Raw genomic sequence first — 57,198 nt, 5'->3', positions numbered from 1 at the left:
AAGGGCTGCGGCAGCGACCCTGCGTTGCTGGCGAAGATCGCCTCGCTCCAGACCGATCTTGGCGCCCTGTTGTCGGCCCAGCCCAATGAGCGGATCGTCTATCATTGCCAGAAGGGACGGCTCGCCCCGGCCGACACCCGGCAATAGCCGATTCGCCACTCATAAAAACTCAGGCAAATCGCAATGCTGTCATCCTGACGGCGGAATCGCGTTCCATGGCTTGCATAGTCATAATCCCGCTGCTAACCGGCCCCCCAACAGGGGACCGGGGCAATTACTGCTCCCCTCTTTTTGCATGACCGGCAAATGAAGTGCCAGTGAACGAATGGAGGACGGTAAGCGCGTGGAGACGACCGGCGGTATTCAGGCCAGCCTCAGCGGCCGCTATGCGGTGGCGCTGTTCGATCTGGCCCGCGACGGCAAGACGCTCGACACCGTCGCAGCGAGCCTGGCGGCGCTCAAGACGGCAATTGCCGAATCGGCTGATTTCAAGGGGCTGATCAACAGCCCCGTGCTCAGCCGCGACGCAGCGGGTAAGACGATCGCAGCGGTCGCATCCGCCATGAGAATCGACGCGCTGACGACGAATTTCCTGGGCGTGCTCGCCCAGAATCGCCGCCTCTCTCAATTGCCCGCGGTGATCCGCGCCTATGAGACGCTGCTGTCGAATCACAAGGGCGAGGCCCGCGCCGAAGTGACGAGCGCTCACCCGCTCGACGCCGATCAGGTCGCCGCCCTGCAAAAGAGCCTCAAGGCCCGCGTCGGCCGCGAAGTCGCAGTCGATGCCAAGGTCGATCCCGCGATCCTGGGCGGGCTGGTCGTCAAGATCGGCAGCCAGATGATCGATTCCTCCATCCGCACCCGTTTGAATAGTCTCGCCCAGGCGATGAAAGGCTGAACATGGATATCAACGCCGCAGAAATTTCGAAGGTCATCAAGGACCAGATCGCCAATTTCGGCACCGAAGCGCAGGTGAGCGAAGTCGGTTCCGTGCTGACCGTGGGTGACGGCATTGCCCGCGTCCATGGCCTCGACAACGTCCAGGCGGGCGAAATGGTCGAGTTCGCCAATGGCGTGCAGGGCATGGCGCTGAACCTCGAAGCCGACAATGTCGGCGTCGTGATCTTCGGCTCGGACGCCGAGATCAAGGAAGGCGACACCGTCAAGCGCACCGGCACCATCGTCGACGTTCCCGTCGGCAAGGGCCTGCTCGGCCGCGTGGTCGACGGCCTCGGCAACCCGATCGACGGCAAGGGCCCGATCCAGTACACCGAGCGCAAGCGCGTGGAAGTCAAGGCGCCGGGCATCATCCCCCGCAAGTCGGTGCACGAGCCCGTGCAGACCGGTCTCAAGGCGATCGACGCCCTCGTCCCCGTCGGCCGCGGTCAGCGCGAACTGATCATCGGCGACCGCCAGACCGGCAAGACCGCCGTCGCGATCGACACCTTCATCAACCAGAAGACCGCGAACGCCGGTGATGATGAGAGCAAGAAGCTCTATTGCATCTACGTCGCCGTCGGCCAGAAGCGCTCGACCGTCGCGCAGATCGTCAAGCAGCTCGAAGAAAACGGCGCTATGGAATATTCCATCGTCGTCGCCGCGACCGCTTCGGAACCCGCTCCGCTCCAGTATCTGGCGCCCTACACCGGCGTCACCATGGGCGAATTTTTCCGCGACAACGGCATGCACGCCGTGATCGTCTATGACGACCTTTCCAAGCAGGCCGTCGCCTATCGTCAGATGTCGCTGCTGCTGCGTCGTCCTCCGGGCCGCGAAGCCTATCCGGGCGACGTTTTCTATCTCCACAGCCGCCTGCTGGAGCGCGCTGCGAAGATGAACGACGCCAACGGCAATGGCTCGCTGACCGCGCTGCCGATCATCGAGACGCAGGCGGGCGACGTGTCGGCCTACATCCCGACCAACGTGATCTCGATCACCGACGGCCAGATCTTCCTCGAAACCAACCTCTTCTACCAGGGCATCCGTCCGGCCATTAACGTCGGCCTGTCGGTGTCGCGCGTCGGCTCCGCCGCGCAGACCAAGGCGATGAAGAAGGTGTCCGGCTCGATCAAGCTGGAGCTGGCCCAGTATCGCGAAATGGCGGCCTTCGCCCAGTTCGGTTCGGACCTCGACGCGTCGACCCAGAAGCTGCTGAACCGTGGCGCGCGCCTGACCGAGCTGCTGAAGCAGGGCCAGTTCTCGCCGCTGCCGTTCGAAGAGCAGACCGCGTCGATCTTCGCCGGCACCAACGGCTATCTCGATAGCGTCGCCGTCAAGGACGTGACCCGTTACGAAGAGCTGATGCTCGCCTATCTGCGTCACGATTACCCCGAAGTGCTGGCCGCGATCCGCGACAGCAAGGATCTGGGCGACGATGCCAAGGGCAAGCTGAAGGCTGCGCTGGACAGCTTCGGCAAGACCTTTGCGTAAGACGGGCGCTTAACGAAGTGCTGACCGCTCATTCCCTCCTGGCCTGGACCGTCATGGCGATCGGTCTGGTGCTGCTGCCGGGACCGGACACCATGCTGGTGGCCGGTCACTCGGCACGGCTTGGGCTGAAGGCGGGAATGGCGGCGATCGGCGGCATCCTGATCGGCGGGCTGTTCTACATGGCGTTGTGCGGCTTCGGCTTCCTCAGCGTGCTGAACGCGGTGCCGGGGTTGTTCGTGGCGGTGAAGATTGCAGGGGCCATCTACCTCGCCTGGCTGGGTCTTTCGATGCTGCGGGGCGCGATCAAGCCCTCGCCCGCTTCGGAAGCGCCCAAGCTGCGGATCGGTGGATCGCCCTTCACCCAGGGGTTCATCAGCACTGTGCTGAACCCGAAGGTCGCGATCTTCTTCCTCGCCGCGCTGCCGCAATTCGTCGGCACCGGCCCGGACGCCCCGTGGCAGGGCATGATGCTGATCGCAATCGTCTATGTGCTGGGCTTCTTCTGGTGCGCCCTGCTGGCCGTGCTTGCCACCAAGGCAGGCCGCAAAGTGGGTCAGAGCAGCGCGATGCGCTGGTTCGAAGGCGCCATGGGCGTCGGTTTCTTTGGTCTCGCGGGCCGTCTGGCCCTTGCTCGGAATGTTTGAACTATGGCTAGCCTCAAGGAACTGAAGCTGCGCATCGGGTCGGTCAAGTCGACCCAGAAGATCACCAAGGCGAAGCAGATGGTCGCCGCGGCCAAGCTGCGCAAGGCGCAGGCCGCTGCCGAAGCTGCCCGCCCCTATTCCAGCCGCCTGGAAGCGGTCGTGGCCTCGCTGGCTTCGAAGATCGCGGGCGGTTCGGGCGAAGGCGCTTCCCCGCTGCTCGCCGGCACCGGCAAGGATGAGGTGCATCTGCTGGTCGTCGCCAACTCGGACCGTGGCCTCGCCGGTGCGTTCAACGCGAACATCGTCAAGGCCGCCCGCGCCAAGGCGGATGAGCTGATCCAGCAGGGCAAGACCGTCCGGTTCTACCTGATCGGCCGCAAGGGCCGCCCGGTCATCAACCGGACCTTCCCCGGCATGATCGTCGCCCAGTTCGACACCACCGCCGCCAAGGAGCCGGGTTACGCCCAGGCCGAAGAAATCGCGCATGAGCTGACGCAGATGTATCTGAACGGCAAGTTCGACGTCGCGCATCTTTTCTTCTCGCGCTTCAAGTCGGCTCTCGCCCAGATTCCGACCGAGCAGCAGATCATCCCGGTCAAGATCCCCGCCGACGCCGACCGCAACGCCATCGGCGCGACGGTGGAATATGAACCGAGCGAGGAAGCGATCCTCGACGATCTGCTGCCGCGCAATGTGACGGTGCAGATCTTCAAGGCGCTGCTGGAAAACAATGCGTCCGAACAGGGCGCGTCGATGACCGCCATGGACAATGCGACCCGCAATGCCGGCGACCTCATCAACAAGCTGACCATTCAGTATAACCGCAGCCGTCAGGCCGCGATCACCACCGAACTCGTCGAAATCATCTCGGGCGCCGAAGCCCTTTAAGTGCAGGCAAGGACAGAAGTCATGGCAACCACCAACAATGTAGGCCGCATTTCGCAGGTCATCGGCGCTGTCGTCGACGTGACCTTCCCCGATGCGCTGCCGTCGATTCTCTCGGCGCTGGAAACCAGCAACAACGGCCAGCGCCTGGTGCTGGAAGTCGCCCAGCATCTGGGTGAGAACACCGTCCGCACCATCGCGATGGACTCGACCGACGGCCTGACCCGCGGTCAGGAAGTCACCGACACCGGCGCGCAGATCAGCGTTCCCGTCGGCCCGGCCACGCTCGGCCGCATCCTGAACGTCGTCGGTGAGCCGATCGACGAGCGCGGCCCGGTCGGCACCACCCTCTCCGCCCCGATCCACGCCAAGGCGCCTGAGTTTGTCGACCAGTCGACCGACGCGTCGATCCTCGTCACCGGCATCAAGGTCATCGACCTTCTCGCTCCCTACGCAAAGGGCGGCAAGATCGGCCTGTTCGGCGGCGCGGGCGTCGGCAAGACCGTGCTCATTCAGGAACTGATCAACAACATCGCGAAGGGCCATGGCGGCACCTCCGTGTTCGCGGGCGTCGGTGAGCGTACCCGCGAGGGCAACGACCTGTATCACGAATTCCTCGACGCCGGCGTTATCGCCAAGGACGCCGACGGCAATGCGATCAGCGAAGGTTCGAAGGTGGCGCTGGTTTACGGCCAGATGAACGAACCGCCGGGCGCCCGCGCGCGCGTCGCCCTGTCGGGCCTGACCATCGCGGAATATTTCCGCGACCAGGAAGGCCAGGACGTGCTGTTCTTCGTCGACAACATCTTCCGCTTCACCCAGGCGGGCGCGGAAGTGTCGGCTCTGCTCGGCCGTATTCCTTCGGCCGTGGGCTATCAGCCGACCCTCGCCACCGACATGGGCGCCCTTCAGGAACGCATCACCTCGACCAACAAGGGTTCGATCACCTCGGTTCAGGCCGTCTACGTCCCTGCGGACGACTTGACCGACCCGGCGCCGGCGACCTCGTTCGCGCACTTGGACGCCACCACCGTTCTCAACCGCGCCATTTCGGAACTGGGCATTTATCCGGCGGTCGACCCGCTGGACTCGACCAGCCGCGTTCTGGAGCCCCGCGTCGTCGGTCAGGAGCATTATGAAACCGCCCGCGCGGTTCAGGCGATCCTGCAGAAGTACAAGTCGCTTCAGGACATCATCGCGATCCTGGGCATGGACGAGCTGTCGGAAGAGGACAAGCTGACCGTCGCCCGCGCCCGCAAGATCCAGAAGTTCCTGTCGCAGCCCTTCCACGTCGCGGAAGTCTTCACCGGCATCTCGGGCAAGTTCGTCCAGATCGAGGACACTGTGAAGTCGTTCAAGGCCGTGGTCGAAGGCGAATATGACCATCTGCCCGAAAACGCTTTCTACATGGTCGGCGGCATCGACGAAGCCATCGAAAAGGCGAAGAAGCTGGCTGCCGAAGCGGCGTAAAGCAGAACTCACCCCTCCTCCACGCGGGGAGGGGGCATAGGACATAAAGAATGGCACTGCATTTCGAACTCGTGACCCCGGAAAAGCTCGTCCGCTCGGAAGAGGTCTATCAGGTGGTCGTCCCCGGCACCGATGGCGACTTCGGCGTGCTGGAAGGCCACGCCCCCTTCATGTCGACGGTCCGCGACGGCGCGATCCAGATCTTCGCCACCGCCGGCAGCGCGCCGGAAGTCATTCCGGTTCGCGGAGGCTTTGCCGAAGTGAATGAAAAGGGCCTGACCGTCCTTGCCGAGCATGCCGGCTGACCGGCCACACCGTCATACCGCCATTGCAAAAAGGCCGCGCTCCACATCGGAACGCGGCCTTTTTGTTGAGCTCCTGTTTGGGCTGTTCCCGCTCATCGGATGCCGAACCCGTCCGCCACTGGGGCTGCGTCACGGCGCCGCCGACGCCGCGCCATTAGCCATTTATCAAAGTTTCCATCCTATTCACCTTGTGAGTCACAGCTGATCCAGATCATTTCGGCGGAGAATCATGAGCGCGTTTGGACGGAAAAACGGACCTGCCGGCATCAAGCCAGCCTTTGGCATAGCCCGGCCGATGCAGGGCGGCGCGCCGCGCGAAGAGGTCAAGGGCGGTGAGCAATTCCCGCCGCTGGATATGACGGCCCTGCCCGCCGAAACGCCAGTCGACCCCCTGTCCGCACCCACCGGCCAGATGCAGCGCAATGCCGACGCGATGCAGCGCCTGTCGGAACGCGCCAATGCCGAACATGCGACCGATACCGGGCCGCAGGGCTTTGAAGCGTCGGTCCACACGATCAAGGAACAGGTCCTCCCCCGCCTGCTGGAGCGGGTCGATCCCGAAGCCGCCGCGACGCTGACCAAGGATGAACTGGCCGAGGAATTCCGGCCGATCATCATGGAAGTGCTGGCGGAACTGAAGCTCACCCTCAACCGCCGCGAGCAGTTCGCGCTGGAAAAGGTGCTGGTCGATGAGCTTCTTGGCCTGGGACCGCTGGAGGAATTGCTGTCCGACCCGGATGTCAGCGACATCATGGTCAACGGCCCGGACCAGACCTATATCGAAAAGAAGGGCAAGCTCCAGATCGCGCCGATCAAGTTCCGCGATGAGGAGCATCTGTTCCAGATCGCCCAGCGCATCGTGAACAAGGTCGGCCGCCGCGTCGACCAGACCACGCCGCTGGCCGACGCCCGCCTGCCCGACGGTTCCCGCGTGAACGTGATCGTGCCGCCGCTTTCCCTGCGTGGCACGGCCATCTCGATCCGTAAATTTTCCGCCAAGCCGATCACGCTGGACATGCTTGCCCAATGGGGCGCGATGAGCCAGAAGATGTGCACCGCGCTCAAGATCGCGGGCGCCTGCCGCTTCAATATCGTGATCTCGGGCGGCACGGGTTCGGGCAAGACGACCATGCTCAACGCCCTGTCGAAGATGATTGACCCGGGCGAACGCGTGCTGACCATCGAGGACGCCGCGGAACTCCGGTTGCAGCAACCGCACTGGCTGCCGCTGGAAACCCGCCCGCCGAACCTGGAGGGCCAGGGCGCGATCACCATCGGCGACCTTGTCAAGAACGCCCTGCGTATGCGCCCGGACCGCATCATCCTGGGCGAAATTCGTGGCGCGGAGTGTTTCGACCTTCTTGCAGCGATGAACACCGGCCATGACGGCTCCATGTGTACCCTTCACTCCAACAGCCCGCGCGAGTGCCTCGGCCGTATGGAGAATATGATCCTGATGGGCGACATCAAGATCCCCAAGGAAGCCATTTCCAAGCAGATCGCCGACTCGGTCGATCTGATCGTGCAGGTGAAGCGCCTGCGCGACGGTTCGCGCCGCGTCACCAACGTGACCGAGGTGATCGGCATGGAAGGCGACGTCATCGTCACCCAGGAACTGTTCAAGTTCGAATATCATGACGAGGATGACAGCGGGAGGATCATCGGCGAATATCGCTCCATGGGCCTGCGTCCCTACACGCTGGACAAGGCGCGGCAGTTCGGCTTCGATCAGCCCTTCCTGGAAGCCTGCTTGTAAGGGTTGCGTGATCCCGCAAGCCGGTTAAGGCGGGCGCGTGTCGCCCGTCCCTCCCTACAGCCGCCCACATCGTCCCCTTTACGCCATCGTCCTGCGGTTGATCGCGGTGATCTGCCTGTCGGTCATGTTCGTGACGGTCCGGCTGGCCGATGCGCGCGGCGTGCATGTAATCGAATCGCTGTTCTACCGGCAGGCGCTGGCGCTGCCGGTGGTGTTCGCGTGGATCGCCTCAACGACAGGCATCGGCTTGATCCGCACCCGGCGGATCGGCGTCCACGCGACCCGCATGGCCATCGGCCTGACCGGCATGGCGCTCAATTTCCTGTCCTATATCCTGCTGCCCCCCGCCGAAGCCGCGACCATCGGCTTCACCATGCCGATCTTCGGCACCATATTGTCCGCGCTGATCCTGCGCGAGGCGACGGGGGTTCACCGCTGGGGCGCGGTGCTGATCGGCTTCCTTGGTGTGTTGGTGATGGTGCGCCCGGATGCGGGGCATTTCCCCGCTATCGGCGTCGCGGTCGCGATTGCCGCCGCCTTCGTCACCGCCAGCGTCAGTCTGGTCCTGCGCGAACTGGGCCGTACGGAAAATGCCGGGGTGATCGTGTTCTGGTTCACCCTGCTCTCGCTCCCGCCGCTGGCTGTCGGGATGCTGTTCCATGGCCAGTCTCACGATCCGGTCACCTGGGGACTGCTGCTGCTGATCGGCGTGGTCGGCGGCATCGCGCAAATCTGCCTCACCGCCGCGCTGCGTTGGGCGCCGGTGTCGGTGGTGCTGCCTATGGACTACAGCACCATCATCTGGACCACGCTGCTGGGCTGGGCGATCTGGGGCGACTGGCCGATGAGCACGACCTGGATCGGCGCCGCGCTCATCGTCGCCAGCGGTCTTTATATCGCCTGGCGCGAGCATGTCCGCGCCCGGCGGCCCGCCTCAGCTCAATAATTCGGCATCCAGGCTGATCTCGGCATTCAGCAGCTTGGATACCGGGCAATTTTCCTTCGCCTTGGCGGCAAGCTCTTGAAACTGCGCATCGTCGGCGCCGGGAACGGTCGCCTTCAGGCTGAGCTTGCTCGCGGTGATGGCAAAGCCATTATCCTTCTGTTCCAGCGTCACGACGGCGTTGGTTTCCATCTTCTCCGCCGTCAGCCCCGCCTCGCCCAGAATGAGCGACAGCGCCATGGTGAAGCAGGAGGCGTGGGCCGCCGCGATCAGTTCTTCCGGATTGCTGCCCGGCACCCCTTCGAAGCGCATCGCAAAACCATAAGGATGCGCGTCCAGAGCGCCGCTCTGGGTCGAGATCGCACCCTTGCCGTCCTTCAGGCCGCCGCTCCATACGGCTGAACCGCTGCGATTGATCTTCATGTCCATCCTCCTGTTTCCAGGGGGAAACACTTCGCTCCCCCTTGGTTGCACCAGCATGAGGCGAAATTCGCCGGACGATGATAGTCTACCGTCACGAAACAAGCGCGGCGACCGAGGAAATTCGGGATAAAGAACCTCCATGCCATCTCGCGCTCAACAGGCCCGCGCGCGCCAATAAACATTGGCTTTCAATGACTTGTCTTTGGAGCCGCAGATGGCTTGCCGAGTGCCTCCCGAACATGAACGCCAGATGAATCGGATTGCCGAGATTTCGACACATTTTGTCGCTTGCCCATTGTCTACTTAATAAATAGAATTATCTCTGTCCTTCGAACAGGACGAGGATGAGACCATGGAGCGATTCGGACATTCAGGGGACGCGCGCCAGCCGGTCGTGCTGACCATTCCGGGCCTCAACAACAGCGGTCCGGGCCATTGGCAGACCCTTTGGGAAGATAAGCGCGGCGATTGCGAACGCGTCGATCTGGGCAGCTGGGCCAGCCCCAGCCGCAACAGTTGGGTCACCCGGTTGGACGCCGCGATCCGACAGGTCGATGGCCCGATCATTCTGGCTGCGCACAGCCTGGGTTGCTTGGCGGTCGCCTGGTGGGGCGCCTTGCAGAGTCAGGCCTATGGCTGGCCCGTGACGGGCGCGCTGCTGGTCGCGCCGCCCGACTGCGACCGGATGGAAACGCCCGAGACGATCGGCGGCTTTGGCCCCACGCCACGCGCGCACCTGCCCTTCCCGTCGATCGTCGTGGCGAGCCGCAACGATCCCTATATCTTTTTCGAACGGGCCCATAGCATCGGCAAGAATTGGGGCAGCAGCTTCGTCGACGCCGGTTTCTGCGGCCATATCAATGCGGACTCGGGCTTGGGCGAATGGCGCTTTGGGCAGGCGCTGCTCGAAAAGCTGATCGACAATGCCCATGAGCAGGCATCCGCGATGCGCCAGTTGCGGCCGGCCATTCCGCTGACCCATCAGGACCGACGATTGGCCGCGCTGCGGGCCCATGGCTGAACTTTCATCAAGGGCGCGGCAAGAGAAACTTGAGCGCCCCTTATATTTGCTTTTTTGTCTATCAATATAGTTGAGATAAAGAGCGGCGAAGAGGTATTTATGAGTGAAAACCGTTCGATAGAATTTGCCCGCGACGGCCGCGGCGATGGGCAGCGCCATGACATTGCGCTCAGCATCGACAAGGTGCGCAGCGTGCTCGAAGCGCTTCGTTTCGGGTCCGTCACACTAACCGTGCATGACGCCCGCGTGGTCCAGATCGACGTCACCGAAAAAACGCGTCTGATCGCTTGAACGTTGGCCGCCTGAACGCGGTCGCGAAGACATAAAGACAGGGTTGCTGAACAAGGTCCGCGAAAAGGCGGGCCGATAAAGTGGCAAGGGGTGGGCCACATCTACCATTCCCAGACCTACGGCTTTGACCGGACCGCCGGAAATGCCGCGATCAATTCACCGGACATCCGGAAGGGGAATTACCATGATTGCGCGTTTCCTGTTGCTCGCCGGCGTGGCGGGCGCATCCATCATCATGTCCAGCGCGCAGGCGCAGGACGCCTCTCCGTCCGCTCCTCAATCGGCGGCGGACAATGCCGAACAGGCCAGCCCTCGGGGCGATGTGATCATCGTCACCGCCCGCCGCCGCGCGGAAACCGCGCAGGAAGTGCCGCTGGCAATTTCCGTGGTCAGGGGCGACAGCATCGAGGCCACGGGCAATTTCAACGTCGTGAAGCTCCAGCAACTGGCGCCGACATTGCAGGTCTACACCACCAACCCGCGCAACACCTCGGTCAATATCCGTGGCCTGGGCGTGCCGTTCGGCCTGACCAGCGACGGGTTCGAACAGGGTGTCGGCATCTATGTCGACGATGTCTATAACTCCCGCGTCGCCGCCGCGACTTTCGACTTCCTCGATGTCGCGCAGGTCGAAGTGCTGCGCGGCCCACAGGGCACGCTTTATGGCAAGAACACCACGGCGGGCGCGATCAACATCACGACCAACCAGCCGACCTTCGATTATGAGGCCCGCGCCGAACTGACCGTGGGCAATCTCAACTACAAGCAGGCGAAGGCCGCCATATCCGGTCCGCTGTCCGACACCATCGCCGCCCGCATCGCGGTCGCCACGACCAGCCGCCGGGGCACGATCTACAATGTGACGACAGGCCGCTGGATCAACGAACAGGACAATCTGGGCCTGCGCGGCCAGTTGCTGTTCAAGCCCAATGAGGATTTCAGCCTCACCCTGTCGGGCGATTATAGCCGGCAGGACCCCGAATGCTGCGGCACCGTCTTCGTTCGCGTCGGCAAGACCCAGCGCGTGATCACCCGCCAATATGATGCGCTCGCCGCCGCGCAGAATTATGTCGTCCCCAGCCGCAATCCCTATGACCGGCTGACTGATCTCGACAGCGAACTCAATGCCGGCAACAAGATTGGCGGCGTGTCGGCCAAGGCGGTCTGGAACGTCGGCCCCGGCACCCTGACCTCCGTCACCGCCTGGCGCTTCTGGGACTGGAAGCCGGCCAATGACCGCGACTTCACCGGCCTGCCGATCGTCTCCAAATCGCAAAACCCCTCGCAGCAGGACCAGTATAGCCAGGAATTTCGCTATAATTACGAAAGCCGGAAGATCGACTTCGTGATCGGCCTGTTCGGCTTCAAGCAGCGGATCGACACTCAGGGCACCGAACAGCAGGGCAGCGCCGCAAGCCAGTGGAGCCTGACCGGCGCGCTGGCGAACGATCCGAGCGTCCTCAACGGCCTGACCGCCACCAACACGCAATGGCTCAAGAGCAAAAGCGCGGCGCTGTTCGGCCAGCTCAGCTGGAAAGTGACGGGCGCCCTCACCATCCAGCCCGGCGCGCGCCTCAACTATGACAAGAAATCGGGCTTCTACCAGCGCGTCGTGACCAACGGCCAGGGTCAGGCGATCAGTTGCACGCCCACCCCCAGTGCCGCCACCCAGCCGGTGCTGGCGGCGCAGTGCGGCGTCTACCAGCCGCAGGTCAGCGCCCCGTCCGACAGCGCCTGGAACTTCACCTACGACTTCAACGTCAATTACAAGATCGCGCCCGACATCCTCGCTTATGCGACCTATGCCAAGAGCTTCAAGACGCTGGGCATCAACCAGAACGGCCTGCCGCTCAACGCCGACAATACAGTGAATTACGACGCCAGCACGGTGAAGCCGGAATCGGTCAACCATTTTGAAGTCGGCCTGAAGACCCAGTTCTGGAATCGCCGGGCGACCTTCAACCTCACCGCCTTCCGCACGGAGATCAGGAATTTCCAGGCGACGGTGAATGGCGGCCAGTTCGGGACGGTGCGCGGCTACCTCGCCAATGCGGAAAAGGTCCGGTCGCAGGGCATAGAGGCGGATTTCAAGATCGTCGCCAGCGATCGCTTCACCGCCTATGCCAATGGCGCCTATACTGACGCCCAGTACAGGAAATTCACCAATGCGCCCTGCCCGCCCGAACTGTCGGGCGGCACGCTCCAGCCCGCCGGCGCAACGCCCGACTATTCCAATGCGGGCATCCCCAACACCGCCAGCCCGCGCCAGTGCGACATTTCCGGCCAGAACCTGCCCGGCGTGTCGAAATGGGCCTTCTCCTATGGCGCGGAATATAATGTTCCGGTCACGCTGCTGGAGAAGGAGGGGCAGGTCTATCTGGGCGTCGACGGCAATTATCGGTCGCACTGGAACTCCAACGCCTCGCCGTCCATCTATACGGAGGTGAAGGGCTATGCCCTGACCAACTTCCGCGCCGGCTTCCGGGGCGAAGGCTTCGACATCTTCGGGTGGGTCCGCAATGCCTTCGACGTCAACTATATCGACAACCTTCAGGTCGCACCCGGCAACACCGGCCTGATCGCCGGCACGCCCGGCGACCCGCGGACCTGGGGCGGGACGATGAAAGTCTCTTTCTGACCGATCGACGATGTTCACCCCCTGCGGGAGCGGCACAGGCCTGCCGCTCCCGCTTCTTTCGATGCCGCTTGCCTCCGACTGGCCCTTCGCACGATTTGCGCCCGGCGCGCCGCTGGGGTAGAGCGCAGCCATGTCCACGACCTTCACGCTCGACACCTCGACCAGCCGCGCCAACCCCACCCCCGCGCCGATGAAGCGCTTGACCGTGCCCGCCATCCAGCGCCGCAAGTTCGAGGGGAAGACGCAGCAACCGCTGGTCATGCTGACCGCCTATACCGCGCGGCAGGCGCAACTGCTCGACCCGCATTGCGACATGCTGCTGGTGGGCGATTCGCTGGGCCAGGTGATCTACGGCCTGCCCTCCACCCTGCCCGTCACGCTCGACATGATGATCGCCCATGGCGCCGCCGTGGTGCGCGGCAGCTATCACAGCGTCGTGCTGGTCGACATGCCCTTCGGCAGCTACGAAGCTTCGCCGCAACAGGCCTTTGCCAGCGCCAGCCGGGTCATGGCCGAAACCGGCTGCGCCGGGGTCAAGCTGGAGGGCGGCGTCGCCATGGCGGAGACGATTGCCTTCCTCAGCCAGCGCGGCATCCCGGTGATGGCGCATATCGGCCTCACGCCTCAGGCGGTGAACGCGCTGGGTGGCTATGGCGCGCGCGGCAAGAGTCAGGAGGAGCATGCCAAGATCATCTCCGACGCCCGGGCAGTGGCGCAGGCCGGGGCCTTCTCCATGGTGATAGAGGGGGTGATGGAAGATATCGCCATTGCCGTCACCGACAGCGTGGACGTCCCCGTGATCGGCATCGGCGCCTCCGCCCATTGCGACGGCCAGGTGCTGGTGGCGGAAGACATGCTGGGCATGTTCGAACGGGTGCCCCGCTTCGTGAAACGCTATGAAAATATCGCGGAAACGATCGAAAAAGCGGCCGCGCGCTATGCCGACGATGTCCGAAACCGGCACTTTCCGACCGAAGATCAGGTCTATCGCCCCAAAAAGTGATTTGCGCGGAGCAATAGCGCCGCTAATGATCGCGCCTTCCGCGTGCCTTATCTGACGAATTTCTGGAGACCCAAGTGGCCCTGACGCCGCAAAACAGCGAAGCCTTCATGCGTGAGGTCGATGAGGCCGTTCGGCAGGACCAGTTGCTGACCTTCTGGCAGCGCTTCGGCCGCTGGATCGTGGGGCTGGTGATACTGGGCCTCGTGGCGTTCGGCGGCTGGCTCTACTGGCAGCATTATACCAAAACCCAGTCACAGGCCGTTTCGGAGAAGATGGACCAGGTGATCGCCACGGCGGTCGGCGGCGGCACGCCTGACGCGAAGGAACTCGACGCGCTGACGCAGGCGAGCCAGCCCGGCTACCGCGCATCGGCCCTGCTGGTGAAGGCCGGCACCGCCGCGCGCAAGGGCGACAGCAAGGCCGCGATCGCTTCCTATAAGGCGATGGCCAGCGACAGCTCGCTCGACCAGCCCTATCGCGACCTGGCGCTGATCCGCCAGACCACGCTGGAATTTGAGAGCCTGCAACCGCAGCAGGTGGTCGATCGCCTGAAGCCCCTGGCGGTCGAAGGCGCGCCCTGGTTCGGTAGCGCGGGGGAACTGGTCGCCATCGCCTATATGAAGATGCGCAAGAATGATTTGGCCGGGCCGCTGTTCGCCGCCATGGCGAAGGACAGGAACGTGCCTCAGTCGATCCGTTCACGCGCGCGACAGATGGCTGGTTTATTGGGTGTGGATGCAGTCGAGACGCCGAACGCGGCGGGACAGGAATGATTGGGCGCATGGGAATGCACAGCATGACGAAATTTTCGGGCGCCAGCCGCGCCGTGACTGTTGCCATGATGATCGCCCTGCTTGCAGGTTGCGGCGTGGTCGGCGGCAAGAAGGGCGGTCCCAAGACCCCGGTGGTCGGCAAGCGCACCTCGATCCTCAGCAATGAACAGGGGGTGGAGGTCGATCCGACGCTGGCCGACGTGCCCGTGACCCTGCCCGAACCCTATGCCAACGACCAATGGGCGCAGCCGGGCGGCAGCCCCGCCAAGACCATGGGCAATCTGGCGCTCGGCGCCTCGCCCGCGCAGGCCTGGACCGCATCCATCGCGGGCAGCACGCCGCAGGCGCGCCTCGCCTCCGCGCCGGTCGTCGCGGGCGGCAAGCTCTATGTGATCGACGCCGATGCCCGCGTCGTCGCCTTCGATTCAACCAGCGGCGCGCGGCTGTGGCAGACCGCCCTGCCCGCCGAAGGCAGCGGCCGCGCCTTGTTCGGCGGCGGCGTCAGCTTCGTCGATGGCAAGCTCTATGCCAGCACCGGCGTCGGCGATGTCGCCGCGCTGGATGCCAATACCGGCGCGATCCTGTGGAAGAAGCGTCCCGGCGGTCCGCTGCGCGGCGCGCCGACGCTGGCCAACGGCCATGTCTATGTGATGGGGCAGGACAACCAGATCTTCGCCCTCAACCAGACCGACGGCGAAGTGCAATGGACCGACAGCGGCACGCTGCAGGTCACCGGCATTTTCGGCGTGGCCGCCCCCGCCGCCGCGCAGGGCACGGTGATCGCGGGCTATAGCTCGGGCGAACTCACCGCCTATCGCTATGAAAATGGCCGGACTCTGTGGGGCGACGCGCTGTCGCGCACCAGCATCTCGACCGCCGTGGCGACGCTGACCGACATCGACGCCGATCCGGTGATCGATCGCGGCCGGGTTTTCGCCATTGGCCAGGGCGGCCGCATGGCCAGCTATGAACTGGTGAGCGGCCAGCGCCTCTGGGAAATCAACATCGCGGGCATTTCCACGCCGTCGGTCGTGGGCGAATGGGTGTTCGCCGTGACCAGCGACGCCAAGCTGCTCTGCGTCGCCCGCGCCACTGGCAAGATTCGCTGGATCAGCCAGTTGCGCCGCTGGGAAAAGGTCAAGAAGAAGGACAAGGCAATCCGCTGGACCGGGCCGGTGCTGGCGGGTGGCCGCCTGATCCTGGTGTCGACCCATGGCGACCTCAACTATGTCGATCCGACCACGGGCAAGGTCCAGACGGAAGTGGACATGCACAGGTCCATGTCGCTGTCGCCGGTGGTTGCGAACAATACGCTCTATATCCTCGCGGATGACGGAAAACTGACGGCGTTTCGCTGACGCCTTCAATGTTGTAAACAGATGTGCTCCTGCGCTGGCGGGAGCCCAGTTTCCGTGCTTGGACTGGGCTCCCGCCGACGCAGGAGCACTGATATTTTAAAGGAAACGGGCTTCCCATGCTGCCCACTATTGCCATTGTCGGGCGGCCCAATGTCGGCAAGTCCACCCTCTTCAACCGGCTCGTCGGCAAGAAGCTGGCGCTGGTCGACGATCAGCCCGGCGTCACCCGCGACCGGCGCGAGGGGCAGGCGAGCCTGCTCGGCGTCGACTTCACCATCATCGACACCGCCGGTTATGAGGATGAAGACCCGCAGACCCTGCCGGGCCGGATGCGCATGCAAACGCAGGCGGCGGTTGAAAACGCCGATGTCGCCCTGTTCGTCGTGGACGCCCGCGCCGGCATCACCCCGCTGGACGAGGAAATCGCCCGCTGGCTGCGCGAGGGCGACGCCCCGGTCGTGCTGATGGCCAACAAGGCAGAGGGCAAGGCCGGCGACGATGGCGTGATGGAAGCCTTCAGCCTGGGCCTGGGCGACCCCATTCCCTTTTCCGCCGAACATGGCCAGGGTCTGGCCGATCTCTTCCAGGCGCTCCTCCCCTATATCGACCGCGAGGAGGAGGAAGAGGAAGGCGAGCCGGATGAGGCCGACCTCGAATCCGCACCGCTCAAGCTCGCCATTGTCGGGCGGCCCAATGCGGGCAAATCCACCCTCATCAACCGTCTGCTGGGCGAAAACCGCCTGCTGACCGGGCCGGAGGCGGGCATCACCCGCGACAGCATCGCCGTCGACTGGACATGGACCAGCCCCGACGGCGACGAACGCCCCGTCCGGCTGATCGACACGGCGGGGATGCGCAAGCGCGCCAAGGTGCAGGACAAGCTGGAAAAGCTGGCGGTTTCGGACGGACTTAACGCGGTCAATTTCGCTGAAGTCGTGGTGCTGCTGCTCGATTCCACCCGCGGCCTGGAAGCGCAGGACCTGCGGATCGCCGACAAGGTGTTGGAGGAGGGCCGCGCCCTCGTCATCGCGCTCAACAAATGGGACACGGTGGACAACGGCTCGGCGCTCTATCAGGGCATCAAGCAGGCGCTGTCCGACGGCCTCGCCCAGATACGCGGCGTACCGATCATGACCGTCTCCGCCGCCACGGGCAAGGGGCTGGACGACCTCATCCGCGTCGCCTTCGATACCCGCACCGCCTGGTCGCAGCGCGTGTCGACCGGCATCCTCAACCGCTGGTTCGAACGTGCGCTGGAGGCCAATCCGCCCCCCGCGCCGGGCGGCAAGCGGATCAAGCTGCGCTACATCACCCAGAACAAGACCCGCCCGCCGACCTTCGTGCTGTTCGGCACGCGGCTGGACGAACTGCCGGAAAGCTATCGCCGCTATCTGGTGAACGGTATCCGCAAGGAATTGGGCTTCGGCGCGGTGCCGGTGCGCCTGACGCTGCGCAGCGCCAAAAACCCCTATGCCAATAAATGATCCGGTGCATGTCGACGCCAGGGGCATGAAATGCCCCTGGCCCGCCTTGCGCGCCGCCCGAGCCATGCGCGGCGTGGATGCCGTCACCATAGAGGCTGATGACCCCATCGCCCCCGGCGAACTGGAAGCGCTCGCCCGGCAACAGGGCTGGACCTTCACGACCCGCGGACCGCATCTCTTCGCCTTTGGCCGGCCCGTGGACAAGCCCGCTTAACCTGCTGTTTACGCACCTCTTCTATGCTGCCGCCGCAAAACAGGGAGTGGCGCAGCGTGTCATATCAAGAGGCTGAACTGGTCAACTGGACCGAGTTTGCCAAATCGCGATCGGAGCTTGGCAGCGCCTTTCTGCGAATTCTCGGCTATTTCCGGGAAGATGGCGCCAAGGCGATCGGCGCCATAGAGGAAGCGATTCGCGCGGGTAATGCCGTGGCGCTGGTGACGCCTGCGCACACGCTGAAGGGCGAAGCGGCCCAGTTCGGCGCCTATCGGTTGAGTGCCATGGCGGAAAAGATCGAGATGGTCGCCCGCCGCTGCATCGAAAGCCGCGAAAGCCCCGACGAACTGATCGAGGATGTGGTGGCACTGCGCCCCTGCTTCACCGAAACCATGGCGCTGCTGGACCGCGACGCCAATCCGCTGGTCGCGCGGCGGCCCTCCGGCTTCGGCCGGCGCGCCGATACGCCCACCCAGGGTTTCGGCCGCTCAGTCTGATTTAGGGCGATTTCCCGTCAAATCGCAAACCACCCTACAAATTACGTGTTGAAATAAAACGGGTCAGCGCCCCATATCCGGGCCATGATCCGTTTTTCCGTTCTGGACCTTGTCCCCGTCATCGAAGGCAGCGATGTGCAGGCGGCGCTCGCCAATGCCGCCGCCTTTGCCGCCCATGCCGAAACGCTCGGCTTCCATCGTTATTGGGTGGCGGAACATCATGGCATGCCCGGCATCGCATCGGCCGCGACCGCCGTGGTGCTGGCCCATATCGGCCAGGCGACCAGCCGCATCCGCATCGGCTCTGGCGGCATCATGCTGCCCAATCATGCGCCGCTGCTGATCGCGGAGCAGTTCGGCACGCTCGCCGCGCTGTTTCCCGGTCGAATCGATCTGGGCCTTGGCCGCGCGCCCGGTTCGGACCAGCGGGTCGCCCAGGCGATGCGCCGGACGCTGGCCGGCGGGCCGGACGAATTTCCCCGCGACGTCATGGAATTGCAGGCCTATTTCGCCGGGGACGAGCGGCTCGGCTTTCAGGCGACGCCCGGCGCGGGGGAGGATGTACCGCTCTGGATTCTCGGCTCCAGTCTCTATGGCGCGCAACTGGCGGCGGCGCTGGGCCTGCCCTATGCCTTCGCCTCCCATTTCGCGCCCGGTGCGCTGGACGAGGCCATCGCGATCTACCGCCGCGATTTCCGGCCCTCGGCGCAACTCAAATATCCCTATGTCATGGCGGGCTTCAACGTGTTCGCGGCCGACACGGCGGAGGAAGCGCGCCTGATCGCCACCTCGATGCAGCAGGCCTTCGTGCGCCTGCGTACCGGCCGGCCGGGCAAGCTGCAACCGCCCGTTCCCGGCTATTATGAAAGCCTGCCGCCCCAGGCACAGGCGATGCTGGCCGATGTGCTGAGCGCCTCCACCATCGGCACGCAGGAGGATGTCGAGCGCGATCTTGCCGCCTTCATCCGCCGCACCCGGGTGGACGAGATCATCCTGGGCGGGCAAATCCATGATTTCGAGGCGCGCAAACGCAGCCTGAGCATCGCCATGGCCGCCGCCAAGGCGGTATCAGGCGGCCATGAGGCGGCCGCCGCTCAATAGCTTCGCCAGCCGCGGAGAAGCCCGGCTGAGCAGCGACCCCAACAGGATGACGGCCATCAGCACCAGCAAGGGCTGCACCAGCAGATAGGCCGGATAGAAAGGCGAACCGAGCTTCCCGAACAAAGCGCCCAGCACCGGCCCGCCCAGCCAGATCAGGATGAGGTGCGAGCAGAAGAGGAAGAAGACGAAGGGCTCGATCCGCAGCAACATCCCTCGCGCCACGCTGGCGGCCAGGCCCCAGGAAAGACGCCAGAAGAAGACCGCCGCCGCGATCCGCACCGCCATGTCCAGAATGGCAAGGTCGATGCCCGGCGCGACGCTCCCCGGATGCAGCGAGAAATAGAGTTGCACGCTCATCAGCAGCGCATAGGGCGGCGCAGCGACCGTCCAGGGCAACGCCGCCATGCGGTCGGCCAAGCCCCCGCGCCGGGCGATGATGCCCATGATGAAGAAGAACAGGATCGACGCCCGCATCAACACCGGCGGCCCCCAGCCCATGATCTGGCACAAAGCCGCCATCGCCGCGATGACGCCCAGCATCCAGCCGGGCAGCCGCACGAACAGGGGCGCGGCGATCATGCACAGGAACAGGTCGCGCAGGAACGGCATCTGCACATTGATGTCGGGGTTGCGGCTGACGATGAATAGTTCCTGGAACATCCAGTCGGTCGAGGACGGCACCGGCGCGGACAGGCCCACTATCCAGGCCGCGCCGGACACGAACAAGATCGCCAGGCCGTTCCACAGGACCATCGGCAGCAATATGGTCCGCGTCTTGCGGCCGACATGACGCATCCAGTTCTGCGTGCGCGAAGACCCTCCCACCAGCCAGCCGGAAATCAGGCCGAGCAACGGCACCGCGCTGCGTCCGAAAATCTCCATCAGCACCCAGCGCAGGCTGTCCTGCGGCGTACCGCGCAGGCCTTCCAGATCATGGCCGCTCAGGCCCGTCCAGGCGTGGACATAGACCACGCCCAATATGCAGATGACGCGCGCGATGGAGATCGCATCGGATCGGCGGGCCGCGTCGGTCGTCAGCGTGTGAACCAAGCGATTTTCCCGATTTTCGGCAAATGTTTCAACGACCAAGCCCGACACCAGGTTCCTCTGCACATGGCGGCGCGGGCAAGGCCGCACCTGCTTTATGGGGGCGAGATAAGCATATTCTTTACCAGTCGCACGTTAAATCGCTCCAACGTGCCGGAATCCGGTCCGGCCGAGGGGGAACAAAAGGCTCATGACCCATATGCACGGTGCTGACCATTTCGCCGGCGCGCCAGCGCAAGTCCTGCAGGCGTCGGTCGATCCGATGGGCATGGTGTTCCAGATTGCCGGGTCCAGTTCGCAACTGATCCTCGACGGCGCGCGGCTCGCCCTGCTGGCGCAGGACGCCGATCCCTGCATCGCCATGGCGGGGCAGGTCGGGGCGCAGGTGAAGATGCGCGTCGGCAATGTCTGGCTGATCGCCAGCGTCCGCACCATGGCGATGGACCGGCAGGACGGCGGCAACATCATCGCGGACATCGACTTTCTGGGCGAGGGCGACGAGGAAAAGCTGACCGGGCGCATCTACCGCTTCCGCCGCGGCGTCACCCGCTATCCGACGCCAGGCACGGAGGTCTACCCCGTGTCCAGTCAGGACATGCAGCAAATCTATTCCGCCGACGACCGCGCCCATGTGCAGATCGGCACTGTCTATCCCACCGCCGATACCCGCGCCGCGCTCTATGTCGATTCGATGCTGGGCAAGCATTTCGCCCTGCTGGGTTCGACCGGCACGGGCAAATCGACCAGCGCCGCCCTGATCCTTCACCGCATCTGCGACCTGTCGCCGCAGGGGCATATCGTGATGATCGATCCCCATGGCGAATATGGCGCGGCGTTCCAGTCCAATGGCGCGGTCTATGACGTCAACAACCTCGCCCTTCCCTATTGGCTGATGAATTTCGAGGAGCATTGCGAGGTGTTCGTCACCTCCGAAGGCTCCGAGCGGACGGTGGATTGCGACATCCTCGCCAAATGCCTGCTCGCCGCGCGGTCGAAGAACCGGCTCGCGGAAAGCATCGGGCGGCTGACGGTCGATTCGCCAGTCCCCTATCTGCTGTCCGACCTCACCAACATCCTCCAGAACGAGATGGGCAAGCTGGACAAGGGCACCGGATCGCTGCCCTATATGCGGCTGAAGACCAAGATCGACGAGATCAAGACCGATCCGCGCTACAGCTTCATGTTTTCCGGCATGCTGGTCGCGGATTCGATGCAGGAATTCCTCGCCAAGATTTTCCGCCTGCCCTCGGGCGGCAAGCCGATCTCGATCATCGACGTGTCGTCCATGCCGTCCGACATCACCTCGGTCGTCGTATCGGTGCTGTCGCGGCTGGTGTTCGACTATGCGCTGTGGGCGCGCGATGAGCCGCAGCGGCCGATCCTGCTGGTTTGCGAGGAAGCGCATCGCTACATCCCCAGCAGCACGACCGGCGGCGGCCAGGCGGTGCGGCGCATCCTGGAACGGATCGCCAAGGAAGGCCGTAAATATGGCGTATCGCTGGGCCTCATCACCCAGCGTCCCTCCGACCTTGCCGAAGGCGTGCTGTCGCAGTGCGGCACGATCATCTCGATGCGCCTCAACAACGACCGCGACCAGGCATTCGTGAAGGCGGCCATGCCCGAAGGCGCGCGCGGCTTCCTCGATTCCATTCCCGCGCTGCGCAATCGGGAGGCGATCATCTGCGGCGAAGGCGTCGCAGTGCCGATCCGCGTGGCGCTGGACAATCTGGAGGAAGAGCGGCGCCCGGCCTCGAGCGATCCCAGTTTCACGGAGCTTTGGCGCCAGTCGGGCGGAGAGGCAGATATCCTCGACCGGACGATTACCCGCTGGCGCAGTCAGGGCCGCTAAAGCATTTTGCGCCTGAAACGATGCGACAACAAAATGAAAGCGCGCGTCGTGCGTCCCATGTAACGCAGCGCGCTCTCATGCTCAGCCTGTGGGCAGAATTCGCCCGGCAGGCTCACCCTCCGCATGGATCGTTTCGCGGCATTCTTCCTCATGGGGTGGGGCGAGCAGCTTCGCCTTCTTCCAGCCGCCTTGCATATAATAGACGACGGCCATCAGCAGCGTCGTGCCCGAACCGATGGGGAAGCTCAGCCACAGCGCATCCGCGCCCAGCGCGCCGTAGCTGAGCCTGTAGAAGCCCAGCCGCACCGCGAACATGGTGAAGGTCAGGATGAGGAGCGGCCCGACCACCACGCCGTTCGCCCGCATGATGCCGAAGAAGATCATCGCGCAGCCGAACAGGATGAAGCTCCAGCTCGCCAGCAAAAGCATGTGCCCGGCAACCGGGACGGCGGGGCTGCCCGCTCCCAGGAACAATGCCAGCAACGGCTTGTGGAAGAGCAGCAGTGTGACGATCATCACCCCGGTGACAAGCAGCAGATAGACGATGCCGTAGGTTGCGATCCGCCCGACCCGGTCCCATCGGCCCGCGCCGATATTCTGCGCCGCCATGGCGCTGACCGCTGCGCCCATCGCCATGGCGGGCATCTGCAAATAGGTCCAGAACTGCTGCGCAGCGCCATAGGCGGCGGTCGTCACCAGCCCCTCCCGGTTGACGAGGCCGATCATCACCAGCCCCGATGCCGACATGACGATCATTTGCAGGCCCATGGGCATACCCTTGCCCACCAGCATACGGACCTGGGCGAGGCTGGGCCGCAGATAGGCGAGTTCGCCGCCCCGCAGCCGCAACGGCAGGTCCTTGCGGTAAATATAGAGGATGACGCCGATCAGGCTGACGAAACCCGCCGTGGCGGTGGCCGTCGCCGATCCGGCGATGCCCATGCGGGGAAAGGGACCGATCCCCCGGATCAGAACCGGATTGAGGACCAGATCGACCCCGACGCTGACGAACATGAAGATCAGCGGCGTACGCGAATCGCCCGTGCCCCGCAGCCCCATCATGATCATGACGCTAAGCAGGCTGGCGGGCATGGCGATGAAGATCACGCGCAAATAGGCCAGCGCCGGATCGAACGCCTCGGCCGGCGTCGCCAGCAGCCGCAGCAGCGCAGGCGCGCCGAGCCATCCGGCGGTCGCGACGCCCAGCGCCAATATCGTGCAGAAACCGACCGCTGCGCCAAACGCCTGCCGCGCCGACGGCAAGTCCCGAGCGCCATAGGATTGTGCGATCATCACCGTCGCCGCCATGCCGAAGCCGAAGACGACCGAGAACAGCAGGAACATGATGATGTTCGCGTTCGCCGTCGCCGCCAGCGCCCGTTCGCCCAGGAAGCGCCCAACCCAGATCGCGTTGATCGATCCGTTCAGCGACTGAAGCACGTTGGAGCCAAGGGTCGGCAGCGCGAACAGCAGCAATGCCGGACCGATCGGCCCCTGCGTCAAATCCCTTCCCTTGGCTGCCCCGTTCATCGTTCCTCGCTTTTCCTGTCTGTCGGTGAACGGGGAAAGCCTGTCAGGCAAGCCGTTCCAGCGCCGCCTTCAATCTTTCCGCTTCGGCCGCCTTTTCGCCATGGTCCTCGCGCGCCTTGGCGACGGCTTCGGGCTTGGCCTTTTCAACGAAGCTGGGATTGGAAAGACGCCCGGACAGGGAATCCCGTTCCTTCTCCGCCGCCGTCAATGCTTTGGCGAGGCGCGCCTTTTCCGCCGCAATGTCGATCACGCCTTCCAGCGGCAGGATGAAGGTCGCCTCATCGACGACGATCTGCGCCGCGCCGCCAGCGACGGTCTCACCAAAGGACAGGCTCTCGACGCGACCCAGCCGCGCCAGCGCCGCGCCCTGGCGGTCGATGCGGCGGCGGGTTTCCTCCGATGCGTCGTGGACCACCACGGCCAGCTTCGCGCCCGGCGGGACGTTGAGTTCGGTGCGCGCGGTGCGCATCGCGCTGATCAGGCGGATCAGCCAGTCGATTTCGGTCTGCGCTTGCGCGTCGATGGCATAGAGCGCCTGCGGCCAACGGGCAACGATCAATTCGCTCTCGCGCGCGCCGGTCAGATTCCACAGCTCTTCGGTGATGAAGGGCATGAAGGGGTGGAGCATGACGAGGATCTGATCAAAGGCCCAGCCTGCGACGGCGCGGGTCTCCTCGTCCATCGACCCCTTGGTGAGTTCGATATACCAGTCGCAAAACTGGTCCCAGACGAAGTGGTAGATGGCGTTCGCCGCCGCGTCGAAGCGCAGTTCGGTCATCGCGGTGTCGATCGCCTGCACGGTCGCGACCGTCTCGGCGATGATCCAGCGGTTGACGGGCGCCTCGGCGGCCGGAGCCTCATGGCTGGTCGATGCGGTCACGCCATTGGATTGCAGGAAGCGCGCCGCGTTCCACAGCTTGGTCGCGAAGTTGCGATAGCCCTCGACGCGCTTCTCATCCATCTTCACGTCGCGGCCCTGGCTTTCCATGGCGCTCATGAAGAAGCGCAGCGCGTCCGCGCCGAATTTGTCGATCAGGCCCAGCGGGTCGACGACATTGCCCTTGGACTTGGACATTTTCTGCCCGTCCGCCGCGCGCACCAGCCCGTGCAGGTAAAGCTTGCGCCACGGCACGTCACCCATGAACTCCATCCCCTGCATCGCCATCCGTGCATCCCAGAAGAACAGAATGTCGAAGCCGGAAATCAGCAGGTCGTTGGGATAATGGCGGTCGAGCGTCGCGCTCTGCTCCGGCCAGCCCAGCGTGCCGAAGGGCCACAGCGCGGAGGAGAACCAGGTATCCAGCACGTCGGGATCGCGGGTCAGCTTCCTGTTGCCCGCCAGTGCCTGCGCCTCTTCCTCGCTCTCGGCGACGAAGGGATTGCCGTCCTCGTCATACCAGGCCGGAATCTGATGCCCCCACCAGAGCTGACGCGACACGCACCAGGGCTGGATATTCTCCATCCAGTTGAAGAAGGTCTTTTCCCACGTCCTGGGCACGATCTCGATCCGCCCGTCGCGCACCGCCTGCATCGGGGCCACGGCGAGCTTTTCGGCATCGACATACCATTGGTCGGTCAGCCACGGCTCGATCACCACGCCCGAACGGTCGCCAAAGGGCGTCTGGATGGTGCGCGGCTCGGCGTCGGATTCGACCTCCTCGCCATCCTTGGTCCTGGTGACATGCGGCACCAGCAGGCCCAGCGCCTTCATCTCGGCCACGACCCGTTCGCGCGCGCCATCGACGCCGTCGCGCGTGAAGCGATGCAGCCCCAGGAAGCGGTCCGGGATCAGGCCGTCGGCGGTCTGGACGACATTGGCGTCGGCATCGAGCATGTTGAGCATGTCCGCCGCGCGGAAGCCCGCCCGCTTGCCGACCTCGAAATCGTTGAAGTCATGTCCCGGCGTGATCTTGACCGCACCCGACCCCAGTTCCGGGTCCGCATGATCGTCCGCGACCACCTTGAAGCGGCGGCCGGTGATCGGCTGGAGGATGTCCTTGCCGATGACGTCCTTGTAACGCGGGTCCTCGGGATTCACGGCGACCGCCATGTCGGCCAGCATGGTTTCGGGCCGGGTGGTGGCGACGACGATATGGTCCGCGCCGTTGGCCAGCTTCACACCGTCGGCCAGCGGATAGCGGAAATGCCAGAAGCCGCCCTTCACCTCCTTGGTCTCGACCTCCAGATCGGAAATGGCCGAGCGGAAATGCGGGTCCCAGTTCACCAGCCGCTTGTCGCGATAGAGCAGGCCACGCTTGTGCAATTCCACAAACGTCTTGATGACGGCCCGCGAAAAGCCCTCATCCATGGTGAAGCGCTCATTGGCCCAGTCCATCGAGCAGCCCAGACGGCGAAGCTGGCGCGTGATCGCGCCGCCGCTTTCAGCCTTCCATTCCCAGACCTTGGCGACGAAATCGTCGCGGCTGAAATCGGTGCGCTTCTGGCCCTGTGCGTTCAACTGACGCTCGACCACCATCTGGGTCGCGATGCCCGCATGGTCGGTGCCCACCACCCACAGCGCATCCTTGCCGCGCAGCCGCTCATAACGGATCACGATGTCCTGAAGCGTGTTGTCGAGCGCATGGCCGATATGCAGGCTGCCCGTGACGTTCGGCGGCGGGTTGACGATGGTGAAGGGTTCCGCATCGGGCCGTTCCGGGCGGAACAAGCCCTTTTCCTCCCAATGGGCGTACCAGCGGGATTCGATTTCGGCGGGGTCGAAGGTCTTGGGCAATTCGGTCATAGACTGGCCTTTACGCAAGGCGGCGGCGGCGTCAAATATCCGCTGCATCTTTCATCCTTTTGAGACGCAAAAAGCCGTGCCCATGCCCCAAAAATCCCTGACCATCGTCCTCATTCCGGGCCTGATGAACGATGGATGGGCCTGGCATGGCGTAATCGGGCCGCTCAGCCGGCTGGGCGCGCTATTCATCGCTCGCACCGACGGTTGCGATTCCCTGGCCGCCATGGCCAGCCGGATCGCGCAGAGCGTCAGCGGCCCGATGGTCGTGATCGGCCACAGCATGGGCGGCCGGGTGGCGCTGGAACTGGCCGAACAGGCGAAGGAGCGGATCGTGGGGCTGGTGCTGCTCGACACCGGCGCCGCAGGGCCGTCCGCGCAGGAAGCGGAGGGACGGTTAAAGCTGGCCGCCCTCGCCCGCGCGGAAGGCATGGCCAGCGTCGCTCGAAACTGGTTGCCGCCGATGCTCGCGCCGGACCGGCGGGATGACCGGGCGCTGGTCGATGGCATCACCGCCATGCTGCTTCGCGCCGACGCGGATATTTTCGCGGCTCAGCAACAGGCGCTGCTCAGCCGCCCAAATCGGTTGGATTTGCTGGCGTCCATCCCCTGTCCCATCCTGGCCGTCGCCGGCAGCGAGGACAGATGGTCGCCGCCCGCCCAGCATCAGGAAATGGTCGACCGCGCGCCCGACGCCCGGCTGGAGGTCGTGGCGGGCGCGGGCCATATGCTGCCGGTCGAAGCGCCCGAAAAGCTGGCGGAGATACTGATCCGCTTTATCCGGGCGCTTTAGCGGCTTATTTCTTCGTCCACTTGTCCAGCCAGCCCAGCGCCTCATCATACCATTGCAGCGAGTTGCGCGGCTTCAACACCCAGTGATTTTCATCCGGGAACACCAGCAGCTTTGAGGGCACATTGCGCCGCTGCAACGCCGTGAACGCCGCCAGCCCCTGCGTATAGGGAATGCGGAAGTCCTTCTCGCTCGTCACCACCAGCATCGGCGTCTTCCACGCCGTCACATGGTTGACCGGGTTCCATTTCTCGAACTGCTCGGCCTGTTCATAATAAGGGCCGCCATGTTCCCATTCGTCGAACCATAGTTCCTCGGTCTCATAGGCCATGGCGCGGGCGTCGAACACGCCGTCATGCTGGACAAGGCACTTGAAGCCGTCCGGCCAGTTGCCCGCAATCCAGTTCATCATATAGCCGCCATAGCTCGCCCCCAGAGCGCAGGCGTTACCCGCATCGACCTGTGCATCCCTGGCCGCCGCCGCAGCCAGACCCAGCTTCAGGTCCTCCAGCGGCTTCCCGCCCCAATCCTTGTTGATGCTGTCGACAAAGGCCTGACCGTAGCCGGTCGACCCGTGAAAATCGACGATCACCGCCGCATAGCCATGGGCCGCGAACGCCTTGGGATTCCAGCGATAGGACCAGCTGTCGTTGAAACTGCCCTGCGGCCCGCCATGGACCAGGAAGGCCACCGGCAGCTTGCCCGTCGCGCCTTTGGGTTTCACGATCTGCCCCCAGACGGTGTCGCCATGGGCGCCCCTGAAGCTGTAGCGCTGCACCGACACGTCATCGACCCCGGCCAGCTTGTCCGCATTGGCGCTGGTCAGGCGCACGGGCTTGCCCTGCGTTTTTTTGGAGGAGGTGGGGGGCATCTTCCAGAAATCGGCAGGCGACTGGATGCTGTCGAGCATATAGACGAACCCGCCCTTGGGCAGCGGCACGACGCTACCCGCATGGCCCGCCTGCGTCAGCCGCGTGACCTGGCCCGAAACCGCATCCACCCGGAATACCGGATGATCCAGCACGTCATCGGCCGTGACAAGAATGCCCTTTCCGTCCGCAGCCCAGACGATGGAGGCGACCGAACGATCCCACCCCTCGGTCAGCGCCCTGGTCTCTCCCGTCGCGATGTTGCGCAGCATCAGCACCAGCCGGTCGCTCTCATAGCCCGGCCGCTTCATCGCGCCATAAGCGAGCCACTTCCCGTCCGGCGAAACGGCAGGCATGGTGTCCATGGCATCATTGGCGTCGGTCAGGTTCACCGGCGCAGCGCTGCCATCCGCAGGCGCCGCGAAGATATCGAGATTGGTCGAGAGCGGTTCCGTCCGCCCCGCCTCGCGCAGCGCGAAGAACAGCGTCTTGCCGTCCTGGCTCCACGCAATTTCCTCGCCCCCGCCAAAGGGCTTGGATGGGCTGTCCCCGACCAGATTGCCCATCACCGACACGGCCTTTCCACCGCTGAGCGGCATGACGAAGATCTGCGAGCGCTGCCCGTCCGCCCATGTGTCCCAATGCCGCACGAAGAGCTGCTCATAGACGCGCCCCGTTCCCGCGCCGGGCGGCGTCGCGGGCTTGGCATCGTCGATGGTCTTCGCGCCCACCGGCCGATCCGCCCACAGCGCCACCCGGTCGCCCGTCGGGCTGAGCAGGAAGCCGGAAATGCCGCCCGGCGCCCGCGTTACCTGTTCGGCCGTGCCGCCAGCAACGGGGGTGCGCCACAATTGGTCGTCGCCGCTCTGGTTGGACAGATAGTAAAGCGACCGGCCATCCGCCGAAAAAACCGGCGCGCTCTCATTCTTGTCCGCCGCCGATGCGATCATGCGCGGCGCCGCGCCCGGCTTGTTCAGGTCCAGGAGGTAGAGGTCCGTCCGCCCCTTGTTCCCAGCCAGGTCGGTCGTCCGCACCTGATAGGCCAGCCATTGCCCGTCGGGCGATACCGCCGGCGCCGCCACGCGGTTGAGGTTGACCATATCGCTGGCCGTGAACGGCCGGGCAGAGGCCGGCGCGACGGTCAATGCCGCCTGGGCCAAGGCCAGCGCGCCAAGCCCGACATGGAGAAGATTTTTCATGCAGTGACACCCTCGGATCGGATCGCACGGCGCACAGGGGCGCGCGTCGACAGCTATGCAAAAGGGTGTAGGCCGCGCCTGTGTCGCTCGCAAGGATCAATCACAGGCGCGTAATAAAGAAACAAAGAAATGGAAGAGTCGGAAGGCCCGGCACTCCCAAAACGCGATGGGACGCAACGACGCGGGGAAGCCCGCGACTCACCGTCGCTTTCGACGTTTAACGCCCGGTGATGCGCGCGATTTCCTTGGCCACCATCTCTTCGACCATCTGCGGCAACCGCGTATCCAGCCAGTCCTTGAGCATCGGCTTCAGCAGCGAGCGGACCAGACCGTCCAGCGTATTGTCCTCGCCTTCCTTCGGCGTCACCAGCATGGACGACAGGGCCGACAGAGAATGGCGGGCCGCGACCTCGCTCTCCACCGAGAGGATGGATGCGTCGCCTTCCTCGGTGACGGGGCGGGGCGCTCGGGACGTACGATGGGCAGGCATGGGTTCCTCCGCAGCGACCTCGTCGGTCAACTCCAACACTTCATCCATCGCGGCTTCGGGCGCCGGCTCCGCGACAGCCTCCGGCGCGGGCGTCTTGGTCGCCCCTTCGCCCCGCCCCCGGCGCGGCAGGGTCTGCACGACCTCCTCGCCCTCTTCCGCGATGATCCGCTTGATGGAAGAGAGGATGTCCTCCATCGAGGGTTCCTTGCTCATGTCACCCATGGTTAACCCCCAATTCCGTTCCCGTTACCGCATTTTCCGCCAAGCATCCGGCCAGTCGCCGTCCTGCCGACCGGCCGCAAAGATGCTTAATAGCAGAACCAAGGAACTCATGCCGAGGTAAAAATTGCGTTAAGGCTTTGCCAATGCGGGATCCACATTGGCGTTTTGCGCCGGCGAGTCAACGGTTCGCGTCGATTGCACCTTGGGCGCGGGGTCGAAATCCCAGTCGAACCACTTGCCCTTCACCCGGTCATAATTAACCATGGGATCGTACAGCGCGCCCGCTTCCAGATTGAGGTCGTCCGCTTCGGCATGTCCCATGGCGGCCAGCAGGCTGAAACCCGCGACATAGGCGTTGCGCCGCGCCGTCACGAGTTGAACCTTGGCATTCACCGCTTCCTGTTCGGCGTTCAATATGTCGAGGATGGTGCGGCTGCCGACCGAATTTTCCGCCCGCACGCCTTCCAGCGACAGATTGGCGGCATCGACCGCCTTCTGGTTGGACTGGATGCTCTCCAGCGAAGCCTGCCAGCTGGCATAGGCGGAACGCGCCTGCGCGATCACGCCGCGTTCGACTTCGATCTCCTTCTCCATCGCCTGCGACTCGAGCGCCTGGTTGCGCCGCACCTGCGCCGCCGGCCGCCCGCCCTGGTAGAGGGGAATGTTGAGCTGAACGCCCGCCGCCGCCTGCTTGTTGATCTGCGATCCGTTGACGCTGCCGGTCAGCGTGTCGAGATAATTGGTGTATCCGCCCTGGGTGAAGGCAGTGACCGTCGGCAGGACCGTACCCTTGGCCGCGCGTACGTCGAAACCCTGTGCTTCCCGCAGCTTTTGCGCGGCGAGAATGTCGGGATTGTCCTTCAGCGCCACCTGCACGGCGGTATCCACCGTCGCGGGCAGGCCCGGCAAGGGCGGCGGCGGCTCCAGATTGTCCGGCGCCTCGCCCACCAGCGCGATGTAATTTTCGCGGCTCGTGATCAGATTGGCTTCGGCATTCTGCAAATCGGACCGGGCGAGCGCGAGCCGCGACTCGGACTGCGCGACATCAGTGCGGGTCACGTCGCCGACCTCGAACCGGTCGCTCGTCGCCTGGAGATTGACGTCCAGCGCATTCACATTGGCCTGATTGAGCGCCACGACCGCGCCATTGCGGATGACGTCCATATAAGCGGCGACGACCTGCGAAAAGACGCTGGCTTCCGTGCCGCGCAAATCGGCCTGTCCCGCCGCGACCCGCGTTTTGGCGGCCTTTATGCCGTTCCGCACGCTGCCGCCGGTATAGATCGGCACGGTGAGCTGGGCCGTGGCATCGACGGTCCGCTGGGGCGAGGTGAAGCTGATCGTCGGCTTCAAGATGCTTTCGGTATAGGTGCCCGTGGCGTTCAGCGCGGGCCGTCCGGCCGCCTTTTGCAGCGGCACGGTTTCATCCGTCGCCCGCTGGCCCGCGCGCGCGCCGGTCAGCGTGGGATTGGACCGATAGGCCTTGGCGAGCGCGCCCTGCAACGTTTCCGCTTCAGCCGCGCTCCCCATGGCGGAGGCGAGCAACAAAACCGATAGCGCGCAGCGCCGAACACCCTGATGTCGTGCCGTCATGTCCCCCCCAAGCCGTTCCTCTAGAACACAAATCGCTCCGGCGCGGCAAAGCCCGGAAGCACCACCATCTCCAGATCGGCAAGGCTGGCAAGCCCCAAGGCGCCGACCACCGCCCGGCCGCTGCACAAACGTGTGACGCCGCGCTCGACAATACCCGTCACCACGCGCGCGCCATCGGCCAGCTGCCCGACGAGAGCGGCGGGAACTTCCTCCACCGCGCCTTCGATGAACAGCACGTCATAGGGCGCGCCGGCCGCCGCGCCGGCGTTCAGCGGACCGCGCACGACGGTGACGCCCGCGACCGGAATTTCCGGCCCGCCCTCTTCCTCGACCGCCGTTACCTTCGCCCCCATCGCGACCAGCAAGGCAGCGCTGTAGCCGGTGGCGGCGCCGATCAGCAACACCTTGTCGCCCGGTGCGATCTGCGCTTCCTTCAGCAGACGCCCGGTGATCAGCGGCGGATTGAGCGAGCGGCCGTTATCCAGCGGAATCGGACGGTCGACATAGGCCATCGCCCGACGCCCGGCCGGCACGAAATCCTCGCGCGCGACATGCGCCATCGCCGCGATCACGCGCTGATCGTCCACATCGCTGGTGCGAAGCTGGCTTTCGACCATGGCGGTCCGCATCGATGAAAAATTCTGCTCGGTCACGACAATTCCCCGATTGGCACAACTGTATTGGGAAGACAATACAGTAAAGAGATTATCGGACCTCTAAATCAGCGGGCAGCCCACGCCAAGCGGCTTTGCGCGCCTGACGTCCAGAATCTTGCCGAAAACCGACAGACAATAACACAGCCCCGCTTGACTTTGCGACAAAAGCCGCACATTTGCGGCCACCCACGCCGAGGCCCGATGGCGGAGTGGTGACGCAGCGGACTGCAAATCCGTGCACGCCGGTTCGATTCCGGCTCGGGCCTCCAACTCTTCGCCGGTCAGGCGATCAGGCGCCACCCCACCACCACCAGCACCGTCGCCAGCAGGGGCTGAAGCACGCGGTCCGATGCCCTGGCGGCCAGCAGCGAGCCGATCACGATGCCCGGCAACGACCCGGCCAGCAGGTTGACCAGCAGCATCGGATTGACGTTGCCGATCCACAAATGGCCCAGTCCCGCGACCAGGGTCAGCGGCACGGCATGGACGATGTCGGTCGCCACCAGCCGCTGCATCCGCATCCGCAGGGGATACAGCGCCAGCAGCAGCGTCGCCCCGATTGCCCCCGCGCCCACGGAGGTCAGCGTCACCATCGCGCCCAGCAGCGCGCCGGCCAGCACGGTCAGCGCAGGCTGCCAGCGGGTGAACCGATCCGCGGTGCCGACGCGGCGCGCCAGCGCCCAGGCATGGAAACGGCCACGCAGCAGCGTCGCGACCGCCGTGGCGATCAGTACGAAGCCGAGGGCGGACGTGATGACGCCGGTCTTGATCTGGCCGACATGCATTTGCGACAGGCAGGCGAGCACGATCAGCGCGGCCGGAATGCTGCCGATCATCAGCCGTTTCACCACCTGATAGTCCGGCCCGCCGTCAGTGCCGCCATGATGATGGTGCACCGCGCCGCCCACCGCCTTGGTGATCGAAGCGAACCACAGGTCCGTGCCGACCGCCGTGGTGGGCGCGACGCCGAACAGCAGGATCAATATGGGCGCCATCAGCGACCCGCCCCCTACCCCGGTCATGCCGACCATTACGCCGACGAACAAGCCCGCGACCGCGTGCAACCAATCCATATGAAGTCCCAAGCTTGTTATGTGAGTTATTTGGTAGACATTTACGGCCCAAATCCCCGAACAGCCAGCCCCCTTATGGATTGGAAATTTTTCGCCACCGAAAACAAATGCTGTCCGCTTTTTCGTCGCCGGCTTTTTCTCGACACCGCTTCCTCCGCCCGTCTAAAGACAGGGACATGATGAAGCTGTTCATTGGCAACAAGGCCTATTCGAGCTGGTCCCTGCGCGGCTGGCTGGCGTGCAAGCTGTCCGGCCTGCCGTTCGAGGAAGTCGTCGTCCCCCTCTATGACGAAGCGTGGGAAAAGCGGCGCGAGGGCGACGAATTCGCGCCGTCCTCGGGCAAGGTGCCGATTCTCTGGGATGGCGACGACATTGTCGTGTGGGACAGCCTGGCCATCGTCGAATATCTCAATGAGAAGTCAGGCGGCGACAAATTCTGGCCCGTCGACACCGCCGCCCGCGCCATGGCGCGGTCGATGGCGGCGGAAATGCATTCGAGCTTCGCCGCGCTGCGCCGCGAGCACAGCATGAATATCCGTCAGATCTATGCACCTGTTCCGCCTTCAGAGGCCGTCGCGCAGGACATTGGCCGGATCATGCAGCTCTGGGCGCAGGCCCGCGCGCGCTATGGCGGCGAGGGCGATTTCCTGTTCGGGGAATTCAGCGCGGTCGACGTCATGTTCGCGCCGGTCGTCACCCGTTTCATCACCTATCAACTGCCCGTCGCGCGCTTCGCCGAAGCGTATATGCGTGCCGTCATCAACCATCCCTGGATGCAGGAATGGATCGGCGGCGCCCAGGCGGAGGAATGGGTGATCGATCGGTTCGAGGGACCACCACAGTCGGTGTAGGACGGCAAGCGACCAGAATTGGACGCTTATACCTCTTGATCGATGCCCGCATAGCCGACACAAGGCGGCAGGCAGTTGACGCGGGGAAACATGAAGGCTGCATTCTGGCGGTTCGCGCATTCGCGCTATCAAGGGCGTAAGCCCATGCTTCTCACAGACCTTGCGGCATTTGTCTGGTTCGGATTTTTCGCATTGGTCTACGGCGGCGCGCTCATTGCAGGCTGGTTGCCATCAATAATCGAAGCTATCGTTGGCATCTTACTTATCGGCGTCCCGCTCTCAGTAGGCATACTTCATCGCCGCATTCGAATCGAGGCAGCGAAAGCCCCTGATGCCCTCTATCGAAAACGGATTGAGACAAGCCGCTAACGACGCTTTTCGTCATCCCAGCGAAGGCTGGGATCTCGGGAGATAGCGCGCGACATGGCCTGAGACCCCAGCGTGCGCTGAGGTGACGATGAGGGCCTAGGCGTGACGGAGGGGCGGGCGTCTCCCACCCACCCAAGCCAGCCACGAAAAAGGGCCGAAGGCACTCGGCCCCGGCCCTTTTTCGTGTCGCTCTCGCGGACTGGATCAGCCGACGATTTCGTCCGCCTTGAAGAAATAGGCGATCTCGATCGCGGCATTTTCCTCGCTGTCCGAACCGTGGACCGAATTGGCTTCGATCGATTCGGCGTAATCCTTGCGGATGGTGCCTTCATCGGCATTGGCCGGGTTGGTGGCGCCCATGATGTCGCGGTTGCGCTTCACGGCGTCTTCGCCTTCCAGGACCTGCACGACCACCGGGCCGGAGATCATGAACGCGACCAGATCGGCGAAGAAGGGGCGCTCCTTGTGCACGGCGTAGAAGCCTTCGGCCTGCTCGCGGCTCATGCGGATGCGCTTGGAAGCGACGACCCGCAGGCCCGCTTCTTCCAGCTTCTTGGTCACGGCGCCCGTCAGGTTGCGACGGGTCGCGTCGGGCTTGATGATCGAAAAGGTACGGGTCACGGCCATGAGGCTCAAAAGCTCCGAATTGTTTGGGATAAGATGGCGCGCCCTTTAGACCGGGCCGTTGCCTATCGCAAGAGGGGCGTGGTTTACGGTCCCTGAACCCATTTGCGGCCTTCCTGCCGCCAGAAACGCGGCGTCACGCCCTCGCGTTTGGAAAGATCGCGCCAACTTGCCCGCGCGCCTTCAATGGTTTGCGCGTCGAAGAAATAAAAGGCGCGCTCGAAATCCAGCGCTTCCTCGCGCCAGAGGCCGTCCGCCAATGCGATATGCCGTGCCCCATTGGCGGCGACGCAATCCGACGCGAGCAGCACCGGCTGCACCGACTCGGCCCCCTCGCCGGCTTTGCCATGGGCCAGGAAACTCTCCGGCGGTCCCGCCCAGAGGCCGGCGGAAATCCGCTCCAGCTGCCCCGCTTCCTGCGCCACCACCAGCAACCGCGCGCCCATGTCCAGAATGCGGCCCGCAATGGCGGGCAGCACCTGTTCCACCGGATCACGGCTCAACTGATAGAAATCGACCTGCATCGGCTTTCCGACATCAACCCTCGAACTTATCCGCCACATAGCGGTCGAGCAGCCGCACGCCATAGCCGGTCGCGCCCTTGTCCCAGGTCGCGCCGGGCTTGTCCGCCCACACCATCCCGGCAATGTCGAGATGGGCCCATTTCACGCCCTCGTCGACGAAGCGCTTGATGAACTGCGCCGCCGTGATCGACCCGCCATAGCGCGGCCCGATATTCTTCATGTCGGCAATCGGGCTGTCGATCAGCTTGTTATAGGCGTCGCCCAGCGGGAAGCGCCAAAGCTGGTCGCCCGCCGCCTTGCCCGCCGCGATCAGGTCGTCGGCCAGGCCATCGTCATTGGCGAAGATGCCCGCATATTCATGACCCAGCGAGATAATCATCGCCCCGGTCAGCGTGGCGAGATCGACGATCACCTCCGGCGCATAGGTTTTCTGCGCCCAGGTGATGACGTCGCACAGAACCAGACGGCCTTCGGCGTCGGTGTTCAGCACCTCGATGGTCTGTCCCGACATGGAGGTCACGATGTCGCCCGGCCGCTGGGCATTGCCATCCGGCATATTCTCGACCAGCCCGCAAATGCCGACGACGCGCGCCTTCGCCTTGCGCCCGGCCAGCGCCTTCATCGCACCCGCGACCGCGCCAGCGCCGCCCATGTCCCACTTCATGTCTTCCATGCCGGCGCCGGGCTTCAGCGAGATGCCGCCGGTGTCGAAGGTCACGCCCTTGCCGACGAAGACCAGCGGCTTTTCGGTCGTGCCGCCGGTTCCGTCCCATTCCATCGCCAACAGCCGGGGTTCGCGCACCGACCCCTGCGCCACGCCGAGCAGCGAACCCATGCCGAGTTCGGTCATCGCCGCCTTGTCGAGCACGGTGATCTTGACGCCCAGTTCCTCCAGATGGCGGCAGCGTTCGACGAAGCTCTCAGGGTAGAGGATGTTCGCCGGCTCCGACACCAGTTCGCGGGTAAAGGCCACGCCCGCCGCGACGGCTGCCTGCTGTTCCCAGGCGGCTTCGGCATCGGCCGAAACCAGCGTGATCTTCTGAAGCGTCGGCTTCGCCTTGTCCGGCTGGCGCGTGCGATAGCTGTCGATCCGCCAGCCGCGCAGCGACGCGCCGAAGGCCAGTTGCGCCGCCTGTTCGCCGCTCGCGCCGCCGAAGAACTCGACGGCCGCATGGGTCGCGCCGCTGGTCGCCAGCCGCGCTGTCAGTGCGCCGCCAGCCCGCTCATAATCCGCCGCGCTGCCCGCCCCGGTGCCCACCAGCACCACGCGCAGCACCTTGCCGCCCTCGTCCACGAAGCTTTCGAAGCTCGACCCCGCCTCGCCAGTGAAACGCGCCGCCGACGCGCCCGCGGCCAGCACCGGCGCCGCGCTCAGGGGCAGGGCGTCGAAACCGCCCTTGGGCACCGCAAAGGCCAATGTGTCGGCTTCGGGACGGATCGGGCTGAACGCGATTTCCATCAAAGGTCCTTTATTTTCTGCAAGGCGTTATGTGTCTGGTGCCCAGATAGTGCGGCTTACCCTGTCTGGCAAAGCCGTTCGACTGATTTTCGGGCAAAAGTCTTGGCTCAGACGATTGCAGCGCGGACAAAGCAATGCGATAGGCGGGAAACAAAGCGCCCCGTCAAAGAGGCCCCGTTCCTTTGCAGAATATCCCTTTCCCCTTGCGTTTCAAACAGGCCCTGGCCGCCGGCGTCGCCTTTCCGTGCCTGGCGATCGTCCCCCATGCCGCCGCCCAGCAGCTCAATGAGCCACAGACGGCGATCAGCGCGCCCGACGCTCCGGCGCCCGAAAGCGACGAGCAGATCGGCTTTGCCGCCGACGCGCTGGAATATGACAGCGACAATGAAATCGTGACCGCCAGCGGCAACGTGCAGTTGCTCCGCCAGGGCAACCGGCTGCGCGCCGACAAGGTGGTCTGGAACCGCAACAGCGGGAAGGTAGAGGCGACCGGCAATGTGTCCGTCACCGATCCTGAAGGCAATATCGCCTATGGCGACCGTTTCGACGTCACCGACACGCTGCAGGACGGCGCGGTCGAGAATATGCTGCTGGTGCTGCAATCGGGCGGACGCCTCGCCGCGGTCGGCGGCAAGCGGGTGAACGGCGTCTATACGCTGCACAAGGCCGTCTATACCGGCTGCAAGGTCGAAGATCATAATGGCTGCCCGAAGGAGCCGACATGGCAGATCAAGGCCGTCAAGGTCGTCTACGATCCCGTGAAGGCCCGCGTCAAATATACCAATGCCAGCGTCGAACTGTTCGGCCTGCCGCTGATCCCGCTGCCCGGTTTTTCCCATCCGGTGGGCGATAATGGCGGCAGCGGCCTGCTGGTCCCGAACCTGCGCTACGACCGCAATAACGGGTTCGAGGTCGCGCTGCCCTATTATCTGAAGCTCGCGCCCAATCGCGACGTGACCATCACGCCCCATGTCTACACCAACGTCCTGCCGATGCTGGAGACCAATTACCGGCATTTATGGGATCGCGGCGCCTATCAGATCACGGGATACGCGACTTATGGCAGCCGCCTCGCCACCAGCGATGCCGCGTCGACGACGCCGGCGGGATCGGAGAAGGACTTTCGCGGCCATCTGGACGCCAGCGGCGCGCTGCAACTGACGCCCGAATGGAGCATCAACGGATCGATTCGCCTGGCGACCGACCGCACCTTCCTGCGCCGCTACGACATCAGCAATGACGATCGGCTGCGCTCCACCCTCAATGCGCAACGCATCGGCCAGAACAGCTATTTCTCCATCGCAGGCTGGGCGGTGCAGACGTTGCGCACCGGCGATTCGCAGGGACAGCAGCCGATCGCGTTGCCCGTCATCGACTATCGCCTGCGGATGCAGGACCCGTGGCTGGGCGGCGTGGCCCAGCTTCAGCTCAACAGCCTCGCCCTCACTCGCACCCATGGGCAGGACACGCAGCGCGCCTTCGCGGCCTTCGAATGGAATCTGCGCAAGTTGACCGCCATGGGGCAGGAAGTGACCTTCACCACCTATTTGCGCGGCGACGTCTATCACAGCAGCGACAATCTGCTGAGCAGCGTGACCAGCTATGCCGGCGATCCGGGCTGGAAGGCGCGCGGCATCGCGGCCGCGGCCATCGATGTGCGCTGGCCCTTCATGGGCGAGGCGTTCGGCGGCATCCAGCGCATCGCCCCGCGCGTCCAGATCGTCGCGGCGCCGAAGATCGCCAACCTGTCCGTCCCCAATGAGGACGCCCGCGCCATCGATCTGGAGGACAGCAACCTCTTCGCGCTCAACCGCTTTTCCGGCTATGACCGGTTCGAGGATTCGAGCCGCGTCACCTATGGCCTGGAATATAGCCTGTCGCTCCCCGACTTCTCGCTGGAAAGCGTGATCGGGCAAAGCTACCGCCTCAACGCCCGCGAAAGCATCCTGCCCGACGGCACCGGCCTGTCGGACCGTCTGTCCGACATCGTCGGCCGCACCACCGTCCGCTACAAGGATTTCATCAGCTTCACCCACCGTTTCCGGCTGGACAAGGACAGTCTGGCCGTCCGCCGCAATGAGATCGACGCGACGGTCGGCAGCAAGAAAACCTACGCGATGGTCGGCTATCTGCGGCTCAATCGCAATGCGAACCTCAGCCTGGAGGATTTGCAGGACCGCGAGGAACTGCGTCTGGGCGGCCGTGTCCAGTTCGCGCGCTTCTGGTCGGTGTTCGGATCGACCGTCATCGACCTGACCGACGCGAAGGAAGATCCGCTGAGCGTCGCGGACGGTTATCAGCCGGTCCGCCATCGCCTGGGCATCGCCTATGAGGACGACTGCCTGACGCTCGGCCTGACCTGGCGGCGCGATTATCAGGTGCTGGGTGACGCACGAAAGGGCAACAGCTTCCAGCTTCGGCTGGCTTTTCGCAATATTGGCATATAAGGATCAGCCTTCCCGTTTCCTGCTCAGGGCCGGTTAAGGCGGATCGGCGCATCTCGCGTCGAACCGATTGGAGAGTTTTGTCGACGATGCAGCCTGTCGTTTTCCCGATTTCCCGCATTGGCAGCACGGCCGCCAAGGGCCTGCGCACCCTGCTTCTGTCCTCCGCCCTGCTCGCGTCGGGGGTGCATGGCGTCGCCGCGCAGACGGTCAATGACGATGACACCGTCGCCGCGCAGCAACTCCACTTGCCCAAGGACGTGACCGTCTTCGGCAAGAGCGATCCCAATGTCCGCAAGGCAACCGCCATCGTCAACGGCCGCATCATCACCGGCACCGATGTCGACCAGCGCCTCGCCCTCATCATCACCGCCAATGGCGGCAAGGTGTCGGACGAGGAAAAGGAACGGCTGCGGGTCCAGGTGCTGCGCAACCTGATCGACGAGACGCTCCAGATCCAGGAAGCCGCCGCCAACGACATCAAGGTCGACAAGGCCGAGATCGAACAGAGCTATGAGCGGGTCGCGGCCAATTTCCGCCAGTCCCCTGGCCAGTTCGACCAATATCTGCGCCAGCAGGGGTCGTCCGCCGCCAGCATCAAGCGCCAGATCGAGGGCGAGCTGGCCTGGAGCCGCCTGCTCCGCCGCAACATCCAGCCCTTCGTCAACGTGTCGGAGGATGAGGTGAAGGCGGTCGTGGATCGCATGAACGCGGCGAAGGGCAGCGACGAGTTTCGCATCGGCGAAATCTATCTGTCGGCCACGCCGGAAAATCAGCAGCAGATCATCGCCAACGCGCGCAACATCATCGAACAGATCAAGCAGGGCGGCAGTTTCGCGGCCTATGCGCGGCAATTTTCCGAAGCGTCCACCGCGGCGGTCGGCGGCGATCTGGGCTGGGTCCGTCCCGCCCAGCTTCCCGACGAACTGGCCCATGCGGCGGCCGAGATGCAGGTCGGCCAGATCGCCGGTCCGATCAGCGTGTCCGGCGGCGTGTCGCTGATCTACGTCATGGACAAGCGCAAAGTGCTAACCGCCGACCCGCGCGACGCGCTGCTCAGCCTCAAGCAGCTGTCCGTCAGCTTCCCCGCCGGCACCACCAAGGAACAGGCGAGCGCGAAGGCCGCCACCTTCGCCGCCCAGACCAAGGCGATCAAGGGTTGCGGCCAAGCCAATGAACTGGGCGCGAAAATGGGCGCCGACGTGGTCGACAATGACAATGTGAAGCTGCGCGACCTGCCGCCGCAGTTGCAGGACATCCTGATCAACCTCCAGGTGGGTGAGGCAACGCCGCCCTTCGGCTCGATCAACGACGGCGTGCGCGTGCTTGTCGTCTGCGGCCGTGACGAAGCCAGCTCCGCCGCCGCGCCCAATGCCGAACAGATCATGGCGCAAATGGAGGAAGAACGGGTCAACAAGCGTGCGCGCATCTATCTGCGCGATCTCCGCCGCGATGCCGTCATCGACTATAACTGATCCGGTGGACCCTCATGCGATGGGGCCGCCCTTCGCCGTGTCGCTCGGCGATCCGGCAGGTATAGGCCCGGAAATCGTCGCCAAAAGCTGGGTCATGCGCGAGGCGCGCGGCCTGCCGCCCTTTTTCGCGGTGGGTGACGCGGCGACGCTGCGCGCAGTCTGGCTCGGCCCGGTCGAGACGGTCAGTTCCCCCGAAGAAGCCGCCACGGTGTTCGACCGCGCCCTGCCCTGCCTGCAAGTCGCCGATGCCGGGGAGGTCGTTCCCGGCACGCCCAGCATCGATGGCGCGCGCGCGGCCTTTCAGGCGCTGGAGGCGGCGGTCGGCCTCGCCCGCAGCGGCTCCGCGGCGGGGATCGTCACCGCGCCGGTGGGAAAGGAGCAACTGTACGGCGTCGGCTTCACCCATCCGGGGCAAACCGAATTCATCGCCGAACGCTGCGGCGTCGCACAGCATAACGCGGTGATGATGCTGGCCGGCCCTTCACTCAAGGTCGTGCCGATCACCATCCATATCCCGCTGGCCGACGTACCCTCGGTCCTGACCGTCGACCTGATCCGCGCCCGCGCCATCACTGCGGCCAAGGGGCTTCAGCGCAATTTCGGCATCGGCCGCCCGCGTCTGGTCGTGGCCGGCCTCAACCCCCATGCCGGCGAAGGCGGCGCACTGGGCCGGGAGGAGATCGACATCATCCAGCCCGCCGTCGAGTCGCTTCAGGCCGAGGGGTACGACATCACCGGCCCGCTCGCCGCCGACACGCTGTTTCATGCGCGCGCGCGTGAAACCTATGACGCCGCGCTCTGCATGTATCACGATCAGGCGCTGATCCCGATCAAGACACTGAATTTCGATGAAGGCGTCAATATCACGCTGGGCCTTCCCATCGTGCGGACCTCGCCCGACCATGGCACGGCCTTCGGCATTGCCGGCAAGGACAGCGCCAATCCCGGCGCGATGATGGCCGCGATGAAGATGGCCGCAGAGGCCGCCCGTGCCCGCATGACCCATGGCTGCTGAAACCCGCCCCAAACTCCCGCCGCTTCGAGACGTCATCGCCGCCCACGGGCTTCAGGCGAGCAAGGCGCTCGGGCAGAATTTCCTGCTCGACGAGCAGTTGCTCGACCGGATCGCCGCCATCCCCGGCGCCCTGAGGGACCAGCCCGCCTTCGAAGTCGGCCCCGGCCCCGGCGGCCTGACCCGCGCGATCCTGCGGGCAGGCGCGAAGCTGGTGGCGGTCGAGCGCGACCATCGCTGCCTCCCCGCTCTGGCCGAGCTGTCGGAAGCCTTTCCCGGCCAGCTCCGCGTCATGTCCGGCGACGCCATGCAGGTCGACGCCCGCGCCGAAGCGGGTGAAGGCGCGCATATCATCGCCAACCTGCCCTATAATGTCGGCACCGCCTTGCTCGTCGGCTGGCTCTCGACGGACTGGACGCCGCTCCCCTGGTGGTCGACGCTGACCCTCATGTTCCAGATGGAAGTCGCCGAACGGATCGTCGCCAAGCCCGGCGGCGATCATTATGGGCGGCTGGCCGTGCTCGCCCAATGGCGCAGCGACGCCCGCATCGCGATGAAGGTGCACCGCAGCGCTTTTACGCCTCCGCCCAAGGTCATGTCGGCGGTCGTCCACATCACACCAAAGCCCGCGCCCGAAAACGTGCCGTTGAAGCATCTCGAACGCCTCACCGCCGCCGCCTTCGGCCAGCGCCGCAAGATGCTGCGCCAGAGCCTCAAGGGCCTACCCGGTGCACTGGACGCGCTGGACACGGTGGGCATCGACCCGCAACGCCGCGCCGAAACCGTCAGCGTGGACGAATTTGTCGAAGTCGCGCGCATTCTGGGCCAATCCTGATCTATAGAAGTCGCATGATCGCAAAATTCGCCCTTGCAACTCTTGGCCTCGCGCTCCTCCCCGCGACCGCCCAGGCGCAATTGCGTGATTTCTGCCCCGAACGGCCCGGCCTCGACACCCCACCCTGCATCGTGGACAAGGGGCATTTCCAGATCGAAATGGGGCTTGCCGACTGGACCCGCGATCGAAGCGCTGGCCAATCCACCACGACAGTGTCGCTGGGCGACACCGAATTGCGCTACGGGTTGGACGACAGCACGGAAATCCGGGCGAACTGGACCGCCTATACCCGGCAACGCGAACATGACAGGGTCGGCGGCGAACGCAGCCAATTTTCAGGCGTCGGCGATCTCGGTTTCAGCATCAAGCACGCGCTGCTCAACCCCGACGGCAGCGGCTTTTCCCTTGCCATCGCCCCCGGCATCACCTTGCCGACGGGTAGCCATGGCATCGGCGACGGCACCTGGAGCGCATCCTTCCTGCTTCCCGCCAGCTATGCGCTTTCCGACAGCCTCAGCTTGATCGCCACGCCTGAAATCGACGCTGCGGCGGACGGCGACGGCGATGGCCGCCACCTTGCCTATGGCAGCGCAGCGGGCCTGTCCGCCGACCTCGGTCCCAGGATCAATGCCTCGGTGGAAATGCAGATTATCCGCGACCGCGATCCGGGCGGCGCCTCAACGCAAGCACTCAGTTCCGTGTCGCTGGCGTTCCAGCCCGGTTCTTCGCTGGCGCTGGATGCCGGTGCCAATTTCGGCCTCAACCACGCCACACCCGACGCGGAAGTCTATATCGGCATTTCCCGCCGCTTTTAGAGCATCGTGCGAAAAAATGGGCGAGCCGGAGGCACGTGACTCCGAGCTCGGGTTTTTCGTAAAAAACGATGCGCCAACAAAGGAGGTGAGCAAGCGGCCTGCGCCGGGTTTAACGCAGCGCACCCAAGAGCGGCGCTGTCACAGAAACCCGCAAAATCAAGGGGTTTCGGTGGTTGCCGCCTTAGGCGCCGGCACCACATCCTTGGCACTCAACACCGTTGCAGGCGGGCCTTTCTCAATCGCCGCAGCCAGTTGCCCGACCGCCGCACAGTTGGCCTTGCACAAGCTCCGCGCCTGCGCCAGATTTTCCTTGGCCTTGGCGATCGCGCCCTTTTCGACCATGGCCTCACCCTGCCCGACCAGCGCCGTCACGTCATTGGGCTCCAGCGTCAGCGCCTCGCGATAGAGGCGAATCGCCTTGCCTTGCAAACCCTGCGCCCGCGCCACTTCAGCAAGCTCGATATAGGCCATGCGGTTGCGCGGATCGACCGCCAGCGCACTTTCCAGCGCGTCGGTCGCGGCGGGATATTGGCCCGCCTTGCGCGCTGCTTCACCGGCCTTCTGCCATTCGACCGACAGCGGCGAAATCTGCGAATCCGGTCGCTGCGACAATCCTGCGCTGGAAACGGTGGTCAGCAGGACGGCCAAGGCGATCGAAGCGGGGGTAAAACGCATGCACAACTCCAGCCATGTTTCAGGCATTGATTCCGGCTCAAATCCAGGGGGGCGAGTGTCGCGATTTTGCGCTCGCTTGTCCATCGACTCTTTCAGGCGACCCGACGCAGGCGCGCGAAATAGAAGCCATCGGTGCCGTCATGGCCGGGGGTCAGCAGCAGCCCGTCGCCATGGGCGCGGCCCATCGGCGCCTCGATCCGTTCGACGGTCCATCCGTCATGCCGTGCCAGAAATGCCCGCACCTGATCCCGCCCCTCCCGGTCCGTCAGCGCGCAAGTAGCATAGACCAATGCGCCGCCCGGCGCCAGCAAGGGTGCCGCGAAATCGAGAATCCGAGCCTGTTCCGCCACCAGTCGATCGAGCCGCGCGGGGGTCAGCCGCCAGCGCGCCTCCGGGTTGCGCCGCCATGTCCCGGTGCCCGAACAGGGCGCATCGACCAGCACGACATCGGCGCGGCCGGCCAGGCTCTCCAGCGCCCTTGTCTCATGCCCCTGATCGAGCAACAGCGTCTCGATGAAGGTCGCGCCCGCCCGCTCGGCCCGTGGATCGAGCCGCGCCAGCCGCGACCGGATGGTGTCCGCCGCGATCACCCTGCCCTTACCCGCCATCGCCGCCGCCAGCGCCAGCGTCTTGCCGCCCGCCCCGGCGCAGAGATCGATGACGGTCATGCCCGGCGCGACCAGGCACGCCGCGGAGATCAGCTGACTCCCTGCATCCTGGACCTCGACCAGCCCCTGTTTCCAGGGTTCGCTCTGTTCGACCGGCGCCCCTTCCGGCAGGCGCAGCGCATCGGGCAGACCCGGCAGTCGCACGGCATCGGCGTAAGCCGGAGCCACCTCGTCCGGCTCGGCCTTCAGGCGATTGACGCGCAGATCGACCGGCGCACGGCCCAGCAGCGCCTCCCGCTCCACCGGCGCGGCCAACAGCGGCTCGATCCAGCCGGGCACGACTCCGGCCGGCGCGCCCGTCTCACCCTCGTCGATCGCTTCAGGCCCATGCGCCGATCCATCGAACAGCGCGGATAGTTCCGCCCGCTCGCGCGCCAGCCCGATCATCGCCGCGCGCCCGCTCTCTGGTCTTTCGGCGGCGCGGCGCACCGCATCATAGACATGGTCGCGCACCGCCCGTCGGTCGCGCGACCCGGCATAACGCCGTTCCTTGAAATAGCGCGCGATCAGCGTGTCCGCTGCCGGGCCGCCATCCCGCGCCGAAGCGATGATGGCGTCTAGCAATTCGATGGCGGCCTGCACCCGCGCGGCTGGCGTCACGATATGGCGCCCTTAGCGCGTCGGATAATTGGGCGCTTCGCGGGTGATCGTCACGTCATGCACATGGCTTTCCGAAAGCCCCGCATTGGTGATCTGGACGAAGCGGGCGCGTTCCTGAAGATCCTTGATCGTGCGGCTGCCGGTATAGCCCATCGCCGCCTTCACCCCGCCGACCAGCTGGTGGATGACGTCCTTGGCCGGTCCCTTGAACGGCACCTGACCCTCAATGCCTTCGGGCACCAGCTTCATCTGGTCCTTGATGTCCGCTTGGAAATAGCGGTCCGCCGAGCCGCGCGCCATGGCGCCGACGCTGCCCATGCCGCGATAGCTCTTATAGGCGCGGCCCTGATAGAGGAAGGTTTCGCCCGGCGCTTCCGCCGTGCCCGCCAGCAGCGACCCGACCATGACGCAGCCCGCGCCTGCCGCCAGCGCCTTGGCCACGTCGCCGGAGGTGCGCAGGCCGCCATCGGCGATCACCGGCACGCCCTGCCTGGCGGCTTCCTCCGCCGAATCCATGACGGCGGTGAGCTGCGGCACGCCGACGCCCGCCACCACGCGGGTGGTACAGATCGACCCCGGCCCGATGCCGACCTTCACGCAGTCCGCGCCCGCGTCGATCAGCGCCTTGGTGGCTTCGGCGGTGGCGACATTGCCCGCGACCACCTGAACATGGTTGGACAGCTTCTTCACCGCCTCCACCGCGACGGCGACCTGCTTGCTGTGGCCGTGCGCGGTGTCGATGACGATTAGGTCGCATTCCGCGTCGATCAGCGCCTTGCTGCGTTCCAGCCCCTTGTCGCCCACCGTGCTCGCGGCGGCGACGCGCAGGCGGCCCGACGCGTCCTTGGTCGCCTGCGGATAGGTGACCGCCTTTTCGATATCCTTGACGGTGATGAGGCCGACGCAGTGATAGCTGTCGTCCACCACCAGCAGCTTTTCGATCCGGCGCTGGTGCAGCAGGCGCATCGCTTCATCCTGACCGACGCCCGCCTTCACCGTGGCGAGATTGTCCTTCGTCATCAGCTCGCTGACCGGCTGCGCCGGATTTTCGGCAAAGCGCACGTCGCGGTTCGTCACGATGCCGACCAGCTTGCCCGAGGACTCCACCACCGGAATGCCGCTGATCTTGTGACGCTGCATCAGCATCTGCGCATCGGCCAGGGTGGCGGTGGGCAGGATGGTGATGGGATTGACGACCATGCCGCTTTCGAAGCGCTTGACCGCGCGCACGGCGTCCGCCTGTTCCTCCACCGACAGGTTGCGATGCAGCACGCCGATGCCGCCCAACTGCGCCATGACGATCGCCATGTCAGCCTCGGTCACCGTGTCCATGGCGGACGACAGGATCGGGATGTTGAGCTTGATCGCCTTCGTCACATGGGTGCTGGTGTCTGCCTGGCTGGGCAGCACATCGGATTCGCCGGGCTGCAACAGCACGTCGTCGAAGGTGAGGCCGAGGCGGATATCCATGTGAAAGCCACTTTCTACTGCGCGGGCCGGAGGCAGGCCGCTGGGGGATTCGTGGCGGCCCATGTAACCATTAAGCAGGAAAACGACCAGTCCCTTGCAGTCATTTTATTGCGTGCGGTGCAAAGTGCCGCCGCGACGGCAGGAAGAAACGCGCTTTAACCGGCGCTCTTATGGCTGGCGACTGCCGCCCTCGTCGCGTGCCAAACGATCGAGCCAGGCCTGCGCCTGCTTGGGTTCGCCGACGGCGTGCGCGCTGACCGGGCCGCGAGCCGCGAGAAATTGCTGCTGCAATTCAAACGGATCCATCATCAACTGTTCGCGCATATCGTCGATCGCTTCGCCGATTTCCGCCAGTTGCGCGATGACGGGCGCAATCGCGGCGCGGGTCGCACGATTCCCATTATGGTCGAAAAGTCCCCATTTACCCGAAGCCGTGACCCGCAGCGCCTCCAGCAATAGGTCGCGATATTCCGCTTCCAGTTCCAGACGGCGGACATCCAAACGTTCAAGGCGATCAGCTTTAGCCATGCGGCGCCATTATCGCAGCATGACCGCCTTCGCAATCGCAGCCAGCCTGGATGGCCGGCGGCGGAATCAAAAAAGGGCGCCACCTTCCGGCAGCGCCCCTTTTTTCAAAACCATCCGCCCAATCAGGCCCCGGCAGGCGTCGGGTCGCCAAACGGCCCCTTTCGCCGCCGCGTCTTGGGGATTGAGGACCCCACCGCAGGAATGACCGAAGGCTTGATCGTCGTGCCGTCGTCGCGGGTGATCTCGCCCTTGTCGAGCAGCGTCTTGATCTCCTCGCCGCTCAGCGTCTCATATTCGAGCATCGCGTTGGCGAGCAGGTGCAATTGATCCTCATGACCCTTCAGGATTTCCTGAGCACGGTCATAACCCTGCTCCACCAGTCCGCGAATTTCCTTATCGATCAGCTTCGCCGTCTCATCCGACATATGGACGCGCTGGCTCTGCGAATAGCCGAGGAAGGTCTCTCCCTGCTGCTCTTCATATTGCAGCGGCCCCAGCTTGTCCGACATGCCCCACTGGGTCACCATGTCCCGCGCCAGCTTGGTCGCGTACTGGATATCGCCCGAAGCACCCGACGACACCTTGTCATAACCGAAGATGATCTCCTCGGCGACGCGCCCGCCCATGGCGACGGCCATGTTCGCGTGCATCTTGTCGCGGTGGTAGCTGTAGCTGTCCCGCTCCGGCAGGCGCATCACCATGCCCAGCGCGCGGCCGCGCGGGATGATCGTCGCCTTGTGGATCGGATCGGAGGCCGGCTCATGGACCGCGACGATGGCGTGACCCGCCTCATGATAGGCGGTCATCTTCTTTTCATCGTCGGTCATGACCATGGAGCGGCGCTCGCTGCCCATCATCACCTTGTCCTTGGCCGCCTCGAACTCATCCATCGCGACCAGACGCTTGCCCCGCCGCGCCGCCATCAGCGCCGCTTCATTGACAAGGTTCGCAAGATCGGCACCCGAGAAACCGGGCGTACCCCGCGCGATGGTGCGCGGATTAACGTCCGGCGCCAACGGCACCTTCTTCATGTGCACGGCCAGAATCTTCTCACGGCCTTCAATGTCGGGGCGCGGCACCACGACCTGACGGTCGAAGCGGCCCGGACGCAGCAAAGCGGGGTCCAGCACGTCGGGGCGGTTGGTCGCCGCGACGATGATGATGCCCTCATTGGCCTCGAAACCGTCCATCTCGACCAGAAGCTGGTTCAGCGTCTGCTCGCGCTCGTCATTGCCGTTGCCCAGACCCGCGCCACGATGACGGCCGACCGCGTCGATTTCGTCGATGAAGACGATGCAGGGCGCGTTCTTCTTCGCCTGCTCGAACATGTCGCGCACGCGGCTCGCGCCGACGCCGACAAACATCTCGACGAAATCCGAACCCGAAATGGTAAAGAAGGGCACGCCAGCCTCACCCGCAATGGCGCGGGCGAGCAGGGTCTTGCCCGTCCCCGGCGAACCGACCAGCAACGCGCCCTTGGGGATCTTGCCGCCGAGCCGCGCAAATTTGGTGGGGTCCTTCAAAAATTCGACGATTTCCTGAAGCTCTTCACGAGCCTCATCGATGCCCGCGACATCGTCGAAGGTCACCTTGCCATGCTTTTCGGTCAGCAGCTTGGCCTTGGACTTGCCGAAGCCCATCGCACCGCCCGCGCCGCCACCCTTCTGCATCTGACGCAGCACGAAGAAGGCAATGCCGAGGATCAGCAGGAACGGCAGCGACTGGTAGATCAGGATCATCCAGAAGCTCGGCTGCTCCTCCGCCTGGCCGGAATATTTGACATTATAGTCGTCCAGCAGGCCGGTCAGGCCCGGATCGTTCACGGGCACGGTGCTGAACTTCTGCCCGCTCGACAGCGTGCCGGAAATCCGGTCGGTGGCGATGGCGACGTCCTTGACCTGCCCTTCCTGCACCTTGGCGCGGAATTCCGAATAGGCAATGCCGGTCCCTGCGCTCGACGCCGTGCGGCTGTCGAACATCGAGACGAAGAGGAGCAGGGCGACAATGACCCCTGCCCAAATCATCGCACTCTTGATCCAGGGATTACCCTGCGGGTCTTTCTCGTCGTTCATTCACCACTCTCTTTCACCCGGCAAGATAGGATGCCGCAGCAAAATCGCAAGCACAGCGCTAAAGGCTTAACCGCCGACAAATTGCGACAGGGCGATATAGGCCAGGATCACCGCGACCCCGGCCGAAAGGCCGCACAGCACATAGCCCGTGTACAGCAGCAACGGCGGATGAGGCCGCGCCAGCCGACGGTTACGCTGTGCCGCCGAAAGGATGACACTGGCCAGCAGACCATAAGTCAGTGCCGCAAATTCCATCATGAATCGAAACTTCCCACGCTCAGTCGCCCCCCATTAACCAGCCCAGCCGTTAAGGAAAGGTCATTGCGTACGCCCGATTCGACGGAATGGGCGAGTCATGCGCCAGGCCGTGGAACCTTTGCGTAACGACCTTACTGCCACCGTCGCGGGGGCGCGATCCGCATCGTCCAGCGCGGCCCGCCCTTCAGCAACGCCCGCCCGATGCTCGCCTGGCCGCCGTCCCGGGCGGCCGCGATCAGCCGGTCGATCGCCTCCCCCCGGGGCGCGGCGGCTGCGGGCTGCAAGCGCGCCAACATGCGCAGCACCAACCGGCGGAGCAATTCACGCGGCAGGTCAGTCCGATCCAGCACCAGCCCCTTGGCATCTGCGTCATCCGCCCGGACATGGCTCGCTTCCAGCCCGTCGACCACCCAATCCAGCGCATCCCCGACCTCGGCCAGCGCCGCCGCGCTCCGGCCCGCCGCCGCCACGTCGATCCAGTCCACCCCGGCCAGCGTGGCGCGCAACGCCGCCCGGTCGAAACGCGGATCGCTGTTCGACGGGTCCTCCACATGGGGCAGGCCACGATCCTGAACATGGTCGCGCAATGCCGCCTTGCGCACCTCCAGCAACGGCCGCAGCACGACGCCCTGCCGCGCCCGCACGCCCGCAAGGCCGCTCACCCCCGCCCCGCGGTTGAGCCGCATCAGGAGCGTTTCCAACTGGTCGTCGGCATGATGCGCGGTCAGCAGCCAGTCCAGCCCGCGTTCGGCCCGCCAGCCTTCCAGCAAGGCGTAGCGCTGCGCCCGCGCCCAGCTTTGCACATTGCCGCGCACCGCCCCATCGGGGTGCAAGGTGGCATGGGCGATGCCCGCCGCCCGGCACCAATCCGCCACCATCGCCGCTTCGGCAGCGGAGGCTTCGCGCAAGCCATGATCGACCGTGGCCGCTTCGACCCGCCCCGGAAAAAGCTGCGCCATCAGATCCAGCAGGGCCATGCTGTCCGGCCCGCCCGAAACCGCGACGCCGAAACGGGCGCTGGCGGCATCCTCCACCAGCGCCCCGATCGCTTGCCTCAGATGCGTCGGAAGATCGCCTTCAGCCATGGGGCGTCAGGCGCTGCACTTCGCCCGGGCGCGGCCCTTGTCCATCATGCCGCGCAAGCCGGTCGACAGGCTCGCGCCATAGACCTGCTCCAGTTCCGAATAGACCTTGCAGGCATCGGCGGGCTTCTTGAGCTGGATCAGCGCCTCGCCCAGATAGGCGAGGCTGTCGGGCGCGCGGTCGCCCCTGGGGCGCTTCTGGTAATTTTCATAGAAGGCGACCGACGCCAGCGCGGGCTTGCCATCGTCCAGATAGGCGCGGCCCAGCAGGTTCGACGCCTTGCTCGCGACCGGGCTGGCGCCATATTTGTCGACGGTCGATTTGAGCTGCGCCTGCGCCTCCGGATAGAATTTCGCATCCCACAGGCGGAACCCGTAGGTGTAGGCGTCATCCGCTTCATTGCCGGTGGAGGGCCGTTCGATCCCGGCCACGGCGGCCTTGCGTTCGTCGCTTGCGCCATTGGCGGCGGGCTTCGGCGCGCCCGGCCGGGTCGCGGCGGGCGCGGGATCAGCGGGACGCACGGCCGGCGGCACCACCACCGGCGCGGCGCGGCTTTCCTGTTCGGCCTTGTAGCGGTTGAACGCATCTTCCAACTGCTTGAGCTTGAAGCTGTTTTCCTCGACCTGTCCGGTGATGGAGGCAAGCTGCGATTCCAGCGCATTCACCCGCGCCGTCAGGTCGGCCACCGGCGTGGAGCTGGGCGAACCCGGCACGACCGCAGGTGCGGCTGGGCGCGTGATTTCCGCCTCCAGCGGTGTACCTGCCGGAAACACTTTGCGCTGCACCGCGCGCATTTCCTTTTCCAGTCGATCCACCCGCACATCGATGCCGACATTCTGGGCCGCGACCGGCGAAGCAAGAGCGAACAGCACGGGCGCCCCCAGCGCCAAAGAGCCCGCAAGAAAGGCGTTACGCATGATAATCCCCGACTTTAGATATTCGCCCTTAACCATAGGGCGAGATTTCGCGCGGTAAAGCGGGACGTTGACGGCCCGGCGTCGAAGCGTCCCCCCTTGCCGCTGTCAGTACCGTGTCAGTTGCCGGCGGCAGGCATGGGAGCCTGAACGACCGGCGCCGACGCGGCAGCGGGCGTGGCGGGCGTCGCCCCCGCCTGAGGCGCGGGCGCGGCGCGGGCGAGCAGCGCTTCGGCATTGACCGGCACATCCGATATGGTGCGGTCCGGCGGACCCAGCGGTGCGATGGCCTTGCCACCGACCGTCACGGTCAGGGCCTGCGGACGGCCCGTCAGGATCATGGGATTGCGCGCATTGGCCGGCAGGGTGAAGCTGTCCCCCTTCTTCATCAGGCCGTCCTTCAACCGCTCGCCCGCCTCGTCATAGATGCGCAGCCACACATCGTCATTGGCGGTGAACACCACCGTCTGCACCACCGGCGCGACAGGTGCGCCCGCGGCGGGCTTGGCCGCAGCAGGCGTGGGCGCCGTCTGTTGCGCCGCGATTTCGTCGGTCGTCGGCGGAGTCATCACCTGCGTCCGCCAGATCGCGAAGCCTGCCACCAGGACCACGACGATGGCCGCCGCCGTCCAGGCCAGCATGCGCGAAGGCACCCGCGCCGGATCGGCCGGCTCGAACGCCTCATACCGGTTCGCGCCCAGATCGGAATTATGGACGGCGTTGCGCACATCGGCGGCGATCCCCACCTCGTCCACGTCGATGGCGCGGGCATAGGCGCGGGCGAAACCGACTGCATAGGGGATGCCCGGCAAAGCGGCATAATCGTCGCGCTCAATCGCCTCCAACTGCCGCTGGGCAATGCGCGTGCGGGTCGCCACATCCTGGATCGACAGCCCCTGCGCCTCCCGCGCCGCGCGCAGCCGCGCGCCCGGAGTACCCAGCCGTTCCGGCGCCGCGACCCCGGGTTCCTGTTCGACTTCTTCTGCCATGCTGCTCTGTCTCATTCCGGGACGGGGATTGTCAACGCCGCTTGCCGCCCATTCGGGCGGAAAAGCGCGCATCCATGCCGCTAATTCAATTCGATACCCCGTTCACCGACCCATTCGGTCAGCGCCGAACGCATATCGGTGACGCCCTTGTCCAGCAATTCGCGCATCAGCGCCCGCAATTCCGCTGCATCGATGGAGCGGATCATGGCCTTGACCGGCCCGACCGAGGCCGGCGTGATCGACAGCCGCCGCACGCCCAGACCCACCAGCGCCATCGCCTCCAGCGTCCGCCCGCCCATTTCGCCACACACGCCGACCGGCACTTCATAGGCTTCGCACGCGCGCACCACCCGGTCCAGAAAACGCAGGATCGCGATGCTCAGCCAGTCATAGCGCTCCGCCAGCCGGGGATGGGCGCGGTCTGCGGCAAACAGGAACTGGGTCAGGTCGTTGGTGCCGATGGAGAGGAAATCCAGACGCGGCAGCAACAGGTCCAGCACCTCGGCCAGCGCCGGCACCTCCAGCATCGCACCATAGCGCACCGCCACCGGCAGCTTCTTCTTCTGCGATGCCAGCCATTGCCGCTGATGCTCCACCAGCGCGCGCGCCTGCTCATATTCCCAGGGTTCCGACACCATCGGGAACATGACGTGCAGCACCTTGCCCGCAGCCGCCTCCAGCAAGGCACGGGCCTGCGCCTTCATCAACCCGTCGCGGTCGAGCGCCAGCCGCAGGGCGCGCCAGCCCATCGCCGGATTGTCCTCCAGTTCCTCGTCATCGTCGCGGTTCATATAGGGCAGCGCCTTGTCGCCGCCGATGTCGACGGTGCGGAAGATGACGGGCCGGTCGCCCGCCGCATCCAGCACGTCGCGATAGAGCCGCTGCTGCTTTTCCCGCTGCGGCAGGGTGGCGGACACCAGGAACTGGAATTCGGTGCGGAACAGGCCGATGCCATCGGCGCCGACGATATCCAGCGCCTGCGCGTCCTCGCGCAGTCCCGCATTCACCATCAGCTCGATCCGCTGGCCGTCCGTGGTGACGGAGGGCAGGTCGCGCATCGCCGCGAATTCGGCCCGGCGCTTCTGCGTCACATGCAGCTTGTTTTCGAACGCCTCCTCCATGTCGGGCGTCGGGCGGATCAGCAGATTATTGGCGGCCACGTCCATCAGGATCAGGTCGCCCTCATTCACCTGATGGCGAACGTCGCGCACGCGCCCCAGAACCGGCACGCCCATGGCCCGCGCGACGATGGTGACATGGGCGGTCAGCGATCCCTCTTCGAGAATGACGCCCTTCAGCCGCCGCCGGTCATATTCCAACAGCTCCGCCGGCCCCAGATTGCGCGCGATCAGGATCGCATCCTGCCGCAACCCCAGTTGCGCCGCCGTCCCGAGTTGCCCCGACACGATCCGCAGCAGCCGGTTCGCCATATCCTCCAGATCGTGCATCCGGTCCTGAAGCAGCGGGTCGTCAATCTGCCGCATGCGCATGCGGGTGCGCTGCTGCACGCGCTCGATGGCGGCTTCGGCGGTCAGGCCGCTGTCAATGGCTTCGTTGATGCGCCTGATCCACCCCTCGTCATAGGCGAACATCTTGTAGGTCTCGAGCACCTCCTGATGCTCGCCTTCCGTGCCGAATTCGGCCGCGCCCGTCATCCGGTCGATCTGCTCGCGCATCTTGGTGAAGGCGGAAATGACGCGCTGCCGTTCGGCCTCCGTATCCTCGGCCACGGTATGTTCGATATGGACGCGCGGCTGGTGGAAGACCGCATGGCCCCGCGCCATGCCCATGACAAGTTGCAGCCCGTGCAGCACCGAACTGCCCGTATCCTGCACCCGGCTGTCAAGCGGCCCGTCATCGGCCAGTTCCGCATTGGCGATCAGTTCGGACAACACCATCGCCACGGTCTGGAGCGCTTCAATCTCGACCTCCTCATATCGACGGGGTTCCACATGCTGCACACACAAGACGCCAATGGCTCGCTCGCGCCGTACGATGGGCACGCCGGCAAAGCTGTGGAACAGTTCCTCCCCCGTTTCGGGGCGATAGGCATAGTCGGGGTGCGAGGCAGCCTCGTCCAGATTCAGCGTCTCGACATTGGTGGCGATCATGCCGACCAGACCCTCGCCCATCGCCATGCGGGTGACGTGCACCGCTTCCTGCTTCAGCCCGCGGGTCGCAAACAGTTCCAGCACCCCCTCGCGCACCAGATAGATGGAGCAGACCTCGCTCGACAGGGCTTCGCCGATAATCTCCACCACCTTGTTCAGCTTCGCCTGCGCGCTGGTTCGCGCGGCCATCACCTCCTGCAAGCGGGTGAGGATCTGGCGGGCGGCGGCGGCGGGCGTGCTGGACATGGTCAAGCGCTAACAGATCGCCCCCCCGCTTTCCAAGGCGAATATGCGCGGTTCCAGCGGTTTTTGCGTGTCCGGTGCAGGCAACGTAAAAAGCCCTAGGCGCTTGCCGCCGAAATTTCGCAGAGCGCCTTGAACTGCTCCGCCATCTGATCCCAGCCGGGATGGAATCCCATCTCCTTGTGCTTCGCCATTCCAGTGCCGGGCCGTCGCGGTAAAGCGCGTCCCCTCCCCTTCGTCGGCAAAGTGCCAGATCGCCGTCATGAACGGCGTTTGCGGCACCCAGCCGGACGCATAGGCGTCAGTGGTCACCACCTTCTCCATCGGCACCACCTCCAGGATCACGCCCTCCATCGGGCCGGTGTCCTCGCCATCGGGGCCGAACATCCGCACGGCGCTGCGCCCGCCGGGTCGCAGATCCTCCTCGATGACCTCGGCTCGCCACGGCTTGGGACAGAACCATTCGTCCTTGAGGTCGGTCCACACCTTCCACGCGATCTGGCGCGGGGCGGCGATATGGCAGGTCACGGACAGTTCGAATTCCGTGCCGCTCATGCCGCCTCTCCTTCGAACGCCGCCTTCATCCGGCCCAGATCCAGCTTCTGCATGGTCATCATCACCGCCATCATCCGCTGGATGCCGGGGCCGTTGCCGGTCTTGTAAAGGTCCATGATCTCCTGCGACACCAACTGCCAGGACACGCCATATTTGTCCTTCAGCCAGCCGCAGGGTCCGGGCGACCCGCCATCGGCGGTCAGCGCATCGAAATAGCGGTCGAGTTCCGCCTGATCCTGACAGGATACGGACAGCGACAGGGCCTCGGTAAAGCCGAATTCCGGCCCGCCGTTCAGCGCTTGATAGCTGTCGCCGAACAAGGTGAATTCCACCACCAGCACATCGCCCCCCTTGAAGGGCGAAGGCACCGGCGAATTTTCGGGATAATGGCTGACGGCATCCACCGATCCGCCGAAAATCGAGACATAGAAGCGCGCGGCTTCCTCGGCCTTCCCATTATACCATAGGCAGGGTGAAATCCTGGACATGACAACTCTCCCTATTTCGCGTCTGCACGCATGCCCACCAGGGCGAACATCGCGCCCTGCGGATCGCTCGCCTGGATGATCCATGCGCCGCCCGGCACCTGCACCGGCCCGTTGAGTACGGTTCCGCCGCCCGTCCTCACCTTGTCGGTCGCGACATCGATGTCCGGCACGACGAAGTAGAACAGCCAGACCGGCACCGGCACTTCCTTGGGCCGCGCCATCATGCCGCCGCTCATGCCGTTGAAGTCCGTCGATCCGTCCTGGGAGAAAAGCTGGTAGCTGCCCATTTCCCCCATATCCATGGCCTCACCCTTCCCCCAGCCGAACTGGGAGGTATAGAAGGCCAGATCGGCATCGAAATTGCCGCTATACAGCTCATGCCAGCCGATATGCCCGTTCGCCATCGGCGGCGGCGCATCCATCCCCTCCGGGCTGGAGCCCTTGAGCAGCATGAACACCGCGCCGCCCGGATCGCTCATCACCGCGAAGCGTCCGACGCCGGGAATATCCTCCGGCGCGCGCTTCACGGAACCGCCGGCCTCGGCCAGCCGCTTCGCATCGGCATCGACATCGGCCGACCCCACATAGCCGCCCCACCAGGGCTTCATGCCACAGTCCCTGGCCTCCGCCGGGATCGCCATGATCCCGCCCGTCGGCCCGGCGCTGCCGGAAATCACCTGATAGTCATGGCCGCCGCCAAAGGCCTGCGCCGTCCAGCCGACCACATCCCCATAAAAGGCGAGTGCCGCTGCCGGATCGCTGGTCATCAGCTCGTACCAGAAGAATTTGCCGTTCAAATCGGTCATCGTCCCTCTCCTTCAGGCTTTTGCGTCGAGCAGAAC

At 64.8% G+C, this 57,198-nt stretch carries 53 protein-coding genes, 1 tRNA gene and 1 pseudogene (2 of these 55 running past the window's edge); 29 read left to right on the top strand and 26 right to left on the bottom strand.

All coding sequences use genetic code 11. The annotated features are described in order from the left end of the window. The 9 genes from F7P65_RS05740 to F7P65_RS05700 form a co-directional block, all read left to right on the top strand. Positions 1–147 carry the 3' end of a S1C family serine protease gene (locus F7P65_RS05740; RefSeq protein ID WP_150290799.1) on the top strand. Its footprint begins 1,401 nt before the window's first position, so only the last 147 of its 1,548 coding nucleotides appear in the window; its start codon lies off the left edge, out of view; its stop codon occupies positions 145–147. 196 nt (positions 148–343) lie between these two features. Beyond that, positions 344–898 carry a F0F1 ATP synthase subunit delta gene (locus F7P65_RS05735; protein ID WP_162854543.1) on the top strand — a complete coding sequence of 185 codons (555 nt, stop codon included), beginning with the start codon at positions 344–346 and terminating at the stop codon, positions 896–898. Positions 899–900: 2 nt separating this feature from the next. Continuing rightward, positions 901–2,430 carry a F0F1 ATP synthase subunit alpha gene (gene atpA, locus F7P65_RS05730; RefSeq protein WP_150290797.1) on the top strand — a complete coding sequence of 510 codons (1,530 nt, stop codon included), beginning with the start codon at positions 901–903 and terminating at the stop codon, positions 2,428–2,430. A gap of 17 nt (positions 2,431–2,447) precedes the next feature. After that, a complete protein-coding gene (locus F7P65_RS05725) occupies positions 2,448–3,074 on the top strand; it encodes a LysE family translocator (protein WP_205451939.1) in 627 nt (208 codons plus the stop codon). Between the two features lie 3 nt (positions 3,075–3,077). Beyond that, positions 3,078–3,962 (top strand): F0F1 ATP synthase subunit gamma, encoded by an 885-nt coding sequence (locus tag F7P65_RS05720; protein ID WP_150290796.1) that lies wholly within the window; start codon positions 3,078–3,080, stop codon positions 3,960–3,962. Positions 3,963–3,983: 21 nt separating this feature from the next. Then, entirely contained in the window at positions 3,984–5,429 is a 1,446-nt protein-coding gene (gene atpD / locus F7P65_RS05715; RefSeq protein WP_046764878.1) for a F0F1 ATP synthase subunit beta, read from the top strand. Between the two features lie 50 nt (positions 5,430–5,479). Continuing rightward, a complete protein-coding gene (locus F7P65_RS05710; RefSeq protein ID WP_150290795.1) occupies positions 5,480–5,734 on the top strand; it encodes an ATP synthase F1 subunit epsilon in 255 nt (84 codons plus the stop codon). A gap of 229 nt (positions 5,735–5,963) precedes the next feature. After that, positions 5,964–7,490, top strand: coding sequence for a TadA family conjugal transfer-associated ATPase (locus F7P65_RS05705; protein WP_150290794.1), 1,527 nt, complete (start codon positions 5,964–5,966; stop codon positions 7,488–7,490). Positions 7,491–7,614: 124 nt separating this feature from the next. Next, positions 7,615–8,436 (top strand): DMT family transporter, encoded by an 822-nt coding sequence (locus F7P65_RS05700; protein WP_240334218.1) that lies wholly within the window; start codon positions 7,615–7,617, stop codon positions 8,434–8,436. Here the strand turns inward: F7P65_RS05700 and F7P65_RS05695 are convergent. Further along, positions 8,425–8,856: an OsmC family protein gene (locus F7P65_RS05695; RefSeq protein ID WP_150290792.1), complete on the bottom strand. Its 432-nt coding sequence runs from the start codon at positions 8,854–8,856 to the stop codon at positions 8,425–8,427. The genes F7P65_RS05700 and F7P65_RS05695 overlap by 12 nt on opposite strands. Positions 8,857–9,208: 352 nt before the next feature. Here F7P65_RS05695 and F7P65_RS05690 point away from each other — a divergent pair, with 352 nt between their 5' ends. The 10 genes from F7P65_RS05690 to F7P65_RS05645 all read left to right on the top strand — a co-directional run bounded on the left by F7P65_RS05690 (position 9,209) and on the right by F7P65_RS05645 (position 19,236). Continuing rightward, positions 9,209–9,877, top strand: a complete 669-nt coding sequence (locus F7P65_RS05690) for an RBBP9/YdeN family alpha/beta hydrolase (protein ID WP_150290791.1) — start codon at positions 9,209–9,211, stop codon at positions 9,875–9,877. A 99-nt stretch (positions 9,878–9,976) separates the two neighbouring features. Beyond that, on the top strand, positions 9,977–10,168 hold the full coding sequence (locus F7P65_RS05685) for a YezD family protein (RefSeq protein WP_150290790.1): 192 nt from the start codon (positions 9,977–9,979) through the stop codon (positions 10,166–10,168). A 184-nt stretch (positions 10,169–10,352) separates the two neighbouring features. Then, on the top strand, positions 10,353–12,806 hold the full coding sequence (locus F7P65_RS05680; protein ID WP_150290789.1) for a TonB-dependent receptor: 2,454 nt from the start codon (positions 10,353–10,355) through the stop codon (positions 12,804–12,806). Positions 12,807–12,936: 130 nt separating this feature from the next. Further along, on the top strand, positions 12,937–13,809 hold the full coding sequence (gene panB, locus F7P65_RS05675; protein WP_150290788.1) for a 3-methyl-2-oxobutanoate hydroxymethyltransferase: 873 nt from the start codon (positions 12,937–12,939) through the stop codon (positions 13,807–13,809). A 74-nt stretch (positions 13,810–13,883) separates the two neighbouring features. After that, a complete protein-coding gene (locus tag F7P65_RS05670) occupies positions 13,884–14,582 on the top strand; it encodes a tetratricopeptide repeat protein (protein ID WP_150290787.1) in 699 nt (232 codons plus the stop codon). A 14-nt stretch (positions 14,583–14,596) separates the two neighbouring features. Next, positions 14,597–15,940 (top strand): outer membrane protein assembly factor BamB family protein, encoded by a 1,344-nt coding sequence (locus F7P65_RS05665; RefSeq protein ID WP_420853306.1) that lies wholly within the window; start codon positions 14,597–14,599, stop codon positions 15,938–15,940. A gap of 116 nt (positions 15,941–16,056) precedes the next feature. Further along, positions 16,057–17,424, top strand: a complete 1,368-nt coding sequence (gene der / locus F7P65_RS05660; RefSeq protein ID WP_150290785.1) for a ribosome biogenesis GTPase Der — start codon at positions 16,057–16,059, stop codon at positions 17,422–17,424. Beyond that, positions 17,411–17,638 (top strand): sulfurtransferase TusA family protein, encoded by a 228-nt coding sequence (locus F7P65_RS05655; protein ID WP_150290784.1) that lies wholly within the window; start codon positions 17,411–17,413, stop codon positions 17,636–17,638. The genes der and F7P65_RS05655 overlap by 14 nt, the downstream gene beginning before the upstream one ends. A 56-nt stretch (positions 17,639–17,694) precedes the next feature. Continuing rightward, on the top strand, positions 17,695–18,135 hold the full coding sequence (locus F7P65_RS05650) for an Hpt domain-containing protein (RefSeq protein ID WP_150290783.1): 441 nt from the start codon (positions 17,695–17,697) through the stop codon (positions 18,133–18,135). A gap of 84 nt (positions 18,136–18,219) precedes the next feature. Then, complete coding sequence (locus tag F7P65_RS05645) at positions 18,220–19,236, top strand: LLM class flavin-dependent oxidoreductase (RefSeq protein WP_150290782.1); 1,017 nt, start codon at positions 18,220–18,222, stop codon at positions 19,234–19,236. Here F7P65_RS05645 and F7P65_RS05640 read toward each other — a convergent pair. Continuing rightward, positions 19,204–20,286, bottom strand: coding sequence for an acyltransferase family protein (locus F7P65_RS05640; RefSeq protein WP_240334213.1), 1,083 nt, complete (start codon positions 20,284–20,286; stop codon positions 19,204–19,206). The two genes, F7P65_RS05645 and F7P65_RS05640, sit on opposite strands and share 33 nt — an antisense overlap. A 187-nt stretch (positions 20,287–20,473) precedes the next feature. On the opposite strand from F7P65_RS05640, the gene F7P65_RS05635 reads away from it, so the two are divergent. After that, positions 20,474–22,132 (top strand): ATP-binding protein, encoded by a 1,659-nt coding sequence (locus F7P65_RS05635; protein WP_150290780.1) that lies wholly within the window; start codon positions 20,474–20,476, stop codon positions 22,130–22,132. Between the two features lie 81 nt (positions 22,133–22,213). On the opposite strand, the gene F7P65_RS05630 is transcribed toward F7P65_RS05635, so the two are convergent. Beyond that, complete coding sequence (locus tag F7P65_RS05630) at positions 22,214–23,662, bottom strand: MATE family efflux transporter (RefSeq protein ID WP_150290779.1); 1,449 nt, start codon at positions 23,660–23,662, stop codon at positions 22,214–22,216. 43 nt (positions 23,663–23,705) lie between these two features. Further along, the gene (locus F7P65_RS05625) at positions 23,706–26,405 is read right to left on the bottom strand and encodes a valine--tRNA ligase (RefSeq protein ID WP_150290778.1); all 2,700 of its coding nucleotides are present in this window, start codon (positions 26,403–26,405) and stop codon (positions 23,706–23,708) included. Between the two features lie 82 nt (positions 26,406–26,487). Between F7P65_RS05625 and F7P65_RS05620 the strand changes: the two genes are divergently transcribed. Continuing rightward, the gene (locus F7P65_RS05620) at positions 26,488–27,195 is read left to right on the top strand and encodes an alpha/beta fold hydrolase (RefSeq protein WP_162854540.1); all 708 of its coding nucleotides are present in this window, start codon (positions 26,488–26,490) and stop codon (positions 27,193–27,195) included. A gap of 4 nt (positions 27,196–27,199) precedes the next feature. Here F7P65_RS05620 and F7P65_RS05615 read toward each other — a convergent pair whose 3' ends face one another. From F7P65_RS05615 to F7P65_RS05600, 4 genes are all read right to left on the bottom strand, one after another. After that, the gene (locus F7P65_RS05615; protein ID WP_150290776.1) at positions 27,200–29,260 is read right to left on the bottom strand and encodes an alpha/beta hydrolase family protein; all 2,061 of its coding nucleotides are present in this window, start codon (positions 29,258–29,260) and stop codon (positions 27,200–27,202) included. Positions 29,261–29,477: 217 nt separating this feature from the next. Further along, positions 29,478–29,972 (bottom strand): DUF2497 domain-containing protein, encoded by a 495-nt coding sequence (locus F7P65_RS05610; protein WP_150290775.1) that lies wholly within the window; start codon positions 29,970–29,972, stop codon positions 29,478–29,480. A 129-nt stretch (positions 29,973–30,101) separates the two neighbouring features. Continuing rightward, entirely contained in the window at positions 30,102–31,565 is a 1,464-nt protein-coding gene (locus tag F7P65_RS05605) for a TolC family outer membrane protein (RefSeq protein WP_150290774.1), read from the bottom strand. A 20-nt stretch (positions 31,566–31,585) separates the two neighbouring features. Beyond that, positions 31,586–32,218: a protein-L-isoaspartate O-methyltransferase family protein gene (locus tag F7P65_RS05600; RefSeq protein WP_150290773.1), complete on the bottom strand. Its 633-nt coding sequence runs from the start codon at positions 32,216–32,218 to the stop codon at positions 31,586–31,588. Between the two features lie 198 nt (positions 32,219–32,416). On the opposite strand from F7P65_RS05600, the gene F7P65_RS05595 reads away from it, so the two are divergent. Further along, positions 32,417–32,490: transfer RNA gene (locus F7P65_RS05595), tRNA-Cys, on the top strand. Between the two features lie 12 nt (positions 32,491–32,502). Here F7P65_RS05595 and F7P65_RS05590 read toward each other — a convergent pair. Further along, the gene (locus F7P65_RS05590; RefSeq protein ID WP_150290772.1) at positions 32,503–33,294 is read right to left on the bottom strand and encodes a sulfite exporter TauE/SafE family protein; all 792 of its coding nucleotides are present in this window, start codon (positions 33,292–33,294) and stop codon (positions 32,503–32,505) included. A 176-nt stretch (positions 33,295–33,470) separates the two neighbouring features. Between F7P65_RS05590 and F7P65_RS05585 the strand changes: the two genes are divergently transcribed. Continuing rightward, positions 33,471–34,145, top strand: coding sequence for a glutathione S-transferase family protein (locus F7P65_RS05585; protein ID WP_205451934.1), 675 nt, complete (start codon positions 33,471–33,473; stop codon positions 34,143–34,145). A 90-nt stretch (positions 34,146–34,235) separates the two neighbouring features. Beyond that, on the top strand, positions 34,236–34,514 hold the full coding sequence (locus tag F7P65_RS05580; RefSeq protein WP_150290771.1) for a hypothetical protein: 279 nt from the start codon (positions 34,236–34,238) through the stop codon (positions 34,512–34,514). Positions 34,515–34,718: 204 nt separating this feature from the next. On the opposite strand, the gene ndk is transcribed toward F7P65_RS05580, so the two are convergent. From ndk to F7P65_RS05565, 3 genes are all read right to left on the bottom strand, one after another. Next, a complete protein-coding gene (ndk, locus tag F7P65_RS05575) occupies positions 34,719–35,141 on the bottom strand; it encodes a nucleoside-diphosphate kinase (protein ID WP_046766171.1) in 423 nt (140 codons plus the stop codon). Between the two features lie 83 nt (positions 35,142–35,224). Then, on the bottom strand, positions 35,225–35,662 hold the full coding sequence (locus F7P65_RS05570; protein WP_150290770.1) for a DNA polymerase III subunit chi: 438 nt from the start codon (positions 35,660–35,662) through the stop codon (positions 35,225–35,227). 13 nt (positions 35,663–35,675) lie between these two features. After that, on the bottom strand, positions 35,676–37,121 hold the full coding sequence (locus tag F7P65_RS05565; protein ID WP_150290769.1) for a leucyl aminopeptidase: 1,446 nt from the start codon (positions 37,119–37,121) through the stop codon (positions 35,676–35,678). 182 nt (positions 37,122–37,303) lie between these two features. Between F7P65_RS05565 and F7P65_RS05560 the strand changes: the two genes are divergently transcribed. The 5 genes from F7P65_RS05560 to F7P65_RS05540 all read left to right on the top strand — a co-directional run bounded on the left by F7P65_RS05560 (position 37,304) and on the right by F7P65_RS05540 (position 43,702). Beyond that, the gene (locus F7P65_RS05560) at positions 37,304–39,568 is read left to right on the top strand and encodes an LPS-assembly protein LptD (RefSeq protein ID WP_150290768.1); all 2,265 of its coding nucleotides are present in this window, start codon (positions 37,304–37,306) and stop codon (positions 39,566–39,568) included. A gap of 86 nt (positions 39,569–39,654) precedes the next feature. Beyond that, entirely contained in the window at positions 39,655–41,040 is a 1,386-nt protein-coding gene (locus F7P65_RS05555) for a peptidylprolyl isomerase (RefSeq protein WP_150290767.1), read from the top strand. Further along, the gene (gene pdxA, locus F7P65_RS05550) at positions 41,018–42,055 is read left to right on the top strand and encodes a 4-hydroxythreonine-4-phosphate dehydrogenase PdxA (RefSeq protein WP_150290838.1); all 1,038 of its coding nucleotides are present in this window, start codon (positions 41,018–41,020) and stop codon (positions 42,053–42,055) included. Before F7P65_RS05555 ends, pdxA begins: the two co-directional genes overlap by 23 nt. Then, positions 42,045–42,887 (top strand): 16S rRNA (adenine(1518)-N(6)/adenine(1519)-N(6))-dimethyltransferase RsmA, encoded by an 843-nt coding sequence (gene rsmA, locus F7P65_RS05545; protein WP_150290766.1) that lies wholly within the window; start codon positions 42,045–42,047, stop codon positions 42,885–42,887. The genes pdxA and rsmA overlap by 11 nt, the downstream gene beginning before the upstream one ends. Positions 42,888–42,901: 14 nt before the next feature. Next, positions 42,902–43,702, top strand: coding sequence for a transporter (locus F7P65_RS05540; RefSeq protein ID WP_150290765.1), 801 nt, complete (start codon positions 42,902–42,904; stop codon positions 43,700–43,702). Between the two features lie 156 nt (positions 43,703–43,858). Here F7P65_RS05540 and F7P65_RS05535 read toward each other — a convergent pair whose 3' ends face one another. The 14 genes and pseudogenes from F7P65_RS05535 to F7P65_RS05470 all read right to left on the bottom strand — a co-directional run. Beyond that, entirely contained in the window at positions 43,859–44,377 is a 519-nt protein-coding gene (locus F7P65_RS05535) for a tetratricopeptide repeat protein (protein WP_150290764.1), read from the bottom strand. Positions 44,378–44,469: 92 nt separating this feature from the next. Then, positions 44,470–45,645: an RsmB/NOP family class I SAM-dependent RNA methyltransferase gene (locus F7P65_RS05530; RefSeq protein WP_150290763.1), complete on the bottom strand. Its 1,176-nt coding sequence runs from the start codon at positions 45,643–45,645 to the stop codon at positions 44,470–44,472. 12 nt (positions 45,646–45,657) lie between these two features. Continuing rightward, positions 45,658–47,115, bottom strand: a complete 1,458-nt coding sequence (gene guaB, locus F7P65_RS05525; RefSeq protein WP_150290762.1) for an IMP dehydrogenase — start codon at positions 47,113–47,115, stop codon at positions 45,658–45,660. A 168-nt stretch (positions 47,116–47,283) separates the two neighbouring features. Further along, positions 47,284–47,643: a hypothetical protein gene (locus tag F7P65_RS05520; RefSeq protein ID WP_150290761.1), complete on the bottom strand. Its 360-nt coding sequence runs from the start codon at positions 47,641–47,643 to the stop codon at positions 47,284–47,286. Positions 47,644–47,765: 122 nt separating this feature from the next. Then, on the bottom strand, positions 47,766–49,715 hold the full coding sequence (gene ftsH / locus F7P65_RS05515) for an ATP-dependent zinc metalloprotease FtsH (protein ID WP_150290760.1): 1,950 nt from the start codon (positions 49,713–49,715) through the stop codon (positions 47,766–47,768). Positions 49,716–49,781: 66 nt separating this feature from the next. Beyond that, positions 49,782–49,973: a hypothetical protein gene (locus tag F7P65_RS05510; RefSeq protein ID WP_150290759.1), complete on the bottom strand. Its 192-nt coding sequence runs from the start codon at positions 49,971–49,973 to the stop codon at positions 49,782–49,784. Positions 49,974–50,104: 131 nt separating this feature from the next. Next, positions 50,105–51,058: a tRNA lysidine(34) synthetase TilS gene (tilS, locus tag F7P65_RS05505; protein ID WP_150290758.1), complete on the bottom strand. Its 954-nt coding sequence runs from the start codon at positions 51,056–51,058 to the stop codon at positions 50,105–50,107. A gap of 6 nt (positions 51,059–51,064) precedes the next feature. Beyond that, a complete protein-coding gene (locus F7P65_RS05500) occupies positions 51,065–51,973 on the bottom strand; it encodes a tol-pal system YbgF family protein (protein ID WP_162854539.1) in 909 nt (302 codons plus the stop codon). A 116-nt stretch (positions 51,974–52,089) separates the two neighbouring features. Continuing rightward, positions 52,090–52,959 (bottom strand): helix-turn-helix domain-containing protein, encoded by an 870-nt coding sequence (locus F7P65_RS05495; protein WP_150290756.1) that lies wholly within the window; start codon positions 52,957–52,959, stop codon positions 52,090–52,092. An 80-nt stretch (positions 52,960–53,039) separates the two neighbouring features. Next, entirely contained in the window at positions 53,040–55,316 is a 2,277-nt protein-coding gene (ptsP, locus tag F7P65_RS05490; protein ID WP_150290755.1) for a phosphoenolpyruvate--protein phosphotransferase, read from the bottom strand. 95 nt (positions 55,317–55,411) lie between these two features. Then, positions 55,412–55,868: pseudogene (locus F7P65_RS05485) on the bottom strand (SRPBCC domain-containing protein). Further along, entirely contained in the window at positions 55,865–56,356 is a 492-nt protein-coding gene (locus F7P65_RS05480; protein WP_150290754.1) for a VOC family protein, read from the bottom strand. Before F7P65_RS05480 ends, F7P65_RS05485 begins: the two are co-directional and overlap by 4 nt. Positions 56,357–56,367: 11 nt before the next feature. Continuing rightward, a complete protein-coding gene (locus F7P65_RS05475; RefSeq protein ID WP_150290753.1) occupies positions 56,368–57,162 on the bottom strand; it encodes a VOC family protein in 795 nt (264 codons plus the stop codon). Between the two features lie 12 nt (positions 57,163–57,174). After that, a protein-coding gene (locus tag F7P65_RS05470; protein ID WP_150290752.1) for a DUF1428 domain-containing protein crosses the window boundary here: on the bottom strand, positions 57,175–57,198 show its 3' end. Its footprint extends 339 nt past the window's final position; 24 of the gene's 363 nt are visible here — the last part of the coding sequence; its start codon lies off the right edge, out of view; its stop codon occupies positions 57,175–57,177.

It is taken from the genome of Sphingobium estronivorans (genome assembly GCF_008692605.1).
In the GTDB taxonomy this organism is placed as follows: Bacteria; Pseudomonadota; Alphaproteobacteria; order Sphingomonadales; family Sphingomonadaceae; genus Sphingobium; species Sphingobium estronivorans.
Note: the sequence above shows the minus strand (reverse complement) of the source record. Positions and strands in the feature narration are given on the sequence as shown.

Coding starts and splice junctions, on each gene's coding strand:
- atpA (WP_150290797.1), top strand. CDS start 901: ATGGATATCAACGCCGCAGAAATTTCGAAGGTCATCAAGGACCAGATC.
- F7P65_RS05720 (WP_150290796.1), top strand. CDS start 3,078: ATGGCTAGCCTCAAGGAACTGAAGCTGCGCATCGGGTCGGTCAAGTCG.
- atpD (WP_046764878.1), top strand. CDS start 3,984: ATGGCAACCACCAACAATGTAGGCCGCATTTCGCAGGTCATCGGCGCT.
- F7P65_RS05710 (WP_150290795.1), top strand. CDS start 5,480: ATGGCACTGCATTTCGAACTCGTGACCCCGGAAAAGCTCGTCCGCTCG.
- F7P65_RS05705 (WP_150290794.1), top strand. CDS start 5,964: ATGAGCGCGTTTGGACGGAAAAACGGACCTGCCGGCATCAAGCCAGCC.
- F7P65_RS05700 (WP_240334218.1), top strand. CDS start 7,615: ATGTTCGTGACGGTCCGGCTGGCCGATGCGCGCGGCGTGCATGTAATC.
- F7P65_RS05695 (WP_150290792.1), bottom strand. CDS start 8,856: ATGAAGATCAATCGCAGCGGTTCAGCCGTATGGAGCGGCGGCCTGAAG.
- F7P65_RS05690 (WP_150290791.1), top strand. CDS start 9,209: ATGGAGCGATTCGGACATTCAGGGGACGCGCGCCAGCCGGTCGTGCTG.
- F7P65_RS05685 (WP_150290790.1), top strand. CDS start 9,977: ATGAGTGAAAACCGTTCGATAGAATTTGCCCGCGACGGCCGCGGCGAT.
- F7P65_RS05680 (WP_150290789.1), top strand. CDS start 10,353: ATGATTGCGCGTTTCCTGTTGCTCGCCGGCGTGGCGGGCGCATCCATC.
- panB (WP_150290788.1), top strand. CDS start 12,937: ATGTCCACGACCTTCACGCTCGACACCTCGACCAGCCGCGCCAACCCC.
- F7P65_RS05665 (WP_420853306.1), top strand. CDS start 14,597: ATGCACAGCATGACGAAATTTTCGGGCGCCAGCCGCGCCGTGACTGTT.
- der (WP_150290785.1), top strand. CDS start 16,057: ATGCTGCCCACTATTGCCATTGTCGGGCGGCCCAATGTCGGCAAGTCC.
- F7P65_RS05655 (WP_150290784.1), top strand. CDS start 17,411: ATGCCAATAAATGATCCGGTGCATGTCGACGCCAGGGGCATGAAATGC.
- F7P65_RS05645 (WP_150290782.1), top strand. CDS start 18,220: ATGATCCGTTTTTCCGTTCTGGACCTTGTCCCCGTCATCGAAGGCAGC.
- F7P65_RS05635 (WP_150290780.1), top strand. CDS start 20,474: ATGACCCATATGCACGGTGCTGACCATTTCGCCGGCGCGCCAGCGCAA.
- F7P65_RS05630 (WP_150290779.1), bottom strand. CDS start 23,662: ATGAACGGGGCAGCCAAGGGAAGGGATTTGACGCAGGGGCCGATCGGT.
- F7P65_RS05625 (WP_150290778.1), bottom strand. CDS start 26,405: ATGACCGAATTGCCCAAGACCTTCGACCCCGCCGAAATCGAATCCCGC.
- F7P65_RS05620 (WP_162854540.1), top strand. CDS start 26,488: ATGCCCCAAAAATCCCTGACCATCGTCCTCATTCCGGGCCTGATGAAC.
- F7P65_RS05615 (WP_150290776.1), bottom strand. CDS start 29,260: ATGAAAAATCTTCTCCATGTCGGGCTTGGCGCGCTGGCCTTGGCCCAG.
- F7P65_RS05610 (WP_150290775.1), bottom strand. CDS start 29,972: ATGGGTGACATGAGCAAGGAACCCTCGATGGAGGACATCCTCTCTTCC.
- F7P65_RS05605 (WP_150290774.1), bottom strand. CDS start 31,565: ATGACGGCACGACATCAGGGTGTTCGGCGCTGCGCGCTATCGGTTTTG.
- F7P65_RS05590 (WP_150290772.1), bottom strand. CDS start 33,294: ATGGATTGGTTGCACGCGGTCGCGGGCTTGTTCGTCGGCGTAATGGTC.
- F7P65_RS05585 (WP_205451934.1), top strand. CDS start 33,471: ATGATGAAGCTGTTCATTGGCAACAAGGCCTATTCGAGCTGGTCCCTG.
- F7P65_RS05580 (WP_150290771.1), top strand. CDS start 34,236: ATGAAGGCTGCATTCTGGCGGTTCGCGCATTCGCGCTATCAAGGGCGT.
- ndk (WP_046766171.1), bottom strand. CDS start 35,141: ATGGCCGTGACCCGTACCTTTTCGATCATCAAGCCCGACGCGACCCGT.
- F7P65_RS05570 (WP_150290770.1), bottom strand. CDS start 35,662: ATGCAGGTCGATTTCTATCAGTTGAGCCGTGATCCGGTGGAACAGGTG.
- F7P65_RS05565 (WP_150290769.1), bottom strand. CDS start 37,121: ATGGAAATCGCGTTCAGCCCGATCCGTCCCGAAGCCGACACATTGGCC.
- F7P65_RS05555 (WP_150290767.1), top strand. CDS start 39,655: ATGCAGCCTGTCGTTTTCCCGATTTCCCGCATTGGCAGCACGGCCGCC.
- pdxA (WP_150290838.1), top strand. CDS start 41,018: ATGCCGTCATCGACTATAACTGATCCGGTGGACCCTCATGCGATGGGG.
- rsmA (WP_150290766.1), top strand. CDS start 42,045: ATGGCTGCTGAAACCCGCCCCAAACTCCCGCCGCTTCGAGACGTCATC.
- F7P65_RS05540 (WP_150290765.1), top strand. CDS start 42,902: ATGATCGCAAAATTCGCCCTTGCAACTCTTGGCCTCGCGCTCCTCCCC.
- F7P65_RS05535 (WP_150290764.1), bottom strand. CDS start 44,377: ATGCGTTTTACCCCCGCTTCGATCGCCTTGGCCGTCCTGCTGACCACC.
- guaB (WP_150290762.1), bottom strand. CDS start 47,115: ATGGATATCCGCCTCGGCCTCACCTTCGACGACGTGCTGTTGCAGCCC.
- F7P65_RS05520 (WP_150290761.1), bottom strand. CDS start 47,643: ATGGCTAAAGCTGATCGCCTTGAACGTTTGGATGTCCGCCGTCTGGAA.
- ftsH (WP_150290760.1), bottom strand. CDS start 49,715: ATGAACGACGAGAAAGACCCGCAGGGTAATCCCTGGATCAAGAGTGCG.
- F7P65_RS05510 (WP_150290759.1), bottom strand. CDS start 49,973: ATGATGGAATTTGCGGCACTGACTTATGGTCTGCTGGCCAGTGTCATC.
- tilS (WP_150290758.1), bottom strand. CDS start 51,058: ATGGCTGAAGGCGATCTTCCGACGCATCTGAGGCAAGCGATCGGGGCG.
- F7P65_RS05500 (WP_162854539.1), bottom strand. CDS start 51,973: ATGCGTAACGCCTTTCTTGCGGGCTCTTTGGCGCTGGGGGCGCCCGTG.
- F7P65_RS05495 (WP_150290756.1), bottom strand. CDS start 52,959: ATGGCAGAAGAAGTCGAACAGGAACCCGGGGTCGCGGCGCCGGAACGG.
- ptsP (WP_150290755.1), bottom strand. CDS start 55,316: ATGTCCAGCACGCCCGCCGCCGCCGCCCGCCAGATCCTCACCCGCTTG.
- F7P65_RS05480 (WP_150290754.1), bottom strand. CDS start 56,356: ATGTCCAGGATTTCACCCTGCCTATGGTATAATGGGAAGGCCGAGGAA.
- F7P65_RS05475 (WP_150290753.1), bottom strand. CDS start 57,162: ATGACCGATTTGAACGGCAAATTCTTCTGGTACGAGCTGATGACCAGC.